This is a genomic window from Roseomonas sp. TS2, assembly GCF_058833935.1.
In genome coordinates this window covers 1-56780 of record NZ_JCACVY010000007.1, presented here as the reverse complement: position 1 = coordinate 56780, position 56780 = coordinate 1, and the positions used below count along the sequence as shown (strand labels likewise).

General features: G+C 70.0%; 47 protein-coding genes and 1 pseudogene (1 of these 48 running past the window's edge). 24 read left to right on the top strand and 24 right to left on the bottom strand.

Going from position 1 to position 56780, the window contains the following annotated elements; translation table 11 throughout:
* On the top strand, positions 1-1740 hold the 3' portion of the coding sequence (locus ACZJYS_RS02945) for a recombinase (protein WP_493175687.1). It extends 696 nt beyond the left edge of the window; 1740 of the gene's 2436 nt are visible here — the last part of the coding sequence; its start codon lies off the left edge, out of view; its stop codon occupies positions 1738-1740.
* A gap of 67 nt (positions 1741-1807) precedes the next feature.
* Here ACZJYS_RS02945 and ACZJYS_RS02940 read toward each other — a convergent pair whose 3' ends face one another.
* Positions 1808-2029: a GTP-binding protein gene (locus ACZJYS_RS02940; RefSeq protein WP_493175696.1), complete on the bottom strand. Its 222-nt coding sequence runs from the start codon at positions 2027-2029 to the stop codon at positions 1808-1810.
* A gap of 415 nt (positions 2030-2444) precedes the next feature.
* On the opposite strand from ACZJYS_RS02940, the gene ACZJYS_RS02935 reads away from it, so the two are divergent.
* The 3 genes from ACZJYS_RS02935 (at position 2445) to ACZJYS_RS02925 (ending at position 6138) form a co-directional block, all read left to right on the top strand.
* A complete protein-coding gene (locus ACZJYS_RS02935; protein WP_493175686.1) occupies positions 2445-3926 on the top strand; it encodes a SulP family inorganic anion transporter in 1482 nt (493 codons plus the stop codon).
* A gap of 12 nt (positions 3927-3938) precedes the next feature.
* Positions 3939-4790: a universal stress protein gene (locus tag ACZJYS_RS02930; RefSeq protein WP_379641323.1), complete on the top strand. Its 852-nt coding sequence runs from the start codon at positions 3939-3941 to the stop codon at positions 4788-4790.
* Between the two features lie 151 nt (positions 4791-4941).
* Positions 4942-6138 (top strand): acyltransferase family protein, encoded by a 1197-nt coding sequence (locus ACZJYS_RS02925; protein ID WP_493175684.1) that lies wholly within the window; start codon positions 4942-4944, stop codon positions 6136-6138.
* Between the two features lie 103 nt (positions 6139-6241).
* Here the strand turns inward: ACZJYS_RS02925 and ACZJYS_RS02920 are convergent, their stop codons facing one another.
* The 10 genes from ACZJYS_RS02920 to ACZJYS_RS02875 form a co-directional block, all read right to left on the bottom strand.
* On the bottom strand, positions 6242-7429 hold the full coding sequence (locus ACZJYS_RS02920; protein WP_493175682.1) for a glycosyltransferase family 87 protein: 1188 nt from the start codon (positions 7427-7429) through the stop codon (positions 6242-6244).
* The gene (locus ACZJYS_RS02915) at positions 7429-8958 is read right to left on the bottom strand and encodes a hypothetical protein (protein ID WP_493175680.1); all 1530 of its coding nucleotides are present in this window, start codon (positions 8956-8958) and stop codon (positions 7429-7431) included. Before ACZJYS_RS02915 ends, ACZJYS_RS02920 begins: the two co-directional genes overlap by 1 nt.
* Before the next feature lie 204 nt (positions 8959-9162).
* Positions 9163-10422: a DUF4185 domain-containing protein gene (locus tag ACZJYS_RS02910; protein WP_493175678.1), complete on the bottom strand. Its 1260-nt coding sequence runs from the start codon at positions 10420-10422 to the stop codon at positions 9163-9165.
* 163 nt (positions 10423-10585) lie between these two features.
* Positions 10586-10996: a divergent PAP2 family protein gene (locus tag ACZJYS_RS02905; protein ID WP_379648940.1), complete on the bottom strand. Its 411-nt coding sequence runs from the start codon at positions 10994-10996 to the stop codon at positions 10586-10588.
* A gap of 13 nt (positions 10997-11009) precedes the next feature.
* Positions 11010-11756 (bottom strand): SDR family NAD(P)-dependent oxidoreductase, encoded by a 747-nt coding sequence (locus ACZJYS_RS02900; protein WP_109517216.1) that lies wholly within the window; start codon positions 11754-11756, stop codon positions 11010-11012.
* A complete protein-coding gene (locus ACZJYS_RS02895; protein ID WP_493175677.1) occupies positions 11753-13096 on the bottom strand; it encodes an FAD-binding oxidoreductase in 1344 nt (447 codons plus the stop codon). Before ACZJYS_RS02895 ends, ACZJYS_RS02900 begins: the two co-directional genes overlap by 4 nt.
* Complete coding sequence (locus ACZJYS_RS02890; protein WP_493175675.1) at positions 13096-14070, bottom strand: lysylphosphatidylglycerol synthase transmembrane domain-containing protein; 975 nt, start codon at positions 14068-14070, stop codon at positions 13096-13098. The genes ACZJYS_RS02895 and ACZJYS_RS02890 overlap by 1 nt, the downstream gene beginning before the upstream one ends.
* On the bottom strand, positions 14070-15017 hold the full coding sequence (locus ACZJYS_RS02885) for a decaprenyl-phosphate phosphoribosyltransferase (protein ID WP_109517219.1): 948 nt from the start codon (positions 15015-15017) through the stop codon (positions 14070-14072). The genes ACZJYS_RS02890 and ACZJYS_RS02885 overlap by 1 nt, the downstream gene beginning before the upstream one ends.
* Positions 15018-15833: 816 nt before the next feature.
* Positions 15834-15932: a small membrane protein YohP gene (locus ACZJYS_RS02880; RefSeq protein WP_456316316.1), complete on the bottom strand. Its 99-nt coding sequence runs from the start codon at positions 15930-15932 to the stop codon at positions 15834-15836.
* A gap of 245 nt (positions 15933-16177) precedes the next feature.
* Positions 16178-16330: a hypothetical protein gene (locus tag ACZJYS_RS02875; protein ID WP_181378130.1), complete on the bottom strand. Its 153-nt coding sequence runs from the start codon at positions 16328-16330 to the stop codon at positions 16178-16180.
* 501 nt (positions 16331-16831) lie between these two features.
* Between ACZJYS_RS02875 and ACZJYS_RS02870 the strand changes: the two genes are divergently transcribed.
* From ACZJYS_RS02870 to ACZJYS_RS02855, 4 genes and pseudogenes are all read left to right on the top strand, one after another.
* Positions 16832-18229: a sensor histidine kinase gene (locus tag ACZJYS_RS02870; protein WP_493175671.1), complete on the top strand. Its 1398-nt coding sequence runs from the start codon at positions 16832-16834 to the stop codon at positions 18227-18229.
* A complete protein-coding gene (locus ACZJYS_RS02865; RefSeq protein ID WP_493175669.1) occupies positions 18226-19647 on the top strand; it encodes a sigma-54-dependent transcriptional regulator in 1422 nt (473 codons plus the stop codon). Before ACZJYS_RS02870 ends, ACZJYS_RS02865 begins: the two co-directional genes overlap by 4 nt.
* A 169-nt stretch (positions 19648-19816) precedes the next feature.
* Positions 19817-20050 (top strand): annotated as a pseudogene (locus ACZJYS_RS02860) (integrase core domain-containing protein); the annotation flags it as partial.
* A 612-nt stretch (positions 20051-20662) separates the two neighbouring features.
* Entirely contained in the window at positions 20663-22525 is a 1863-nt protein-coding gene (locus tag ACZJYS_RS02855) for a hybrid sensor histidine kinase/response regulator (protein ID WP_493175667.1), read from the top strand.
* Between the two features lie 28 nt (positions 22526-22553).
* Here the strand turns inward: ACZJYS_RS02855 and ACZJYS_RS02850 are convergent, their stop codons facing one another.
* From ACZJYS_RS02850 to ACZJYS_RS02840, 3 genes are read right to left on the bottom strand one after another with little or no spacing between them, the layout of a single operon-like run.
* Positions 22554-24611 carry an ATP-dependent helicase gene (locus tag ACZJYS_RS02850; protein ID WP_493175665.1) on the bottom strand — a complete coding sequence of 686 codons (2058 nt, stop codon included), beginning with the start codon at positions 24609-24611 and terminating at the stop codon, positions 22554-22556.
* A complete protein-coding gene (locus ACZJYS_RS02845; protein ID WP_493175663.1) occupies positions 24608-25057 on the bottom strand; it encodes a hypothetical protein in 450 nt (149 codons plus the stop codon). Before ACZJYS_RS02845 ends, ACZJYS_RS02850 begins: the two co-directional genes overlap by 4 nt.
* On the bottom strand, positions 25054-25776 hold the full coding sequence (locus tag ACZJYS_RS02840; protein ID WP_493175661.1) for a DUF7168 domain-containing protein: 723 nt from the start codon (positions 25774-25776) through the stop codon (positions 25054-25056). The genes ACZJYS_RS02845 and ACZJYS_RS02840 overlap by 4 nt, the downstream gene beginning before the upstream one ends.
* A 177-nt stretch (positions 25777-25953) precedes the next feature.
* On the opposite strand from ACZJYS_RS02840, the gene ACZJYS_RS02835 reads away from it, so the two are divergent.
* Positions 25954-27147: an AAA family ATPase gene (locus tag ACZJYS_RS02835; protein ID WP_493175659.1), complete on the top strand. Its 1194-nt coding sequence runs from the start codon at positions 25954-25956 to the stop codon at positions 27145-27147.
* The gene (locus tag ACZJYS_RS02830; RefSeq protein ID WP_493175657.1) at positions 27144-28253 is read left to right on the top strand and encodes a ParB/RepB/Spo0J family partition protein; all 1110 of its coding nucleotides are present in this window, start codon (positions 27144-27146) and stop codon (positions 28251-28253) included. Before ACZJYS_RS02835 ends, ACZJYS_RS02830 begins: the two co-directional genes overlap by 4 nt.
* Before the next feature lie 73 nt (positions 28254-28326).
* Here the strand turns inward: ACZJYS_RS02830 and ACZJYS_RS02825 are convergent, their stop codons facing one another.
* Positions 28327-29361 (bottom strand): replication protein RepA, encoded by a 1035-nt coding sequence (locus ACZJYS_RS02825; protein ID WP_109517228.1) that lies wholly within the window; start codon positions 29359-29361, stop codon positions 28327-28329.
* A gap of 506 nt (positions 29362-29867) precedes the next feature.
* Between ACZJYS_RS02825 and ACZJYS_RS02820 the strand changes: the two genes are divergently transcribed.
* The 3 genes from ACZJYS_RS02820 to rpoD all read left to right on the top strand — a co-directional run bounded on the left by ACZJYS_RS02820 (position 29868) and on the right by rpoD (position 32576).
* Positions 29868-30137 (top strand): CopG family ribbon-helix-helix protein, encoded by a 270-nt coding sequence (locus tag ACZJYS_RS02820; protein WP_109517229.1) that lies wholly within the window; start codon positions 29868-29870, stop codon positions 30135-30137.
* 15 nt (positions 30138-30152) lie between these two features.
* A complete protein-coding gene (locus ACZJYS_RS02815) occupies positions 30153-30440 on the top strand; it encodes a type II toxin-antitoxin system RelE/ParE family toxin (RefSeq protein ID WP_109517230.1) in 288 nt (95 codons plus the stop codon).
* A gap of 300 nt (positions 30441-30740) precedes the next feature.
* The gene (gene rpoD / locus ACZJYS_RS02810) at positions 30741-32576 is read left to right on the top strand and encodes an RNA polymerase sigma factor RpoD (RefSeq protein WP_109517231.1); all 1836 of its coding nucleotides are present in this window, start codon (positions 30741-30743) and stop codon (positions 32574-32576) included.
* Positions 32577-32641: 65 nt separating this feature from the next.
* On the opposite strand, the gene ACZJYS_RS02805 is transcribed toward rpoD, so the two are convergent.
* Complete coding sequence (locus ACZJYS_RS02805; RefSeq protein ID WP_493175654.1) at positions 32642-33397, bottom strand: 2-keto-4-pentenoate hydratase; 756 nt, start codon at positions 33395-33397, stop codon at positions 32642-32644.
* A 138-nt stretch (positions 33398-33535) separates the two neighbouring features.
* Between ACZJYS_RS02805 and ACZJYS_RS02800 the strand changes: the two genes are divergently transcribed.
* The 8 genes from ACZJYS_RS02800 (at position 33536) to ACZJYS_RS02765 (ending at position 44927) form a co-directional block, all read left to right on the top strand.
* A complete protein-coding gene (locus tag ACZJYS_RS02800; protein ID WP_493175652.1) occupies positions 33536-34060 on the top strand; it encodes a chemotaxis protein CheW in 525 nt (174 codons plus the stop codon).
* Positions 34057-35571, top strand: coding sequence for a CheR family methyltransferase (locus ACZJYS_RS02795; RefSeq protein WP_493175650.1), 1515 nt, complete (start codon positions 34057-34059; stop codon positions 35569-35571). Before ACZJYS_RS02800 ends, ACZJYS_RS02795 begins: the two co-directional genes overlap by 4 nt.
* On the top strand, positions 35571-36194 hold the full coding sequence (locus tag ACZJYS_RS02790; RefSeq protein WP_493175648.1) for a chemotaxis protein CheW: 624 nt from the start codon (positions 35571-35573) through the stop codon (positions 36192-36194). The genes ACZJYS_RS02795 and ACZJYS_RS02790 overlap by 1 nt, the downstream gene beginning before the upstream one ends.
* The gene (locus ACZJYS_RS02785; protein ID WP_493175646.1) at positions 36191-37858 is read left to right on the top strand and encodes a methyl-accepting chemotaxis protein; all 1668 of its coding nucleotides are present in this window, start codon (positions 36191-36193) and stop codon (positions 37856-37858) included. Before ACZJYS_RS02790 ends, ACZJYS_RS02785 begins: the two co-directional genes overlap by 4 nt.
* 94 nt (positions 37859-37952) lie before the next feature.
* A complete protein-coding gene (locus ACZJYS_RS02780; protein WP_493175644.1) occupies positions 37953-40238 on the top strand; it encodes a hybrid sensor histidine kinase/response regulator in 2286 nt (761 codons plus the stop codon).
* Positions 40239-40240: 2 nt separating this feature from the next.
* Positions 40241-41299: a chemotaxis-specific protein-glutamate methyltransferase CheB gene (gene cheB / locus ACZJYS_RS02775; protein WP_245906364.1), complete on the top strand. Its 1059-nt coding sequence runs from the start codon at positions 40241-40243 to the stop codon at positions 41297-41299.
* Positions 41299-43035 carry a response regulator gene (locus tag ACZJYS_RS02770; RefSeq protein WP_109517238.1) on the top strand — a complete coding sequence of 579 codons (1737 nt, stop codon included), beginning with the start codon at positions 41299-41301 and terminating at the stop codon, positions 43033-43035. Before cheB ends, ACZJYS_RS02770 begins: the two co-directional genes overlap by 1 nt.
* 11 nt (positions 43036-43046) lie before the next feature.
* Entirely contained in the window at positions 43047-44927 is a 1881-nt protein-coding gene (locus ACZJYS_RS02765; RefSeq protein WP_109517239.1) for a response regulator, read from the top strand.
* An 18-nt stretch (positions 44928-44945) separates the two neighbouring features.
* Here the strand turns inward: ACZJYS_RS02765 and ACZJYS_RS02760 are convergent, their stop codons facing one another.
* The 7 genes from ACZJYS_RS02760 to ACZJYS_RS02730 all read right to left on the bottom strand — a co-directional run bounded on the left by ACZJYS_RS02760 (position 44946) and on the right by ACZJYS_RS02730 (position 53118).
* On the bottom strand, positions 44946-46547 hold the full coding sequence (locus tag ACZJYS_RS02760; RefSeq protein ID WP_493175641.1) for a GMC family oxidoreductase: 1602 nt from the start codon (positions 46545-46547) through the stop codon (positions 44946-44948).
* Between the two features lie 11 nt (positions 46548-46558).
* Positions 46559-47347, bottom strand: coding sequence for a 3-oxoacyl-ACP reductase FabG (gene fabG / locus ACZJYS_RS02755; protein WP_493175639.1), 789 nt, complete (start codon positions 47345-47347; stop codon positions 46559-46561).
* A gap of 10 nt (positions 47348-47357) precedes the next feature.
* Positions 47358-48062, bottom strand: coding sequence for an ABC transporter ATP-binding protein (locus ACZJYS_RS02750; RefSeq protein WP_109517242.1), 705 nt, complete (start codon positions 48060-48062; stop codon positions 47358-47360).
* On the bottom strand, positions 48046-49848 hold the full coding sequence (locus ACZJYS_RS02745) for a branched-chain amino acid ABC transporter ATP-binding protein/permease (protein ID WP_493175636.1): 1803 nt from the start codon (positions 49846-49848) through the stop codon (positions 48046-48048). Before ACZJYS_RS02745 ends, ACZJYS_RS02750 begins: the two co-directional genes overlap by 17 nt.
* 10 nt (positions 49849-49858) lie before the next feature.
* A complete protein-coding gene (locus tag ACZJYS_RS02740) occupies positions 49859-50734 on the bottom strand; it encodes a branched-chain amino acid ABC transporter permease (RefSeq protein WP_493175634.1) in 876 nt (291 codons plus the stop codon).
* 85 nt (positions 50735-50819) lie between these two features.
* On the bottom strand, positions 50820-52013 hold the full coding sequence (locus ACZJYS_RS02735; protein ID WP_493175632.1) for an ABC transporter substrate-binding protein: 1194 nt from the start codon (positions 52011-52013) through the stop codon (positions 50820-50822).
* 61 nt (positions 52014-52074) lie between these two features.
* Positions 52075-53118 carry a zinc-dependent alcohol dehydrogenase gene (locus tag ACZJYS_RS02730; protein WP_493175630.1) on the bottom strand — a complete coding sequence of 348 codons (1044 nt, stop codon included), beginning with the start codon at positions 53116-53118 and terminating at the stop codon, positions 52075-52077.
* Positions 53119-53303: 185 nt separating this feature from the next.
* Here ACZJYS_RS02730 and ACZJYS_RS02725 point away from each other — a divergent pair, with 185 nt between their 5' ends.
* On the top strand, positions 53304-54017 hold the full coding sequence (locus ACZJYS_RS02725) for a GntR family transcriptional regulator (protein WP_493175628.1): 714 nt from the start codon (positions 53304-53306) through the stop codon (positions 54015-54017).
* A gap of 36 nt (positions 54018-54053) precedes the next feature.
* Here ACZJYS_RS02725 and ACZJYS_RS02720 read toward each other — a convergent pair whose 3' ends face one another.
* Positions 54054-54365 carry an HU family DNA-binding protein gene (locus ACZJYS_RS02720; RefSeq protein WP_109517248.1) on the bottom strand — a complete coding sequence of 104 codons (312 nt, stop codon included), beginning with the start codon at positions 54363-54365 and terminating at the stop codon, positions 54054-54056.
* A 146-nt stretch (positions 54366-54511) separates the two neighbouring features.
* Between ACZJYS_RS02720 and ACZJYS_RS02715 the strand changes: the two genes are divergently transcribed.
* Positions 54512-56188, top strand: a complete 1677-nt coding sequence (locus ACZJYS_RS02715; RefSeq protein WP_493175626.1) for a dihydroxyacetone kinase family protein — start codon at positions 54512-54514, stop codon at positions 56186-56188.
* A gap of 186 nt (positions 56189-56374) precedes the next feature.
* The coding region (locus ACZJYS_RS02710; protein WP_493175624.1) for a PRC-barrel domain-containing protein at positions 56375-56780 on the top strand (406 nt) is incomplete at its 3' end.

Here is a 56780-nt window from a genome sequence, read left to right as displayed (position 1 = left end):
TGGGCCAAGGCGATCGAGGTGCTGGAGGCCATGGCCTTCCGCGCCGAGCGCGGCCGCACCCTGGTGATCGACCTCTCGGGCATCCGCCCCGGCGGCAGCCCCATCAAGGGCATGCAGGGCCGCCCCTCCTCCGGCCCCATCTCGCTGCTGCGCGGGCTGATCAACATCCGCCGCCACGTCATCGAGCCGGCCCGGACGCGGGACCCGGAGGGTGAGGCGCTGCAGCCCTGGGAGCAGGCGCTGCTGGTCGATCACCACCTCTCGGTGGAGGTGCAGGTGGGCGGCGCCCGCCGCGCCGCGCGCATGGCCACCAAGTCCTGGCGCGACCCAGGCATCCGCCGCTTCATCCGCGCCAAGTCGGAGGGCGGGCTCTGGACGGCGAACCACTCCGTCATGGTGGACCGCGAATTCTGGCAGCGCCTGCGCGAGGGCGACGGGGCGGACCCGCTCACCGCCCAGGCCCGCATGGTGTTCGAGGAGGTGACGGCCTGCGCCTACATCAATGGCGAGCCCGGCTTCATCAACGGCGACCTGCTGGAGGACCACCGCACCGGCAGCGCCTGGGACAAGCCGGTGCACGAGGATGGCCGCGACTTCCGCTCCGCCCGCTACCAGGTGGACGCCGCCGCCGGGCTGCTGGCCGAGGCATCCCGCCGCGCCGCACAGGCGCGCTTCCCCGTCACCACCAACCCCTGCGGCGAGATCACCCTGCATGTCACGGGCGGCTACTGCGTCATCGCCGATTTCGCGCCGCTGATGGCCTGCCCCGTGGGGTTCGAGCAGTTCCGCCCTGGCACGGCGCCGGAGGATGTGGCGCGGCTGTGGGATGAGCGGGTGGAGGATTCGGTCCGGCTCGGCGTGCGCTTCCTGATCCGCGCCAACCGGATGGATGCTCTCTATGGCGAGGAGGTCGCGCGCACCAACCGCATCGGCATCGGCCCCACCGGGCTGCATGAATGGGCCTGGATGCGTTTCGGCCTCGGCTTCCAGGACCTGCTGGACGAGCGCCGCTCCGCCCCCTTCTGGCAGGCGCTGCGTCGGCTCTCGGATGCGGCCAAGCAGGAAGCGGCCGAGTACGCGGCCAGCCTCGGCATGGCTGATCCCGTGACGGTGACCACGGTGAAGCCCGCCGGCACCACCAGCAAGCTGTTCGGCCTGACCGAGGGCGCGCATCTCCCGGCGCGGCGGCAATATCTCCGCTGGGTGCAGTTCAAGGGCACGCGTGATGCGGCGGCCGGGGGCTGGGCGGTGGGTTCCGACCCCTTGCTGGCTGAGTACGAGGCGCGCGGCTACCCGCTGCGCGAGCTTCGCAGCTTTCCCGGCATGACCATCGTGGGCTTTCCCACCGTGCCGCTGGCGCAGCGCCTGGGCATGGACGAGGCGCTCGTCACCGCGCCCGAGGCAACACCGGAGGAGCAGTATCGCTGGCTGCAGCTGCTGGAGGCCTTCTGGATCGGCGCCGAGCGCGGCAACCAGGTGAGCTACACGCTGAAGGTCTACACCGACCGGCACGACCTGGAATCCTTCCGCGCCATGGTGCGCGAGCACCAGCCGCAGGTGCGCTGCTGTTCCGTGCTGCCGAGCCGGCCGGACAACGAGCTGGGCTACGAGTATCTGCCCGAGGAGGAGGTCTCCACCGCCCGCTTCGCCGCAATGGTGGAAAACATCCACGACGGCGCGGTGCAGGAGGCGGTGGACTGGGCGCATCTGCAATGCGCCAGCGGTGTCTGCCCCATCTGAAGGCTTGCCCTTGGGAGGAGGAGTCCTCCTCCCAAGGGCTCTAGCCCCAGCTTGAAGGCATCGGCCCCTACGCAAATCGTTCAGCACGATAATAAAAGGTTATCGGGTCGCGGGTCATGACGCTGGTGCCGCCAGAGAGGCCGCGTTCCTGCTTGACCCTGGTCCCATCGGAGCGGGTGCGGCGCCGGTTGCCTTTGGAACGGACCTGCGCGGCACACTGGATCACTCCCCTTCCGAGCAGCAGCTTGCCTGTGAGTGTGGTCTTGCCCGCATCAGGGCGGGCGGCGATGGCAAAGGTTCACCGCCGCGAGGCTTCCGCCTCGGCTGCGGCCGAAATAAGCGTGGACATCGCGCCCCTGGTCAGGATTGGAGAGCCGCTCGCGCTAACCCTTTTGTGGGTTGTGCGATGCGAGGAACTTGGATACTGGAATTGACCAATTCGACGGGAGATCGTCTCCCGGGAGCATTACCGAGCCCTCGCTGAGGCGGAGGCCATGCAACAAGGTCCAGCGATCAGTCCGATGTAGGTCTTCAGAGACCCATCACGAAGGCAAAGCCTTCGTTTCGAGACACCTTGCTGCCATCGGCAAGCGCGTTCTGTCGCGTATCTGCCCCCGATTCCACATGAGTTGCCGTGAGCGACGTTGAGCGTCGCCTCTCTGCCGCCGCGCGCCCAACCGGCGCCGCCTTGGAGCATTGCTGCCATGAGCTTGGCCAATATAAGGGCCGAGTGGTTCGGCAATATCCGCGGGGATCTCCTCGCGGGCATGGTCGTGGCTCTCGCCCTTATTCCAGAGGCAATCGCCTTCTCCATCATCGCGGGCGTGGACCCGAAAGTTGGCCTCTACGCTTCCTTCTGCATTGCCGTAGTGATCGCATTCACGGGTGGCCGCCCAGCGATGATTTCCGCGGCCACCGGCGCCATGGCGCTGGTGATGGTCACGCTGGTGCGGGACCATGGCCTGCAATATCTGCTCGCTGCCACCATTCTCACCGGCATCCTCCAGATCATCGCGGGTCTTCTGCGGCTCGGCGACCTGATGCGCTTCGTCTCACGCTCAGTGATGACCGGCTTCGTCAACGCCCTGGCCATTCTGATCTTCATGGCACAGATCCCCGAGCTGGTGGGGCATGGCTGGCAGACCTACGCCATGACAGCGCTGGGCTTGGCCATCATCTATCTGCTGCCGCGTCTGACCACGGCGGTGCCGTCGCCGCTCATCGCCATCGTCGTGCTGACCATCCTCGCCATCGTCAGCGGCATGCCGCTGCGCACGGTTGGCGACATGGGCGAGCTTCCGGCCGAACTGCCGTTCTTTCTGTTTCCCGATATACCGCTCAACCTCGAGACGCTGCGGATCATCCTGCCCACCGCAGTGACCTTAACCGTGGTCGGCCTCCTGGAATCGCTGATGACGGCGTCCATCATCGATGATCTTACTGATACGTCCAGCGACAAGAACCGCGAGTGCAACGGCCAGGGCATCGCCAACATCGTCTCCGGGTTCTTTGGCGGCATGGCGGGTTGCGCAATGATTGGCCAGTCCGTCATCAATGTAAAATCCGGTGGACGCGGACGACTTTCGACGCTGTTCGCCGGCGTCTTCCTGCTCTTCCTGATCCTGGTGCTCGGCGAATGGGTGCGGCAGATCCCGATGGCCGCCCTGGTCGCGGTGATGATCATGGTCGGGATCGGGACCTTCAACTGGCGCTCGGTTGCCAATCTGCGCGTGCATCCCAAGAGCTCCAGCACCGTGATGCTGGCCACGGTCGCCGTGGTGGTCGCCACGCATGATCTGGCCCAGGGCGTTCTCGTCGGCGTGATGCTCTCCGGCCTCTTCTTCGCCCGGAAGGTGGCGCGCATTGTCCGCGTCCGGTCGGAACTCTCAGCCGATGGCAAGGCGCGTACATACTACGTCCGCGGCAACATCTTTTTCGCTTCGGCAGCCTCCTTTGGCGACGCCTTTGACTTCCGCGAAGTGTTGGAGCGCGTCACTATCGACGTCACGCAAGGCCACTTCTGGGATCTGACAGGCGTTGCCGCGCTGGATCGTGTGGTGCTGAAATTCCGCCGCGAAGGCACACAGGTGGAAATCGTCGGGCTGAACGAGGAGAGCATCTCACTCGTCGACCGCCTGGCAATGCACGACAAGCCGGATGCGCTCGAGCAACTCTCGGCACACTGAGGGGGGGATCATATGGCCAGAATACTCGCCTGCACCGACGGCTCGATCTATGCGCCGAGTATTTATGGACATGCCGCCTGGGCGGCTTCCCGCCTGAACGCGGCTGTGGAGGTTCTGCACATGCTGGACCGTCACCCCGGCGCAGCCAGGGAAGCGGAGTTGAGCGGTGCCATCGGATTTGACGCCTCACAGGATCTTCTCCGGAAGATGGTCGAGCTGGACGAGGCTCAGGGGCGCCTCGCACAGCAGCGATCAAGAGCCATCCTGGAAGACGCCGAGCGGGTGTTGCGCGCTGCGGGCATTGCCGAGGTCACCCTCACCCTCCGCCATGGGGCGCTGGTGGAGGCGCTGCCGGAGTTCGAGAAAGCCGCCGATCTGGTTGTCGTCGGCAAGCGCGGCGAGGCGGCAGACTTTGCCAAGGGCCATCTGGGCAGCAACCTGGAGCGGGTGCTGCGCACCAGCATTTGCCCGGTCCTGGTCGCCTCACGCGCCTTCAAGCCGATCAGCCGGGCGGTGATCGCCTATGATGGCCGCGCCGCCTCCCGCAAGGCCGTCGAATATCTGGCGCGGCAGCCGCTCCTGCATGGTGTCTCGGTTCATCTACTCACCGTCGGAAATGCCGGTACCGACGAGGAAGGGCTGGCTGAGGCGCGCTTCAGGCTTGGTGAGGCTGGCCTGGACGTTCGTATGCAGATCCTGCCCGGAAGGCCGGAAGACGTCATAGCCCGCGTGGTCGCCGAAAGCGGGGCTGATCTGCTTGTCATGGGCGCCTATGGCCATGGTGTGCTGACGCGGATGTTCCTCGGCAGTGTCACCTCGACATTGCTGCGCGAGTGCCGCGTGCCGGCTCTGGTCTTCCGCTAGGCCCCGCGCCGGCATGGGAGGGAAAAGCCTGCACGGCTTTCGCCAGCCCTCCCGGCGTCCTGCTGATGCTGCTGTCCGGTTTCGGGCAGACCTATCTTCACCGCGCTGCTCAGCAGCGCCCTGCACAACAGCCCTGGCGGATCGAGTGGGAATGACAGCTGATCGAAGTTGCGAACCATCCAAGAATGAGCGCCATCACTACCTGGACTATCTGCGCGCCATTCTGATGTTCCTGGGCATTCCCTACCATGCGGCGCTGGCCTTCTCGTCCCATCAGGCCTGGATCGTCGAAGCGGAGCGGGACTCGGCCCTGCTGAGCTGGGCGGCGCAGCTCAGCCACACCTTCCGCATGCCGGTGTTCCTCCTGATCGCCGGGTTCTTTGCAATGATGCTCTGTCAGCGGCGTCCCGGGTCCTGGTGGCGAAGCCGCCTGGTCCGCCTCGGCGTGCCTCTGGCTGCTGCCACGATCCTGATCAATCCACTGCTCATGTTGGGAAGGGCGCTTTGGCAGGCTGAACCCAGCCAAGTCTTGGATCTGTGGCTCAGCATGCTGGCGACACCTGGCGAGCCCTGGGTGTCGCACCTCTGGTTCCTGATCGATCTGCTGATCTATTCCTCGATCCTGGCTGTGCTGTTGCGCCTGCGCTGGATGCCTGCGCTGGCGCGCTGCGCCGACAAGATTGCCGGGTTGATGGCTTCGCGCTGGTGGGTGGCGCCTGGCCTGCTGCTGTTCAGCGGGGTCGCTGCGCTGGGCACGGTGGTGGCGCTGAGTGTCCTGGGCCTCAACTCGACCCTTTATGGCATGTTGGTGCTGGCGCGCACCTCGGCCCATCTGCCCGTCTTCCTGTGCGGTGCCGCCCTTGCGCTGCGCCGCGACTGGCTGGACCGCTTCACGCGCATCCACTGGTGGATGTGGGCGGCAGGGCTTGTCCTGGCGGCGGCACTGGCCGCTGTGCAGTGGCGGGACGAGGACATCTACCGGGCCGTGACCTTTTTCCTGATGCCCGTCGTCGGCATCCTGTTCGCCCATATCCTGATGTCGGGGATGCGGGCCTGCTTTCAGGGCGCCAACAGGCTGGTGCAGATCGCGGTGGACTCTTCCTTCACCGTCTATCTGGTGCACCAGGTTTTCATCGTGTTCGGCGTGGTGCTTATGATGGGTACCGGAATTCCGGTGCTGCTGCAGTTCGTGCTGCTGGTGGCGGCTTCCACGATCCTGTCGCTGGGGTTTCATCAGCAACTGGTCCGTCGCCGCCCTGTGCTGCGGCTGCTGTTCAACGGCGTGCTGCCTGAGCGTGCGGCACCGCTGGCTGGAGCCGCCGCTGCCCCGCGAGCGGGACGGATATAGTACGGGCCGTGTAGCCCCCGGTGATCCGAGACGTCCCCCTGCCCCACCGGCTGCCAGCAGATTTCGGCGTACACGGCCGTTGGCGGGTTCTCCCGGGCAGGCTTCAGCTTGCTCCGGATCCTTGGGCAAGGTCGGCGGAGGCGGCCTGCCGCCGCAGGCGTCTTCCTCCGCCAGCCCGGCACTCCATGCCGGCAATCGCGCCAACAAGGCACAGCAGCACCGCCCATCCGTAGATGGAGCCGAACGTCGCCTGGACCCAGGCAGGTGATCCCATGAAGGCCAGAACCCAAGGGACCGGGATCAACAACAGCACCGCCGCCAAGCTGAGAGCCCAGTTCAACGGCCGGAGGAGAAAAACAGGCAACAGGAAAAGCGTGTAATGCACCCAGGCGAGCGGTGAGGCGAGCAACGCACCAACCAGGCCCAGCGCACTCGCCTGTGCCAGGCTGGGCCGGCAGCGCCAAGCCCAGAGGGCAAGCGCGCCCAGCACCAAGGCGCCGGCGGGCGCCGCAAAGGCACCGAGCCCGCCTCGCTGCAGCAAGCCGGCCAGCGAGGCGTTGGTGAGGAAAACGGCGCGGTTCCCTTCCGCGGCGAGCACTGCGAACCATTGCTGGTAGACCTCAGGCCCGTAGAGCAGCACGGGCAGAAGGCTGAGCAGGAGCGCCGTGACGCCAGCAGAAACTGCAGGCCGGTAATAGCCTGAGAGGAACAGCAAGACCGGCCAGACAGCGAAGTTCGGCTTCACTGCAACGACGAGGCCGATGGCAACACCCGCGGCCAGGCCCCGCCCACGGTCGAGCAGCAGCCAGGCAGCCGCCGCGCTCAGCACCAGCGGCAGGTAGATCTGCCCGAGCACCAGCGTGTCCCAGAACCCGGCAAGGGCGAAAGCCCAGAGAGCAGCCAGCCAGCGCCCATCGCCGCTGCCCTGGCGGCGCACCAGCAGCAGGATCGTCGCGACGTAGCAGAGCACAGAAATGCTCCACCACAGGCGGAAGCCCTGATGCGGGTCCAGCAAGCCAAGCAACTGAAACAGCGGCAGCGCGGCCGGCGGATTGAGGTTGGGGTTCCAGGATTCGAAGCCCGGCAACGCCACGTGGAACGTCAGCGGATAGATGCCGTAGGGGTCAAGGCCCTCGGAGGCCGCCCGGCCGGAGGCGATGAAGGAGCCATAGTCCAGAAGCCCCGGCGTGGGCAGTGCCCGCGCAAGGCTCCAGACGATGAGCGGCAGCAGCAGCAGGCACAGGGCGGCGGTCAGCGCGCGCCGCGCTGGATGAGAGAGCGACGCCGCCATCACCGGGCCTCCTCTGAGGCCTTGGCCGGCGGCACGACACGCATCACCGAGAAGCCCTGGCCACAGGCCACCGGCTGCACGGCAAGGCCCGCCAGCCAGTCCTCGCAGCCCCACTGGTACATGGCGATGTAGACTCCCGCGAGCGGCGGCTGCACCTCATCGGCCCGCGAGGCCACGGCCAGCGCGTTCTGGACCAGCGGGCGGAACGCCGCCGCGTCCGGCACGCGGGCGATCGGGCCACGGTCCAAGGCTTTCATCTCCGGCAGGAGCGGCTCGAAGACGAGCGGATTCTGCCCCGCCTTGGCAAAGAGGCTGGGGATGATGGCCTGGCGGTCAATCATCGCATAGGCGACGATGTGTTCGGGCGGCGGCCGCATGCGGCGCGTCTGCGTCCAGTCGCCGAGTTCAATCGGGTAGCGCGCGGCGGGAATGATGAAGCTTCCCGGCGGAATGCGCTGGAAGGCCGCGACCATCTCGCCGATCACCTTCCCCTGGACGCGCCAGTCCTGCGCCAGAACGTAGCTGCGCGAGCCCAGCAGCAGCAGGATGACCATGGAAGCAATCGCTGTCGCCAGCGGGCGCGGGCGGCGTGGCACGATTGCAGCGAGCAGCATGAAGGCCGCGGCGATGGCGATCCGCCAGTCCAGGAAGAATGACTCCATCGCCGAATAGGGCAGCACCAGCACCAGCAGGGCGAAGAGCGCGGCAACCAGCAACAGGCCGGGATTTAGCCGGACCTGCCGCATCGTCAGCGCCAGCACCAGGGCTGCCACCGAGATCAGCGAGGCGGCGGCATCCGCATGCGGGTTGCCGGAGGAAAGCAGGCGGGTGAAGGGAGAGAGCTTGACGAAGGCGCTGAAGTTGAAGTGCGGGCTCAGCGGCAGGCCGTGCGACGGGCTGATCGCCCAGTAGAGCACCAGGGCGGGGACGAATTGCGAAGCCGACGCAACGAGGCGCAGGAAGGCAGGGCCAAGCCCCTCGCGCCGCCGCAGCCAGGCGTGCCGCAGTTCCAGCGCTGCGATGGCCACCGCGTAGAGGCCGAAGGCGACGAGGTGCGCGAGAAAGATCAGCAGTGCGAAGAATGCGCCCAGCATCACCTGCTGCCAGCGCGGCCGTCCCTCCATCAGCAGCCAGGCCGCGAGGCCCCAAGGCAGCAGGGCGAGACCCAGGTTGTAGTTGAGAAAGCCCCAGAAGAACATTTCGTTGGTCAGGAAGACGCCGGCCAGAAGGGGCCAGACGCTGTAGCGGCCGGCCACGGCCCGATTGAGAAGGTAGAGACCGCCCAGCGTGAGGATGAAGGTCAGGGCCAGCAGCAGAAGGCCCGCCGCCCGCGCATCGGCGACCTGCATCAGTGCCAGCATCACCACGTCCGACAGCATGTTCGGAATCAGAAAGCTGGCAAGCCGGTAGTTCGCCTGCAGGCCGGGGCTGCTGGCCCAGTGATTGATAGCGTCGACCCGGGCCAGGTGGTTGGGATAGTCGAACAAGGGCGGCATGCTGGTGGCCAGCAGCGGCAGCAGAGCCACCACGAGGCAGAGCGCCAGGGTGACATGCGCCCAGGCGGCGCTGGTGATGTGCACGCGCCAGGAGCGGTGCGGGACGGCCGCCGTTCCGACAGACAGATCGCTGAGGGGCATCAGGGGGGGTGCTCGCTCTCGCTGGGGAAGGCCTCTTGCAGCCGACACTAACGTCCAAGCTGGCTGCTGGTTCACCCCAGCAGCCGAAGGCGGATTTCAGGGGTGCCGCGCCACTGGCGCGGCGTCGCGCAGGATGGGGCCGCTGCCAGCGCGGAGCGTCGCCTGCATCAGCACGACGGTATAGGGGTTCCAGGTGGAGACGAGGAAATAGATCGTTGAGGAGAGACCGGGCTCGCCCTCGGTGAAGGGGGAGATCAGGTAGGGCCCATATGCCTCGCCCGGTGTGAAAGGCGTGTGCGGATCCGACACCGTGTGGCAGCGGCGGCCGAGGCGGACAAGCTGCAGCAACGCGGGCTGCTGCTGCGGCGGCCGCCCGGCGCTGATGAAGCCGCATTCACCGTCTTCCCGCGCCGGATCGACCAGCGCCTCCGGCGCCGACCAGGGGCCCCAGGGCTGATCGGCGGTGCGCAGGAACGTGGCGGCGCGCGGGCCGCCGCAGGTATAGAGCAGCATCCATTTCTGGAGAAAGGCGTTCCAGCCGGCCGAGAGTTCGCCGAGGCAGGGCTGGTCGAAAAGCGGCACGCTCTCCGCCTCGTCGGCGCTCCAGCGCGGCGTCTTCGTCACCGGGTCGAGGCCGGCGAAATGCCGCAATGCACTCGTATCCTCGACGGCGCCGGCAGGCAGGAAGGCAAGATGCGGGTTGCTGCGGCGGAAGTCGCCGCTGCCCCAGAGCAGCACGCCGGCGCCGTCGGGGGCCGGCAGGTTCTGCACCTGCCCTGCGGATACAAGCACCGGCGCGACATGCACCATCTTGTCGCGCGAGATGTCGTAGAGGTAGCGGAATTCGTGCCCGTCATCATCCGACCGCGCGAGGACGGAACGGCCGACATTTCCGCGCTCGCGATGATCGCCAGTGGCCAGGATGTACATGCGGCCGTTGAGGCTGAAGCCGCCTGTCGGCACCGCGAAGGCACCGGAATACACGCCGGGGATCTGCAGTTGGCGGAAGCCGCCATCCGGGTCTGTCAGAAACGACAGGCGGATGCAGTCCCGCGGGTTGGTGGTGTCACTGACCGCCATGGAATCCGCGTCTCGCGCGCGGACCAGACCGCCACTCGGATGCGTGTCGCCGAACAGGAAGTAGAGCCTGCCCTTATGCTCGAAGGAGGCGCCGAGATCGGCCCCCCAGAACTTGAACCGGCGCTCCGTGGCATTGACGGTGGGCATGCCCTGCTGGCGATCGAACTCGCCGACCACCTGGCAGATCTTGCGTATCTCAGGCCCGCTGGCATGCGAGGTGCTGTTGGTCGCGGAGGAGGAGCGATGGACCGGCAGCAGGGCGAGGGCCAGGAGCATCCAACGCCACGAATGCGCAAAGCGAAAGCGACCAGTCATGCCATTTTTCCGGCTCTGGGCAGAGGGATGCCGCGCAGTGGCGGACCGATCCCGGGTAGGGCGGGAATGTGACGAGAGTGTGGAGAAACAGCAGCGCCCGCCACAGCGTGGCCCTCCGGGAGGCTCAGAGCCAGTTGAGCATCGCGGCGCAAAGGGCGCCGAGCGCGATGCCGCCCAGAACCTCTTGGGGCTTGTGCCCGAGGCGCCCGCGCAGCGCCGCCACATCAGGCCGCTCGGGAAAGGCCGCTTTCAGCGCCAGGGCCTGGGCGCCGATCTTCTGGCGCAGGTCCATGGCATCGATCATCACGATCACCGCCAGGGTCAGTGCCACCGAGAAGGCCGGCTGGCCAAAGCCGTCACGGAAGCCGAGCAGCCAGCAGGTGGTCCAGACGATGGTGGTGTGCGTGCTGACGGCGCCGCCGAGGCCGATGCCGCGCCAGGCGGCCTTGCGGTCGCGCAGCGTGTTGATGGCGAACTTCAGGCTGCCTGCAGCGAGATAGCCAAGCAGGGGGGCGAGCGGATAGGTGAGGTCCACGGATGCTCCTGCGTCAGATGGAAAGGCGCTTGAACAGCCTCTCGGGAATGGCTTTGATGATCAGCATGATCAGGCGCCAGAAGCCGGGATAATAGATCTCGTCGCGTCCCTTTCCGGCAGCCTGCAGGCCGGCACGTGCCGCCGCCTGGGGCGAGGCCACCAGGAAAAGGCCTGGCAGGCCCCAGGTCATGGCCGTGTCGAGGAAGCCGGGCTTCACGGTGACGACGCGCACGCCGTCGGCCAGCAGGCGACCGCGCATACCCTGGAGGTAGGCGTGCAACCCCGCCTTCGCCGAGCCGTAGAGGAAATTCTTGCGCCGCCCACGGTCACCGGCCACCGAGCCGAGCACCACCACGGCGCCGCCGCGCTGTGCACGCAGACCGGGTTCCAGCCGGTTCAGCAGCGAGACCACGCTGAGAAAGTTCACCTCCACGATGGAGCGCGCCAACCGGAAGTCGCGCATGGCCGCTTCCTGGTCCGGCATGCTGCCAGCGGCGAAGAAGAGGTTCAGGCGGTGCCCTTCGGCCAGCCGCCAGCAGGTCTCGACGAAGGCGTCATGGCTGTCGAAGCCGGCGGCGTCGAAGTCGAGGCACTCCACCCGGCGCCCGGTGCGCAGGCGCAGGTCGGCGGCGGTGTCGGCGAGGTCGGCCTGGTCGCGCCCGGCGAGCACGAGGTCGGCCCCGCCTTCCGCCGCGGCGCGGGCGAAGGCGCGGGCGACGGAGGAACTGGCACCGAGCACCACCCAGAGATCGGCCGTCATGCCGCATCATGGATCTGCAGGCGCCGCGCCATGTCCGAGCGCATGCGGCCGGCGGGGTCCACCCGCTTCAGCACCGCCTGCAGGTGCGGCAACTCGGGATACATGCGGCGGAAGCCCTCAGGCGAGAGGCAGGCGTCCTTGGCCAGGTAGACCCGGCCACCATGGTCGAGGATCATGGATTCAAGCTGGGCCATCAGCGCAGGGGTCTCCGGGCGGGCTGGAAGGTCCAGTGCCAGGGTGAAGCCCGGCAGAGGGAAGGAAAGATAACCCCGCCCACGCTCACCAAGCGTCTTGAGCACCGCCAGAAAGGAGGCGGCGCCAGCCTCGGCGACCCGCTCCATCAGCGCCGGCAGGCCACGCTCGGCCGCCGCGTCGGGCAGCACGCATTGCAACTGGTAGAAGCCGCGCTTGCCGTAGAGGCGGTTCCAGTCCAGCACCGCGTCGAGCGGATAGAGGAACTGCTCCACCGGCAGGATGCGCTCGCGCCCCGCAGCCGGGACGCGGCGGAAATAGGCCTCGTTGAACAGGCGGACGCTGTGGCGGTTCAGTGCGAGGGCCGGCAGGTCCACCGGCATGCGGCGCTCCCGGGCGGGCCGTGCGCGCGGCACCTCGCCGGTGGCATATTCCGCCGTCTGCAGGATGCCGCGCCCCAGTTGCCCACCGCGCGCCACGCCGTCGATCCAGCCGACCGAGTAGGTGGCTTGGCGCCGTACCTCGGCGAAGGCGGCCATGAAGCTCTGCAGGTCGGGCAGGCGGCGCTCGTGCACCACGAAATGCGTCGAGGGCGCTTTCTGCAGGTGGAAGGCGGCGCGCAGGATCAGGCCGGTCAGGCCCAGACCACCGATGGTGGCGGCGAAGAGCTCCGCTTCCTCCTCGCGCGAGGCGCGCACCAGTCGGCCGTCAGGCAGCACCAGCTCGATCCAGGCCAGATGGTCGCCGAAGCTGCCGTGGCGGTCGTGGTTCTTGCCATGCACGTCGTTGGCAATGGCGCCGCCGATGGTGACGAAGGCGGTTCCCGGCGAGACGGGCGCGGCATAGCCGCGTGGCAGGAAGGTGCGCAGGATGTCCTGGAAGGTCACGCCGGCCTCGCAGACCAGCAGGCCGGTATCCGGCACGAAATCCAGCAGGCGGTTGAGGCGCTGGGTCAGCAGCGTCGCGCCGCCGGAGTTCAGCGCCACGTCGCCATAGCTGCGGCCGCCACCATAGGCGATCAGGCCCGGTGCCGCCTCAGGCGCAAGGAGCAGCGGAGCAACCTCGCGCTGCCGCTCGGGCCGGCTGGCCAGGGTCTCGGCGCGCGTGACGCGCCCCCAGCCCTGTAGCGCCATCCGCTTCCAGGCCATCAGAGAGCCTGCCGGGCGCGGCGAAGGGCCTGCGGCAGGGCGAGGCAGCCCAGAGCGACGGCAAACCAGAGCGTCGTCACGCGGATCACCGCGATAGCTGGAATGGCCAGCTCCATCGGCACGCCCTGGGCGGCGAGCAGGGCCAGCATGGTTGCCTCCGTGCCGCCCACGCCGCCAGGGATCAGGGTGACCGCACCCACCAGCATGCCGGCGGTGAAGATGAGGACGGCATGATGCAAAGGCACCTCCGCGCCGAAAGCCTGCAGGATCAGGAAGAAGGCATAACACTCGGCCAGCCAGCCGGCCAAGGCCAGGGTAAGGGTCAGCAGCAACACCTCCGGCGAGAAAAGTGCCGCCATCCGCCGAACCATGCCGCGCAACCGGCCGAAAAGCCGCGGCCACCGGCCGGTGGCACGAAAGGTCATGCCCACCGCGGCCAGCGCTATCTGTGGCCGCAAGGCCAGGAGAAAGGAGACGAAGGTGGCGACAAGGGCGGTGGCCAGCAGCCAGGGCTGCGGCGAGGCGGTCAGAAGGCAGAACAGCATCAGCAGGCCAACCGCGCCGAGATCGCTAAGCCGGTCGGCGACCAGCACCGGAAGCGTCCGCTCATAGGACGTGCCGTTGCAGCGCTGCATCATCCAGAGGCGGAAGGCCTCGCCAACCCGGCCCGGGGTCGTGGTCAGGGCGAAGCCCGAGATGTAGTAGAACAGCGACTGCCATAGCGAGACTTCCGCGCCAACCCGGCGGCTGTAGAGGTGCCAGCGCAGGCCGCGCAGCAGGTAGTTCGCCAGCGACAGGCCGAGCAGGGCAACCGTCAGCGGCAGACTGAGCGAACGCAGATGCGACCAGACCTCCGGCCCGCCGGCTAGCGCCGCCGCCACGGCCATGCCGATGGCGAAAAGACCGATAACGGCGATGATGCCGAACTCCAGGCGGCGCAGCTTCGGCGCCGGCAGCGCCTCCAGGGCCAGCATCACAGATGCACCAGCAAGGCAAAGCTGACCGCCCAGCACGCCAGGCTGCCAATCATGAAACGGTCGGTCAGCAGGATCACCGTCGGCGCGCCGGAACGTTCTTCCACCAACGTGATCTGCAGGTAGCGCAGAATGCCGGCGAGCACGAAGGGCAAGGTGAGGTAGAGATCGGGCGTGCCGAACCGGGCCACAGCGGCCTCGTTTGTCGTGTAGATGACATAGGCGACCAGCAGCGCGCCGAGCACGACGGCGATGGCGGTGTCCAGGAAGAGCTTGTTATAGCCGTTCAGGCTCCTGCGATGCGCAGTGTCGAGCGCGCGCACCACGTCATCGCGCCGCTTGGCGAGGGCCAGGAACAAGGCGGCCAGCCCAACGCAGACCATCACCCAAACCCCGGCGGTGACGCCGATCGCGACCGTGCCGGCCACGATGCGCAGCACAAAGCCGAGCGCGATGATCATGACGTCGATGATCGAGGCATTCTTCAAACCGAAGGAGTAGGCAAGATTGGCCGCAAAATAGACGGCACCGATGGCAGCGAACCGGGGGCTTAGCCACAATCCCAGACCCAGGCCGGCCAGCAGCGCGAAGGCTGCAAGCAAGAGGGCGATCTGCAGGCTGATGGCGCCGCTGGCAATCGGGCGGAACCGCTTGACCGGATGCACGCGATCGGCTTCCCGGTCACAGATATCATTGATGATATAGACGGCACTGGCCAGCAGGCAGAAGCTGACCACGGCCGAAATGATAAGGTATAGGTTTTCAAGTGTGAGATCTGCCGGGAAGAGCAGCAATGGCGACGCGACAATGGCGTTCTTGACCCACTGATGCGGCCGGAGGAGGCGCAGCGCCGCTGGCAACCGCGCCGGCTCGCCGCTTTGCCTGACGAGACGGATACCTGTCAGCGCAGAAAGCGCTTCGAGCCGGCCGGCAAGTCTGTCGCTCATTGTTTCTACCTCCGGTCGTGCGGGCTGCGCGGTTCGATGTTCCAAATTCTCAAGTTACCGGCGTGAACGACGCCGTCAGGCGCCATCGAAACCAGCTTTGGTGCAAAGGCCTTTCTCAAGCCGGTCGAGCAAAGGGTGCAGTGGGAAACTGCATAGCTTCCGAGGCAGTGACTTCGCGTGGGGAAGCTTATTTTTGAAAATTGGTTGCTTACCAATAACGCTTTCCCCGCCGCGCTCACAAAAATATCTGCAGAAGCTCCATTGCGGAATGGCGGCGCAGGTCGGCCACCTTAGGCTGTTCGCCAAGGTCAAGCTCGGAGCTTCTCTTTCTGCTTCACGCACAAGTCGAAAGAGTGGCGTTGGTGCCGCCGGCAGAGCCGCATGTTCCCGCCGGCGACCAGCAGAGATTATGGAGTGGTGCCGGTCGTGCCGGTGCCGGTCGTGCCGGTGCCAGTCGTGCCGGTGCCAGTCGTGCCGGTGCCAGTCGTGCCGGTGCCAGTCGTGCCGGTGCCAGTCGTGCCGGTGCCAGTCGTGCCGGTGCCAGTCGTGCCGGTCTGCCCGGAGGTCTGATCGGCTTGGCCGCCAGAGTCCGAAGCGTCATCGCAAGCCGCTACCCCGAGGGCAACGGCAAGAAGTGCCGCCGCAGCAGCCGTGTGAAGCTTTGAAGCCATGTCTTGGGTTTCTCCAAGCTGGTGTTGAGTATTCCTGGGTGCTTTGCCGCCCTCGCGCCTGCTTGGCTGCAGCAGGGCTGCACAGCGAGGCAGCGCCTCGGGCCGCAGCTGGTCGCCTCCTGTGGGGATGGCGCCGCCCAAAGGCCTAGAAGATCAGTGCAAGCAACCCGATGACGACAAGCAGGCCGATCAGGAAGATCAGGCCGATGGTGCCGCCGAGGAGCTTCAGAATGCCGCCAATCATAATCATCTCCTTGGTCAAGGAATTTCGGCCCGGGAACAGCCTGCTTCTACTCGATGATGTTGCGTCAGCCGGACGCCGTTCCCGCCATGACGTTATTCTGCTTGAGGCGCCGGTGACGTATCCTGCTCCGCAGGCTCTCCGCTCTGGCCGAGAGCGATGACGGCCTGGCCGCGATTCTTACCCAAGCGCACCCTGAGCGGCGACCTTGGCGCGGCCAACAACGTTCCGAGCCTTACCTTCTTGGTTCATTCGGCCCTCCGCTTCATCTTCTCATCACCCGTCATGGTGCCAGCGTCCTTCTTCACTGCGCCGTCGGTCTGTTCGGCCGAGCCTTTCATACGGGCGCTGTCTGTCATCTCCGGCCGTCTGGCTTCTATGTCCTGGGCCGCATGCGCCATGGCCACCTTCCTTGCCCGCGGTCGAGCGGGCGAAGACCCGTCAAACCCTGTGCCGGATCGGTCAGGGCTGGAATGGCCGCCCACGCCAGGCATGACCTTTGCCGATGCCGGAGAATGGTTCGTCCCGACCGCTTCAATAACAAAAGGCACGGCGAACAGGTTGCAGTAAAGCCTGCGCTTGTTGATGATTTTATTTGTAAAAGATCCTCAAATGCATGTTCAGAATTCGGAAAGCGTGTTCATTAATCCGAACATTGGCGGTTTCGAATTTGCGATACTTTGGCGCATCGTGTTTTCATACTTCGCTCTACGGTTCAGCAAGCGGCCCTGGCGGCAACCGGCCCGAAGCCGCCCTGACTTCCTCCTTCGCTGATCAGGCGACGACAGCGCCGCATTGGCGTTGAGCAGAAGTGGCAGCAGACATTGCGATTCTCCCCGATGGCATTCCGTCTTCCTCTCCCGCCGCTTGCCCTCCGTGTGCCGCTCCTCACGGCAGCCACTGTGTTCCTGTTCACCGTGACGACAGGACAACTCGTCAGCTGGGCGATGGGGCAACGATTGGATCAGGAGGCAGAACGCCTGGGCCGGGTGTATCTTGATGGTCTTGCCGCCGCGGTACTGCCAGCGGTGCGGAATGGTGACGCCGAGGCGCTCCAGGAAGCCCTGCAGCGCGCGCTTGGCTTTCAGGAAGGCATCCGGGAACGGCGGATTGCCATTGGCTCTGCGGATGGCCAGCGGCTTGCCTCCGCCGGAATCGGCCCCAACCCTGAATGGCCTGCCCCCTTTGCCCGCGGCCTGCATGGCCATATCTGGGAACTGGCCACCGATGGCGACGCGGTCTGGGCGCAGCGCCCGCTCAAGGACCGTGGGCAGGTGATCGGCGTGGTCGCAGCGAAGCTCGACGTCTCTTCCATCACGGAGCGCCGGCGCCGGCTTGACCTGGCGATGCTGAGCTTCGGCCTGGCCATCGCCTTGATCGGCGCGGCCTTCTCCGCACTTGCCGCGCGCCACGCCCTCAAGCCGGTGCTAGCCATCACTCAGGCGCTGCGGCGGGTCGGGGCCGGGCAGCTCGAACCGCTTGCCGAGTCTATGATGCCGCCCTCGGACAGCGAGGCAGGTCGGCTGGGGCATGCCTTCAACGGCATGGTCGCGCAGCTTACCAGGCGGGAAAACCTCTCCCGGCGTCTGGCTGAACGGGAGCGGGCGGCATTGCTCGGCCGGCTCGTCGGGACCGTCGCGCATGAGGTGCGGAACCCGCTCGCTGGCATGCTGACCGCCGTTGAGACGGCGCGACAGTTCGGCCATGACGAGCAAGAGCGGAATGAGGCGCTGGACGTTCTGGAACGAGGTTTGCGCCAGATTGAGCGGGTCGTTGCCTCGACCCTGGCCGTGCACCGTGACTGGGGTCCGCCACGCTCCCTCGCCGCGACGGATTTCGAGGATCTGCGCGTGCTCGTCACCCCTGCCGCACAGCGGCGTGGCATTGCGCTCGACTGGTGCGTGGCGCTGCCAGAACCTTTCCCCGTGGACGCGCTGCGTCTACGGCAGATGGTGCTCAACCTCCTGCTGAATGCGGTTGCGGCCACGCCAGCGGGTGGCCGCGTCCGGCTGGTGGTGAAGGTGGGAACCGATGCGCGGCTCGCCGTTGTGGTCGAGGACAGCGGCGCGGGCCTTTCGCCAGCCGCGGAGCGGCGGCTTTGCAGCCCTGCTTCCCCCGCAGAGGACGATGCGGCGCCTGTCCTGGGGCTCGGGCTGGAGGTGGTTGCCGCCCTCGGTCAGCAACTGGCCGTGGAGATCGCGGTGCAGCCTGGAGCAGGTGGGCGTGGCACGCGTATCATCCTGCAGGCCGCCGCCGCATCGTCGCAGAACGAGCCAATGCCTCCGGAGCTTCTCGCATGAACCAGGCAGCCGCGCTTTCCGTGGCGCTGATCGAGGACGACGCCGTTCTGGGCCGATCGCTGGTGCAGCGTCTGCGGCTTGCGGGGGTTGCCACGCACTGGGTACGCTCTGCCGCAGAAGGAGAGGCGCTGCTGCGCCGCCATCGGCCGACAATGGTGCTCTGCGACATCCGCCTGCCCGACGAGAGTGGCGAAGCTCTCATCGCACGGCTGATGCCGGAGCTCGGTACGACACCGGTGGTGGTGATGACAGCCTATGGGGGCATCGAGCAAGCCGTGCGCTTGATGCGTCTCGGCGTGGATGACTACCTGGCCAAGCCTTTCCCAGTGCAGCAGCTCCTCCACAAACTGTCCGGCTTTGCCGAGTTGCAGCGTGCACGCGCGGATCCTGAGGCCGGCGCCGCAGGGGCGCAGGGCATGCCCGGCTGGCGCTCGCCGCCCATGCGGGCCCTGCACAGCCTGCTTGGGCGCACCGCAGAAACAGGAGTTCCGGTGCTGATCACCGGAGAGAGCGGCGCCGGCAAGGGTTACATGGCGCGCATGCTGCATGACATGGGCTCGCGGGCGCAGGAACCCTTCGTGGTGGTTGATTGCGCCGCTCTGCCGGCCGAGCTGGCACAGGCCGAAGCCGTTCTGCTTGGTCAGGAAGGTGTGGGCCAAGGATCTGCTGCCGAGGAGGTCCCAGGGCTTGTTGGGCAGGCCGGCGCCGGCACGCTATTCCTTGACGAGATCGCCGAACTGAGCACGGCACTTCAGGCTCGTCTGCTCCGCTTGGTCGAGGAGCAGGTGTTCCTACCTGTGGGTGCCCGCCGTCCCCGCCCCTTCCGAGCTCGGATTGTAGCGGCCACGCATGCCGATCTGCGGTCCATGACGACAAGGAGCAGCTTCCGGCAGGATCTCTGGTTCCGGCTCTCAGTCCTGGACCTGATTGTGCCGCCGCTGCGTGACCGGCCTGAGGATATCGACGAGCTCGCATGCTACTTCCTGCGTCGCGTCACGGGCGGCAGAGCCGAGACATCATTCAATTTCGCTGCGGACGGGCTGGCGGCGCTGCGGGCACATTCCTGGCCCGGCAATCTTCGTGAATTGCGCAACCGTATCGAGCGTGCGGCGCTATTCGCCGTCACCTCTCAGCTTGGCGCGGCGGATCTCTTTCCGGAGCGTTCCCGGAGCGGCGAGCCTCCTGATGCTGCGGCAGGCCTGCATCCTGTTGGCCAGCCGATCTCCTCCAACACCAGCGATTCAATCGAAGAAGGTAGGCAATCGCTGGCTGAGGCGCGCGACTTGGCTGAACGACAACATATCAGCCTTGTCCTGGCGGAACATGGAGGCCGGCTCGGCGATGCTGCCCGGGCGCTCGGCGTCTCGCGCACCACGCTGTGGGACCGCATGCGGCGACTGGGACTGAAGGCACGATGAAGGCCTCGGCGAGAGCTGCTGGCCTGGATACCGAAGGGGCGCGGCGCAACGGATGGCAAGACGTTCTTCGAGAGTCACGCAGCTTCTATGAAGGCCACGGTCTGGTGTCCTGGCCGCTGCCGCCCATGGCGCGGATGTCGAAACCCTGCATCGGCTTCCATGCCATGCAGATGACGTGCTTCGGGTCCTGGCCGAGCTGCCTATCGAACGCGGTCCGCCGGACCACATCCGCTCTGGCAACGGGCGGGCGTTCGCGGCCAAGGCGGTGCGCAGTTGGCTGCGGCGGGAGATCTTCTGCTCGCCCTGCGAGGCCGAGGTGCTGATCGAGCGCTGGCGGCGGCACGACAACACGGTCCGGCCGCGCAGCGCCTTGGGCTATCGCCCGCCAGCGCCGGATACAAGCTGCCTCACCTTGCTCGGCCTGCCTACGCTCTGCTCCGGCACGCCCAGCCGGACGCGCCATGCCGCCGGATGGCCATGGTGAGCGCCGAGCAGGCAAGTTGCGCCCGCCACTGCTCGCGCTTGGCCCAGCCCAGCAGCTTCGGGGCAACGGCAAAGGCATGGCGGCTGTGGGTGGCCGGGGGGCGGAAGCGCCGGCGGACGATGGCCTGGCTCCCATAGGCCCGCATGAGCCTGTCTCGAAATGGCCCCGGCGAACAGGACAACCGCCGGCATGCAGGGCCTGCTGCAGGCGCGGGCGGCCATAGCGGCCATGGTGATAGTCTGCAGTCGCCGGAGATCGGCCAGGCATCAGTTGCGCGTGTGCGGCCATGCGGCATCGGGACTCATGCCGCAACCCTTCTGACTGCTGCAACTTTAGAGGGGCAGATCGCGTCGAGGTCTGGCATCGGTCTTGGGTATCAAGGTTGCATGGCATGCTCATCCACGTTGCATTCTGCCGCGCGACAGGCCGCGTCGGCTTGGCTCCGCCCCGGGAGGGCGCGCTTCATCGCGCCTCCTTCCCTGGTATTCGCGCCTGCGGCACGGACAGCCGGCGCCCATCCTCTTCAGGCAGATGAGCGAGAATAGGCAGGACGGCCTCGGGCCAAGCCGCGAGGCAGCGCTGAACGCCGAGGTGGCCCGGCTTCGCGCCGAGCTTGCCCGCGCGAGGCCGGGGGCCGGCCCCGTCCCTGCCGAAGCACCGCCGGCAGAGGCGCAGAACGAAGCCCTGCATCGCGCCACTGCGGCCCTGGCGGCGAGCGAGGAGCGCTTCCGCCTGATTGTCGAGAAGGCGCGCGACTACGCGATCTTCCTCACCGATGCGGAGGACCGGATCACGGACTGGCTGCCAGGCGCGGCTGTGGTGTTCGGGTGGAGCGCCGCGGAGGCGGTGGGGCAGCCGGGCTCCATGCTCTACACACCGCAGGACCGCGAGCAGGGTGTGCCCGAATGGGAGGCTGCGGTCGCGCGGGAGAAGGGTTCGGCGCCGAATGTGCGCTGGCACCTCCGCCGCGACGGCTCCCGGGTGTTCATCGAGGGCAGCAGGACCGCTCTGCGAGGGCCGGACGGCAAGCTGCAGGGCTTCCTCAAGATTGGCCAGGACGTGACCGAGCGCCGTGCCGCCGAGGGCCGCCTGCGTGAAAGCGAGGCGGCGCTGCGCAACCTGAACGAGACGCTGGAGGTGCAGGTGGACACGCGCACCGCAGAATTGCGCAGCGCGCTGGATGCCCTGCAGGCCGAGGCCATGGACCGCATCCAGGCCGAGGAGGCGCTGCGCCAGGCCCAGAAGATGGAGGCGGTGGGCCAGCTGACCGGCGGCATCGCGCATGACTTCAACAACATGCTGCAGGGAATCATGGGCAGCCTGGAGCTGATGCAGCACCGCGTCGCGCAGGGGCGTGTGGCGGAGGCGGAACGCTTCGTGGATGCGGCGCGGCAGGGGGTGGAGCGCGCGGCGGCACTGACGCACCGCCTGCTGTCTTTTGCCCGCCGCCAGGCCCTTCATCCCCGCACGGTGAATCCGGATCTGCTGGCCACGGGCATGACGGAGCTGATCCGGCGCACGGTCGGGCCCGAGGTGCGGGTCGAGCTGCGCCTCTGCGACGGCTCCTGGCCCGTGCTGTGCGACCCGAACCAGCTGGAACATGCCCTGCTCAACCTGGCCATCAACGCGCGCGATGCCATGCCGGAAGGCGGCAGGCTGACGATCGCCACCCGCAATGTCCATCTGGACGCGGCGGAGATCGCCTACCAGGAGGGCGCCCAGCCCGGCGACTATGTCGAGATCGCGGTGACGGATACCGGCACCGGAATGGACGAGGCGACCAAGGCGCGCGCCTTCGAGCCGTTCTTCACCACGAAGCCGCTCGGCCAGGGAACAGGTCTCGGTCTCTCCCAGATCTATGGCTTCGTGCGGCAATCCTATGGCGCGGTGCATATCGACAGCGCCGTCGGCCAGGGCACGACGCTGCGCCTCTACCTCCCGCGTGCGGACCGGCAGGGCGAGCATTCCGTTGCCGCCGTGCCACAGCCGGCGGCCGAGAGGCGCTTCGCCGAACCGGCCGGGCAAGGCGTCGTGCTGCTGGTCGAGGATGAGGCGCCGGTGCGCTCGGTCTCGGCCGAATATCTGCGCGAACTGGGCTACCGGGTGCTGGAGGCCACCGATGGCCCTTCGGCGCTGCGCATCCTCTACGGCCAGGAGGCACCCCAGGTGGCCTTGATGGTGACCGATCTGGGCCTGCCGAACGGCCTCAACGGGCGGCAGGTGGCCGACGCCGCACGCCAGCGCTGGCCAGACCTGCCGGTGCTGCTGATCACGGGCTATGCCGGGGACGCCTTGAAGGAGCCCCTGGCACCCGGAATGATGTTGATGACCAAGCCGTTCGAACTCGGCGCCCTCGCCGCGAAGGTGCAGGAGATGATCGGCAAGGCCAGGTAGAGGATCCGGCTCCGGCCACGAGCCGCCCCTACCCTTCCCTCTTCCGGCGGCCCGATCCGGGAGGCTTCCTGCGGGCGTGGAATTCCGCGACGAGGCGGTCCGTCTCCGCCTGGGTCGGAGGGGGCAGCGTCCTCTTGACCGGGCCGGGAGGCGCCCCGGCGCCGGGCGGGCCTTTGAAAAGCTGTTCCGGAATCTCCGCGAGGAAGCGGGAAGGCTTGGCTGCCCAGTCCCGCCTGTGCCGCACCCAACTCAGCCACAGGCTGCGCCGGGCCCGCGTCAGGCCGACATAGAAAAGACGGCGCTCCTCCGCGAGGCTGCCCTGCGCCTCCGCCCGGTAGCTGGGAAAAACGCCGTCCTCCAGGCCGGGCATCAGCACATGGCCGAATTCAAGGCCCTTCGCGCGGTGCAGCGTCATCACCGGCACGGCGTCGGCCTGCAGGTCGGCATCCGCCGCCTCTCCCAGCGCCGTGGCCTCGCAATAGGCGGCGGGGCTGCCAAAGCGGCCGGCGGCGCTGAAGGCCGCCTCCCAGGCCGCCAGATGCGCCTGCCCCGCTTCCCGCAGCCCGGCGGCCAGCCCGGCTCGCTCGGCGGCCAGTTGCAGCGCATCCTCCGGCGGCAGGCGGCGCCTGTGGATGTCCGCGGCAAGTGCCCGCGCCTGATCGGCGACTGCCCGCAGCCGCAGGCGGTCCTCGTCGGAGCCGGGCAGGTCCTCCGCCGCGGCGGCCAGGGCCAGGCCGGTCTCCGCGGCATGTTGGCGGAGTTGCGCGAACAGCCGCCCGGAGATTCCTCTGGGCGGATGGGCGCAGGCCCGGCGGAAGGCATCATCGGCGGCGGCGTTCCAGCCATGCCCGTCATGGCTCATGGCCAGCTGGAGCCAGGCCTGGGCGGCCAGGATATCGCGGGGCACTTCCGGCTCCCGCTCGGAGACGCGGCGGAACGGCATTCCTGCCTCGGCCAGGGCCGCCAGGATAGGCTCCGCCAGGAAGCCCGCACGCAGCAGGACCGCGCATTCCCTCCAGGGAAGACCCTCCTCCCCCGCGCGCAGCGCCTGAAGATGCTTCACCACCGCCCGGCCTTCCTGCTCCGGCGTCTCCGCCTCACGCAGCAGCAGGGGTGTGCCCCAGGCCGCATCGGGCCGGGCCGGCCGCAGGGTCTTGCGCAGCGCCTGCGGGTCGCGCGCCGCGACGGCATTCGCCGCCAGCAGGATGGCACGGGCGGAACGGTAGTTGATCTCCAGCCGGATGGTCTCCCCCGCCCCCGGATACTGGCGGCGGAAGCGGCGGATCTGCGACACATCGGCGCCCCGCCAGCCATAGATGGACTGGGTGTCGTCGCCCACGGCGAAGACCCTTCCTTGTTCCCCCGCCAGAAGGCGTATCAGCCGGTGCTGGGCCAGGTTGGTGTCCTGGTACTCGTCGACCAGCAGCTCCGACCATCTCGTTCCCCAGCGCTGCGCCAGGGCGCGGTCCGCCTGCATGGCCTCGACGGGGCGGGTGATCAGGTCGTCGAAATCCAGCGCCGCGCGGCGGTCCAGCTCCGCGCGATAGGCGGGGAGCAGGGCCTGCGCCTGCCGCAGGGTCTCCGCCTCGAAGCGGGCGAAGGCAGGACCCTGCGGGCAGGCATCCCGTGCGCCGAGAAGGGACCCCTTCAGCAGCGACACCGCATCCTGCAGAGCCATTCCCTCGCGCGCATCCTTCAGCCCGGCGAGCGCCATCAGCACGGCCCGTGCATCGGACTGCCCCAGGATGGCGAAGCCGCGCGGCAGGCCGGGCACCTGCGACGCCTCCTCGGTCATCAGCCGGGCCATGACGGCATGGAAGGTGCCGACCCAGCGGGGCACCCTCCCCGCCCCCAGCCGCGCGGCCAGCCGGGCCCGCATCTCTCCCGCCGCCTTGGTAGTGAAGGTGATGCAGAGCAGGCGTTCGGGTGCCTCGCCACGCCGGAGGATCAGATCGGCAACCCGCCGGGTCAGGGTCTCGGTCTTGCCGGAGCCGGCGCCCGCCAGGACGAGTTGCGGTGCCGTGGCCATGGCGGCCGCGGCCTGCGCCTCGTTCAGGCCGGCCAGGTGAGACAGGGCCTCCGTCATGCGCGGACAGGATCCAGGAACGGCGGCCGCGCCGCCCGATCGACGCGCAGCCTGGCCTCGGCCATCGAGGAAAACAAGGCTTCCTCCGGGATGCGGAGATAACGGACCAGAAGTTGCGCATACAATCCCAGGAACTGGGCACCATGGCCATCCGACTGGCCGTCATGCGTAGCGCTCAGGGCATGGGCCAGTTCGTGCAGAAGGACCCAGTCCGGCACGGATTCGGGAAGCCGCAGCCGCATCCGGTCGGCATCCGCCAGGCGCCGGCGCGCCTGGGCGGGCAGAGGCTCGACCCCGGGAGGATATCGCAGCCCCAGATCCGCCCAGATCGCCTCGACCATGCGCGAGGCCTGCGCGAAGCCGACCGTACCGCCGCCGAAAGGCGCGACGAAGCGGTCCTCCCAGGCATAGACGCGGGCGCGCTGCGTATCCCTGGCGCGGCTCATGGCAGTACGTCGCGCGTCCTTCCGCCGACCGGCCGGTTCAGGTTGATCCGGTCTCCCGCGGCATAGCCCTGGCGGTAGGCGCCATTGGCCCGGATCCCCGCCCGGCGCGTGGCGACGAGGCGTATGGTGGTCTCCCGAAAGGCGTCCTCCACCACCCGGTGCTTGACGATCATCAACGCGGTGCTGTCGCTGCGCTGGGCGGCCACTTCGGCCTCGCGCGCCGCCAGCATCGCTTCCAGCCGTTCGGCGATCCGCCCGGCCATGCCCTGCTGGTAGCTGACGGAGGCCTGACGCAGCGGCACGCCGCGCAGGGCGGGATGGGCGTGGCGGAAGTGCTCCAACTCCGTCTGCATACCCCGCTCGATCACCGCGAACAGGTAAGTGGCCAGGGCCACGTCACTCTCGAAGCCGAAGAAGACATAGCGCGCCCCATCCTTGTCGCGGCTCAGCCAGACCTTGCAACCGCAGAACCGCGCCACGGCCGGGACGCAGCCATCGATGGGCCGTCTCTGCCGCCCCGCCAAAGGCACCTCGGCCTGTACGCAGCGCGCCTGCCGGACCTCGATCTCGTCCATGCTCAGCGCGTAGCGTTCGAGCAGCCTCCCGGCCATCTCGGCGGCGGCCATCGCCTCTGCCTCCGTGCAGCCATTGGACACCGTCTTTTCGGTCAGGGCCTTGATGCGTGCCTTTACACGGGTGAGTTCATCGCGTTGCATCATGGCCCAGCTCCTTCGCAGCGGCGCTCTATACCATGGGTCCGGCGGGATGGCAGGCCGGCGGAATTGGATGCATCCAATGGGCCTTCTGGCCGATGTTGGATGCATCCAATGCCATAGGGGCTTCCACAAGCCACCATAGGCCATTAAGGAGAAAAAGACGGATTCAAAGGTAGTGCGATGGATCAGGCCGCCAGGTTCCGCCACGTCGCCGAGGTGTTGCGTACCGCGCAGCGCATGGCCATCGAGGTGGAGAATGCCCCGGACAAGCGCAAGCGGCTGCGGCGTTTCTCGACCCAGGAGGTGGCTGCACTGCTGGGCGTGACGCCTCGGCAGTTGCGGCAGGCCAGCGGCCTGAAGCCGGCGGGCAAGGGGATCGCGCCACGGGCCCGCATGGATTTCGCCGAGATCATGGCGGCGCGCGCGGCACTCTATCAAAGCACCGGGCAATTGTCCTTCCTGCCTCGGCGTGACGCGGCGAAAGGCGAGGAACTGGCGACCATCGCATTTACCAACTTCAAGGGTGGCTCCGCCAAGACCACCAGCAGCGTGCACTTCGCGCAGTACATGGCACTTGCGGGCTACCGTATCCTGCTGATCGATCTGGACAGCCAGGGCAGTACCACGGCGCAGTTCGGGATGGACCCGGCGGAGGAGGTGGGGCTTGGCAACAGCTTTGCCGGCTGGGTGGCGCGGCAGCATGTTCCACTCTCCGCCAAGGCCCTCTGCCAGCCGACCTACTGGCCCAATATCGACCTCGTCCCCGCGGGTGCGGCCCTGTCGGAGGCGGAGGAGATGCTGGGGCGCCGCGCAGCCAGCGGTGAGGCGGAGGAAACCCTGTATTTCGAGGAGCTGTCCGCCTTCCTGGCAGAGGTTGCCGGCGACTATGATGTGGCGGTCATCGACACACGGCCGGACGTCAACATGCTGATGACCACCGCCCTGCACGCGGCGACCGGGATCGTGGTGCCAAGCCGCGCCACCATGACCGACCTGGCATCGACGGGGGAGTTCTTCGCCCACCTCGCCGGCTACACCACCGCCTTTCAGGAGGCCTTCGGCCACGGGCTGAAGCTGGCCTTCAACCGCATCCTGGTGACCGCCTATGATCCGACCGACCGCAGCCAGGAAGCCTTGCTGAACCTGCTGCGGGAGCGCTTCACCGACATGGTGCTGCCGGATCCCTTCCTGCATTCGCGCATCATGGGGACCGCCGGCTTCGGCAAGGAAACCCTCTACGAGTACGAGCCCAGCACGGACCGGGCCGCCTACAACCGTGTCCTGGCCAGCGCCAACAGCGTCAGCCGCGCGATCGAGCGGGACGTCTGGCGGGCCTGGGGCCGCGATGCGATGGTGAAGGAGACGCAACCATGAAGCCCCCCGCCTCCCGCTTCGGCACCCTGGCCCAGGCTGTCCGCGACCGGACCGCAATGACCGACGCCGCGTCCGGCCGCCCTGCGGCGCCGGAAGGGGCCGGGGTGCACAGGCCTGCCGCGGCGCTGAACCTCGCGGCCGAGGGCCTGCGGGAGCGGGTGGTGCGGCTGGAGGCCGAGCTGGCCAAGGCCAGCACCGCCAATGCCGGGCTGGAGCGTGCGCTCGCCCATGCCCGTGATGCGGCCGGCAGGGCAGGGGACTCGGCCGACGAGTTCCTCTTCCTGGACCCTTCCGTGATCGCCGATCCGCTGCCGCGCGACAGGCTGCCAGGTGCCTTCGAAGGACCGGAGTTCACGGCGCTTCTGGAGGATATCCGCCACAACGGCCAGAACGACGCCATCACCGTCCGCCGCCACCCGGAGGGGCGCTATGAGATCGCCGCCGGCCGCCGGAGGCTGGAAGCCTGCCGCCGCCTGGGCCTTTCCGTCCTCGCCCGCATCCGTGCCCTCGACGATGCGGCGATGCTGCGGGTGCAGTTCTCGGAGAACGAGCGGCGCGAGGATATCTCGGCGCTGGAGCGTGCCCGCTGGTTCGCCGAGGTTCGCGCCCGGCTCGAGGGGCCGGGCCGGGAGCTTGCGGCGCAGTTCGGCCTCGATCCCTCGACGCTCAGCCTCTACCTCCGGCTTTCGCGCTTTCCCGCCGAGATCATCGAGCGGCTGGAGGAGCCACGGCGCCTGGCCGTGCTGCGGGCCCGCCGGGTGATGGAAGCCGTCGAGGCCAGCCCGGACGCGCTGGCGCGCATTCTGGAGGCCCTCGACGCCTATCGGCGCCAGGCGCAATCCGCCTTCGACCCGGATGAGCAGATCGCGGTGTTGATGCGGGCCGCCGAGGGGCGCGGCAGCCGCCAGCCGGCGGCGCAGCCCGAGCCGCCCGAACGCCGCCATATCGTCCATGAGGGCCGCCGCATCGGAACCCTGACCCGCAATGGCGGGCAATGGGTGTTCCGCTTCGCCACCTCGCTGACCGATGAGACGGTGCACGCCATGGCGGATCGCCTGCCGGAACTGGCGGCAGGGCTGCAGAAGCCGCGCCGTTCAGGCGGCTAGGGCAGACGGGGCGGGCGGCCTGTGATCCTTCCCAGCGGCGGGGGGACGGCAGGGTGTGATCCCTGCAAGCCGCTCAGTGGTGGATCGGGGGAGGGGAGGGCTCCAGCAGCAATCCCCGGTCGCTCACGCGCACCTTGGCGTTCTTGTAGGCCGACAATGCCAGGTGCAGGGGTCCCTCAAACTGCGTCTTGAAGTTCTTGAGCGCGCCCACCTTGGAGCCGAACTGCCGCCACAGCCTGTCCCAGCCGATCGGCGTTTCCTTCTGCAGGGAGTGCAGCCGGTAGGCCAGCCAGAGATAGATGTCGATCGCCAGCGGCGAGGTGGTCAGGTCCCGCACCGCGGCGCGGTCCACCAGCACGGGGTGCCGCCGCAACTCGTCGAAGAAGGCCTGGGAGAGAACCACGCGCTCCACGAGCCTGGCCGTCTTCTTGGAGCGTGGATCCGGCTCGCCCACATAGCTGAAGGCATCGACGAGGCGCTGGTTGACGATGACGCCCTTCTTGTCGTTGCCGAAGCTGAAGTCGACGGTGCAGCTCGCGAGGCGCTCCAGCTGCTCGGCCACCTTGCCGTTGCTCGGCCCGCCGCGGTTGATCCCGAGCCGGGCCACCACGGCGCTGGCCGAGCGCCCCATGTGGATCTCCCGGCTGCCACGCTCCAGCGCCTCGGTCTGCCAGTCGATCAGCAGGAGCCGCGCATAGCTGCCGAAGGGCACGCCGACATATTCCTGGCTGTTGTCGTCGCGCAGCCGCACGCCAGGGCGGACCAGGAGCCGGGCGAAATCGGTCTCGATCAGCCAGTTCTGGTCCCGGGGCTGGTCCCGGTGCGGCAGGCCGGCCAGGCACCATGCGGAGTAGCTGTAGCCGATCTCGCTGGTGCCCTCGAATTCGCGCACGATGGCGGAGGAGGCGGTGTCGGCGATCTGCCGCCCCATACGCCCGGCCAGCGCCTTCGGCAGGCTGGGCGGGCGCGGCTCGAGGATGGCTGTCTGGGCTGCCTTCACGGCTCCTTTGGCCCCCTTGGCCGCGACAATCCGGTGCACGCTGTTGTTAGGCCCGAACAGGTCTCCCTGCTCGACGCTGCTGCCCGGCTTGTCATCTGGCTCGACCATGCGGCGCACCCTGCAACGCCGTTTCTCGTCCGTCGATGTGAACCTTGCCATCCAGCCCCGTCACGGGTCCTTCCCAGGTCTGTGAACCTTGCCAGCCCAGAGCAAGCCTAGGGGTAGAGGAGAGATTGTTATTGAAGAAGGGCTGGCAGGGTTCACGTGGATAACTCCGCAACTCTCTGTAAAAAGACGATAAATCGGGAAATCCGGGTTCTGGCAAGGTTCACATCCCGGGCGTCCCGACGCCTCCCGGCCGGCTGGCAAAGTTCACAAGAGACCCCTGGCCGCCCGCTTTGCGCCGGCTGGCAAAGTTCACACCGGGCCCGCGAATCGGTGGAGGGAGGCAGAACCCCTCGGCTGGCAAGGTTCACATATGCCGGGCGCGCCTCTGCCTCGCGCACCGCCGGCTTGAGCGTGGGCGTGGGGACAGCCCTGCACAGATTTCATTGCTGTGACAGGAGGCAACGGTATAGACGAGTATGACCGAGTGACACCCCGGAGCATGGCCGATGTCGAGCAGCCTCGCGCTGAAGCTGGATGAGGAGACCCGCAGGCGACTGCAGGCGCTCGGCCAGTTGCGTGACCGCTCGCCGCACTGGCTGATGAAGAAGGCCGTGCTCGAGTATCTCGACCGCGAGGAAAGCTACGAGCAGGAGAAGCAGGAGGATCTGGCGCGCTGGGAACAGTACCGCCTGGCCGGGCGCGGCGTGCCGCACGCCTCGGTGCGGGAGTGGCTGGACAGCTTCGGAACGGAGAGCGGGCGACCTCGCCCTGAGTGAGCGCCGGACCACGACATGGCTGTCCTGACCTGGCTGCCGGAGGCGGTCGGCGCTCTTGAGCGCCTTCTTCTCCTTCTGCACGAGAGAAATCCCGAGGCGGCGCGGCGTGCCGCCCAGGCTGTCGCCCGCGCCGCGGACCGCCTGGCCGAAGGCGCCATCGGCCGCCCCCTGGCCGATGGCACGGGCCGGCGGGAGCTGGTGGTGCCTTTCGCCGGAACGGCATTCGGGCTGCGCTACCAGCTGGGGGAAGCGGGAACGGTGGTCATCCTTCGGGTCTGGCACGGCCAAGAGGAGCGCGCATGAGCAGCTCGGCTTCGGGGCGGTTGAAGCCCTTGGCGGCGGGCCGGCGGCACCCTTGGCATGCCACCGCATCGCCGCCTTGCAGGCGGCGGGGGTTTTGGGAGCGGGAGCGGCTCCCTAGATGAGGCAGGCGTCTGGCGGAGCGGACGCCCAGCTTTCCTTATGATCTCGCCCTCTAAAGTCGCGCCGCCGCGCGGCGGCGGGCTATGGCCTGCGGGCCGGCAGGCCCGGGACACTCCGGCGAGACACGATACGAGATGGGGCCTTCCCTGGTCCCCCAGCACGAACGAGACAGGTGAATCGATGGACGGGATGTTTACCTACGGCGCGGCGGATCAGGGTGACGCGGAGAATGGCGCGGAGCTCAAGGCACGGGCGGGCACCTATGGGGACATCCTGGCCCGGGAAGGGCAGGAGGCGGAACGGGTTGTGCCTGTGCTGACCAATGGCCGCGGCTGGCGTGCCGAATTTGGGGAGGAGTTCGACAGCCCCGAGACGATCGACGTGCGCAGCGATGCGGCGGAGGACGAGCCGGCGGAGGATGAGGAGCGCTCGCCCGACGCCGAGGAGGCGCGCGAGGAGCCGAGCGAGGAGGCCGCGGAGGGCGGGAACGTCAACGAGGCGAGCCTCTCCCGCTCCGACGACCCGGTGCGGATGTTCCTGCGCGAGATGAGCGGCACCGAGCTGCTGACGCGCGACGAGGAGATCGCCCTCGCCCAGCGCATCGAGGCCGGGCGCGACGCCATGCTGGCCGGGCTGTGCGAGAACCCGATGACCTTCCGCCACATCGCCGCCTGGAAGGCCGCGCTGGAGGCAGGCGAGATGCCGCTGCGCGAGGTGGTGGAGCTCGAGGCCATGGCGGCCGACGCCGCGCCGCTGCCGGAGCTCGAGGAAGGCGAGGAGAGCGAGGCCGCGCCGCACGCCACGCTCGACGAGAAGATGAAGCCCGAGGTGCTGGCCGCCTTCAACGCCGCCCTCGATGCGCATGCGCGGCTCTGCGCGCTCGGCATCGGCAGCGCCGCCGCCAAGGCGGAGCGGGTGGAGATGGTGGGGCTGTTCGGCGCGCTGCGCCTGCGCCCCGCGCGCCTCGACCTGCTGGTGGGCGAGGTGCGGGAGGTGAGCCGCCGCCTGATGGCGCTGGACGGCAAGGCGGTGCGCCTGGCGCTGGCCACCCGGCTGGACCGCGATCTCGTGCTCGGCGTCTGGAATGGCACCGAGGCGGGGGCGGCGGCGCTGCTGGAAGCGGCGCAGAAGCTGCGCACCAGCTCCGCCAAGCGCGAGGTGGCGCTGCGTGAGCTGCGCGAGGGCCTGCCCGAGATCCGCGCCGCCATCGGCAAGCTGGAGGCGGAGAGCGGCCTGGCCGTGCTGGAGCTGCGCCGTGTCTGTGCCGAGGTCGGCCGGGGCGAGCGCGACATGCGCAAGGCGAAGGAGGAGCTGACGCGCGCCAACCTGCGCCTCGTCGTGCACATCGCCAAGCGCTACCGCAACCGCGGCCTGATGTTCGGCGACCTGATCCAGGAGGGCAACATCGGCCTGATGCGCGCGGTGGACAAGTTCGACTGGCGCCGCGGCTTCAAGTTCGCCACCTACGCCACCTGGTGGGTGCGGCAGGCCATCACCCGCTCGCTGGCCGACCAGGCGCGCACCATCCGCGTGCCGGTGCACATGACGGAGACGGTGGGCAAGGTTGCGCGGATGAGCCGCCGCTTCGCCCAGAAGGCCGGCCGCGAGCCGACGCCGGAGGAGCTGGCGGGCGAGCTGGGCATGTCGGTGGACAAGGTGCGCGCCGTGCAGCGCCTGGCGCGCGAGCCGGTGAGCCTCGAGAACCCGATCGGCGAGGATGATGACGGCCGCCTCGGCGACTTCATCGAGGACGAGAACGCGGTGATCCCCTTCGAGGCCGCCGCGCGCTCCTCGATGCGGGATGCCACCATGCGCATCCTCTCCGACCTGACGCCGCGCGAGGAGCGCATCCTGCGCATGCGCTTCGGCATCGGCGGCGAGAACGACCACACGCTGGAGGAGGTCGGCAAGACCTTCAACGTGACCCGCGAGCGCATCCGCCAGATCGAGGCGAAGGCGCTGAAGAAGCTGCAGGTCTCGAAGCGCGGCAAGTCGCTGCGCAGCTTCCTGGCCTGACAGGCCGGGCCTGAGCGTCGCCAGAGGCCGGGGGAAGCAACGCCCCCGGCCTTTCTCGTGCCCGCTCAGACGATCGCGGTCTCGACCGTGCCCGCATTGCGGAAGCTGGCGCGGACCCGGGTGCCGGGCTTCACCAGCAGCAGGCCGGTGCAACTGCCGGTGGTGACCACCATGCCGGCCTTCAGCCCGCCGAGGCCGCGCGCCCCCTCATTGGCCAGCCATTGTAGCAGCCGGATGGGCTCGCCCGCCGTGTTGCCGCCGACATGCTCCACCGCCACCTCGTCGTTGAAGGTCAGCCGCACGGGCTCGTTCGGCGGGTCGATGTGGCGCCAGGATTCCAGCGCGGGCCCGACCACCAGCGCACCGTGGTTGACCTGGTCCGCCGCATGGCTCAGCGCGTCGGTGCAGTTGAGCGCGGTGAAGCGGGTGTCCACGATCTCGATGGTGGGGTGCAGGCTGGCCACCGCCGCCATCACCTCCTCCCGGCTGTAGGGCGTCTCGCGCGGGGGCAGGTCGGCGCCCAGCCGGAAGCCGATCTCCGCCTCGATGCCGGTGATGTTGAAATCGGCCGCGGCGAAGGGCGTGCTGTCGAAGCGCAAATTGCTGGCGTAGAGCGGCGCGCCGCTTGGCGTGGCCTGCGGCGTGGCGGCGCCGACCTTCCAGCCGCCGACCGGCCCCAGCGCCTCCGCCACCAGCGCCTGGATCGCCACGGCCTCCTCCTGCGTGGCGGGCCGGGCGCCTTCGGGCAGCGCGGCCAGCCAGCGGCGGCTGCGGCGTGCCTCCAGGAGGGCGGCCGCGGCGGCGGCAAGGTCTGTGGCCATGAGCGAAATCTCCGGAATGTTATGCCCTATCCTGCCGCGCCCACGCCGCAGGGTCGAGGGGAGCCGGTTGGCGTGCGATACAACCGGTGGTAACCAAAACGCCGCAGCGGGAAATCCTCTTTCGTGAACTGGCGCGCTATGACGGCCCTTCCAGCGGATCATTACGTGGTGATGCGTCTGGGCAGCCGGCGCTGTGCCCTGCCCTGCGCCGCGGTGCGCGAGGTGCTGCCGCTGCCGCGCCTCTGGCGGCCGCCGGGCCTGCCGCGCCCTCTGGCCGGCTTCATGAATCTCGCCGGCGAGGCGGTGCCGGTGCTGGACCTGCCGCGCCTCTTCGGCCTTGCCGCATCCGGCGACGCCGAGGACGCGCTGTACCGCCACCTGCTGCTGACCGGCGGGGAGGGGAAGCCGCTCCTGGCCCTGCTGGTGGACCGAGTGCTGGACATGCGGCGCATCCCGCCGGAGCGGCTGCGCCCCGTGCCGCCCGAGGCGACGCTGAATGGCTGTGCCACGGCCGAGATCGAGACGCCGGAAGGCTTCATCCACCTGCTGGCACCGAACCGCATCCTGCTGGCGCAGGAAGCCGCCACCCTGGTCACCCTGCGCGAGGGCGCGCAGTCCCGGCTGGCGGAGTGGGAAGGCGCGGGAAGGGAGGGCGCGGCATGACGCGCGCGGCGCCCGGGCCCTTCACGGCCACCCTGCTGCCGGACGCGGATTTCCTGGCGCTGAAGGCCGAGATCGTCGCCCGCACGGGCCACCACTACTACCAGGACAAGGACGAGCTGCTGTGGGAGCGGGTCCGGCGCCGGCTGCATGCCACCGGGCTGGTCGGCGCGGGCGCGTACCTGGCCCGGCTGCGGGACATGGCGCAGGGCGAGGCCGAATGGGCGGCGCTGGAGGCCGAGATCACCATCGGCGAGACCTTCTTCTTCCGCTATGCCGAGCAGTTCGCGGCGCTGGGCGAGACCATCCTGCCGGCCCTGCTGGAGCGGGCCCGCCCGCGGAGCCGGCTGCGCATCTGGAGCGCCGGCTGCGCCAGCGGCGCGGAGCCGTACTCGGTGGCCATCCTGCTGCGCCGCCTGCTGGGCGAGGCCCTGCCGGACTGGCGGCTGTCCATCCTGGGCACCGACCTGAACGAGGCGGTGCTGGAGACGGCACGGCAGGCGCGGTTCAGCCGCTGGGCGTTGCGGACCCTCTCGCCGGAGGAGTTGCAGCGGGACTTCATCCCCGCCGCCGATGGCCGCCACTGGCTGCTGCGGCCCCAGCACCGCGCCATGGTGCGCTTCGAGAAGCACAACCTGCTGAGTCTGCTGGACGGCACCTCTCCGCTCCAGTTCACGGATTACGACCTGATCCTCTGCCGCAACGTGCTGATCTACTTCCACCCCGAGGTGGTGCTGCGCATCGTCCGGGCCCTGTCGAAGCGGCTGCACGAGGGGGGCTGGCTGCTGCTGGGCCATGCCGAGCCCAACCCGGACTTCGCCGAGTTCCTGGAGGTCGTGAACCTGCCGGGCACCGTCGCCTATCGGCGGCGTGGGGAGACGGGCCTGGCGCCCCCCTCCGCCGCCACGGCTGCCGCACGGCCGTTGCCGGCCGGGTGGCCGGGCAGCCCGCCTGCCGTCACCAACCCGGCACCCTGGGTGCCGGTGGCACCCGCCTCGGCTTTCCCTCCGGGGCCAGCCCAGCCAGTGGCCGCTCCGCCGCGCCCTGCCGCGCCGCCCTCCACCGCGGCTGCGCAGGAGGACAGCGGCGCCGCCCGGCAGAGCGGCGCCGGCTGGCTGGACCAGGTGCGCGCCCAGGCCGACAGGGGCGACCTTCTCGCGGCCAGCCAGGCCTGCGCGGCCGGCCTGCGGGAATGGCCGCTCGACGCCGCCCTGCATTATTACGAGGGGCTGGTGCAGCGGGCCCTCGGCCAGCGTGCCGCCGCCGAGCGGGCCTTCCGCCGTGCCCTCTACCTGCGCAACGATTTCGTCATGGCGCACTATCAGCTGGGCCTGCTGCTGCTCGACGAGGGAGAGGCCGCCGCCGGACGGCGCGCCCTCGCCGTGGCGTCGCGCATCGCGCATGCGATGCCGCCGGACGAGACCGTGGAGGAGGGCGACGGCATGACCGCACGGGCGCTGCGCGAGACGGCGCGGCTGCATCTCGACACCCATCCCGCAGGGACGGCCCGCTGATGCCCGGCCGGACCCCCGCCGCGGCCTTGCCGTCGCTGCGCGCCCGTGCGGAGCGGCTGATGGATGAGCGCACGCGCAGCCTGGCCGGCCGGGCCCGCGCCGACGCCGCGCAGGACGCGGCCCATCCGGTCCTGTCCGTGATCGCGTGTGCGCTGGGCGACGAGTTCTACGGCCTGCCCCTGGCCATGGCCGCGCATGTGCTCCCTGCCGCGCCCTGCGTGCCGCTGCCCGGTGCGCCGCCGGCGATGCTGGGGCTGCTCGGCCGCACCGGGCAGGTGTTCAGCGTGCTGGATCTTGGCCTGGCGCTTGGCCGCCCCGCCGCCCGGCCCGAGGCGGCGGCCGACCCGGCGCTTCACGGGCGGATGATGGAGGGGCATGTCGTGCTGCTGCGCCACGCTCCGCGCCGCTTCGCCCTGCGCGTGGACCGTGTGCTGGGCGTGGCCGAGGTGGCCCCGCTGCAACAGCCCGGCCAGCCCGTGGCGGAGCGGATGGTGGCGGGCCATGCCTGGCTGCCTCCCGCCCTGGCCGGCGGCCGCCGGCCGGTGCTGGGCCTGATCGACATGGACCGCCTGCTGCAACCCTACCTGTCTTCTCCCGAGACTTTCCGGAGCGTGACGCCGTGAGCATCGCCAACCGTATCCTTCTGGGCTTCACCGCCATCACGCTGCTGCTGGTCGGCCTGGGTCTCTACAGCCTGAACCAGATCAGCGTGGTCACCCGTGCCTCCGAGGTCACGGTCACCCGCGACATGGCCATGCTGCGCAAGCTGATCGACCTGCAGGATGCCGAGCACGACCTGCAGGACGCCCGCAGCCGGGCCGTCTCGCGCTTCCTGCTGCGCAGCCTGGGCCGGGAGACGGCAGCCGAGGACCCGGCCCCGCTGGTGCCGCGCTATGTCACCGAGGCAGAGCGCCTGCTGAACGAGATCCAGGCCCAGGCCAGCCAGAACCTGGCCAACGCCGCCTCCACGGAGCGGCAGGCCGGCTGGCAGCAGATCTCCCAGATCGTCACCCAGGCGGCGCTGCCGCTGCGGCAGATCCGCGAGCGCAGCCAGGAGCAGCTGCAATCCATCCAGGCCGGCAACCTGGACGCGGTGCAGGGCGTGGGTGCCGCCCTGCTGCCCGCGCGGCAGGAATTCTACCGCCTCACCGGCCAGCTGCAGGAGGCGCTGAACGAGGTGATTGGCAGCGGCCAGCGGCGCAGCAACGAGATCTATCTCGAGAGCCGCTTCTCGGTGATCATGGTCATGATCGGCGCGGTGCTGCTCGGCATCGCCATCACCGTGCTGATCCGCCGCTCCATCGTGCGGCCGCTCTCGGCCTTCATGAACTTCGTCGAGCGCGTCGGCCGGGGCGACCTCGGCGGCGACCTGGCCTCGACCGGGCATGACGAGCTGGGCCGCCTCGGCAGCACGCTCAACGCCATGGTGGAGGGCCTGCGCCAGCTCGCCGGCCAGAGCCGGGAGGCCACCGAGAACCTGAACGCCGCCGCCGCCGAGATCCGCGCCAGCACGCAGGAGCAGGCCGCCAGCGTCGAGGAGCAGCTCGCCGCCGTGCAGGAGACCGCCGCGACGGTCGACGAGATCACCCATTCCGGCGTGCAGATCGGCAAGCGGGCGCAGGAGGTCATCGCTTCCGCCCAGGCCACGGCGCAGACCTCCTCCGCCGGGCTGCGCGCGGTGGACGAGACGGTGCGCGCGATGGACGCCATCCGCGAGCAGGCCGAGGCGGTGGCCACCAACATCGTCGCGCTGTCCGAGAAGACGCAGGCGATCGGCGAGATCATCGCCACGGTGAACGACATCTCCGAGCGCAGCCACCTGCTGGCGCTGAACGCCGCCATCGAGGCCGCCGCCGCCGGCGAGCAGGGGCGCAGCTTCGCCGTCGTCGCCGCCGAGATGAAGACGCTGGCCGACCAGGCGAAGGAGGCCACCAGCCAGGTGCGCTCGATCCTGGGCGACATCCAGCGCGGCATCAACGCCTCCGTCATGCTGACCGAGGAGGCGGTGAAGCGTGTTGCCACCGGGCGTGAGCGCACCGACACGACGCAGAGCACCATCACCGAGATCACCGGCCGCATCCAGGAGAGCGTGCAGACCTTCCAGCAGATCGTCGCCTCGACCAACCAGCAGCAGCTCGGCATCGAGCAGGTGATGAGCGCGCTGCAGAACATCCGCCAGGCCAGCCAGCAGACCGCGGCCGGCACGCGGCAGCTGGACACGGCGGCGGCGAACCTGTCGCAGCTGTCGCAGCAGCTCGTCGCCCTGGCCGACCGCTACCGGCTCTGAGCGGGGGGCTGGCCATGCGTCTGCCATCGGCGGGTGAGCGGCGGGGCAGGGCGGGCCATCGGCCGTCCGCGCCCCGCCTGCGGGGCGGTGCCGCATGAACGATCTGCGCCAGGAGCTGCTGGCCGCCTTCGCCATCGAGCATCAGGAGCACCTGCAGGCGATCCGCGCCGCCCTGGCCGAGGCCGAGGCCGGCCGGCCCTTCGATCTGCGCGACATCTTCCGCCGCGCCCACAGCCTCAAGGGCGCCGCCCGCGCGGTCGACCTGCCGGCGGTGGAGGAGCTGTCGCACCGGCTGGAAGCCGTGTTCATGCGGGTGGGGGAGGGGGCGCTGTCGCTGGGCCCGGCCAGCATCGGCACGGTGCAGCTTGGTCTGGACGCCATCGAGGGCTATGTGGCGGCGCTGGGGAGCGACCCGGACCCGGCCCTGCCCATCGCCGCGCTGGAGGCGCTCGACGGCCTGCTCGGCGGCTCGCGCCCGCTGGCACAAGCTGCCGGCGCTTCTCCCGCTGCGGCCCTTCCCGCCACGCCGCCGCCGGCCGTGGCGCCCGCTGCCACCGCACCGCAGGCGGCCGAGGCTGCTCCGCCCGCCCCTCCGGCGGCAGCCGAGCCGGTCGGCGGCGGGGTGGAATACCTTCGTGTCCGGGCGGAGCAGCTGGAGGAGCTTGCCGGCGCGGTGCATGCCCTGTCCGACACCCTGTCGCGGCAGGCGGAGGTCGATGCCGTCCTGCGCGCCCTGGAGGCCGACATGCGTGGCCTGCGCCGGGAATGGGACCGGCTGGGCCGTGGCATGGCCCAGACCCCCCGGGGGGAGGGCAGCGCGACGCGGCTGCAGGATTTCAGCCATGGCCTGTTGGCGATGTTCCGCCAGCTCGGCCATCTGGCGCGGCAGCAGCGCGCGGTCGCCTGGGCCACCGATGCCGCCGCGGCGCAGCTCCGCGCGCGCGTGGAGCGCATCGCCCTCGTGCCGGCCGAGGCGGTGCTCGGCTCGCTGGCCCGCATGACGCGCGACCTGGTGCGCGAAGCCGGCGGCAATGCCGCGGTGCGGATGGAAGGGCTGGAGCTGGAGGCCGACCGCCGCGTGCTGCAGACGCTGAAGGACCCGGTGACGCATCTGCTGCGCAACGCCGTGAGCCACGGGCTCGAGAGTGCTGCGGAGCGCGCCCGCCAGGGCAAGCCGCCGCAGGCCGAGATCGGGCTGCGGCTGGTGGCGCGGGGCGGGCTGCTGTCGCTGACCGTGTTCGACGACGGGCGCGGTCCTGACCTGGCGCGGATCGAGGCCGAGGCGGTGCGGCGCGGCCTGCTGCCGCCGCGCCCCGCCGATACCCCCCCGCCGCCCGGCGAGCACCTGCTCTCCTTGGTGTTCGAGCCCGGCTTCTCCACCACCGAGACGGCCGACCGCCTCTCCGGCCGCGGCATCGGCATGTCGGTGGTGGCCGAGGCGGCGCGGCGGCTGCGCGGCACCGCGGCGCTGCGCCAGCGCCGCCCCTGGGGGGCGGAGGTGGAGATCGTGGTGCCCTTCTCCGCCGCCCGGCAGCCGCTGCTGCTGGTGGAGGTGGGGGGCGAGGCCTATGGCCTGCCCACCCGCGGCGTGGAGCGGCTGCTGCGCCTGCCTGCCGCCGCCATCGAAAGTGTCGAGGCACAGCCGGTGACGCGCATCGAAATCGAGGGACGCGACGTTATTGCCCCCGTGATTGCTCTGCCGACCCTTCTCGGCCGGCCTGCCTCCGCGATTCCCGTGGAGGCCGGGCATGTCAGCCTTGTGCTCCTGCGCAGCGGCGAGCGCCGCTGCGCGCTGGCGGTCGACATGCTGAGCGATGTCCGCACCCTGACGGTGGAGGCGCTCGATGCCCCGGCGTCCGAGGTGGATCTGGTGGCCGGGGTGGCGATGCAGGAGGGGGAGCGCTTGGCCCTGGTGCTGAGCCCGGAAGGGCTGGTGAGCCGCTGGCTGCGCGACGAGGGCCGCTTGGCCTCGGCCGGGCTGGGCCTGGTGCCGGCGCCGCAGCTGCGGGCCGCGGCGACGATCCTGGTGGTGGACGATTCGATCACCACCCGGACGCTGGAGAAGAGCATCCTGGAAGCGCAGGGCTTCCGCGTGCTGCTCAGCGTCGACGGGCTGGATGCGCTGAACCTGCTGCGCAGCGGCGAGGTGGCCGTCGATCTGGTGGTGGCGGATGTGGAGATGCCCCGGCTGGACGGCTTCGGCCTGCTGCAGGCCATGAAGAACGATCCGCGCCTGGCGCCGGTGCCGGTGATCCTGATGACCTCCCGCGCCAGCGCGGAGGATGTGCGGCGCGGCCTCGACCTCGGCGCCGGCGCCTACATCACCAAGCAGAAGTTCGACCAGCGTGAATTGCTGGCGACGATCAGCCAGATGCTCTGACCATGTCCTCCCAGCCTGTGCGTGTCATGATCGTCGAGGATTCGCTGGTGGTGCGCCGGCTCCTCAACCACATCATCTCGCGCGACCCGCGCCTGACCGTTGTCGCCGCCGTCGCCTCGGCCGAGGAGGCTCTGCAGGAGCTGCCGCGCGTCCGGCCCGACGTGATCTCCATGGATATCCGCCTGCCCGGCATGGACGGGCTGGAGGCGACGCGGCGGATCATGGCGGAGCAGCCCACCCCCATCGTCGTCATCGCCGACAGCGTGGAGGACAGCTCGCTGCGCATCTCGATGAACGCGCTGCGTGCCGGCGCGCTCTCGGTGGTGGAGAAGCCGGTCGGCATGGAGACCGGCGGGCATGAGCGGGTGTCGGAGACGATCTGCACGCAGCTCTACATCATGAGCGAGGTGCCGGTGATCCGGCGGCGGATGATGGCGGGCTTCCGCGCCGCCCCGCCCGCCGCGCCGCGGCCGGAGCCGGCGGCGCGGCAGCCGGCGGCGCTGCTCGGTATCGCCGCCTCCACCGGCGGCCCGCCGGCCCTGGCCCAGGTGCTTGGTGCGCTGAGCGCCGATTTCCCGCTGCCCGTGCTGCTGGTGCAGCACATGGGGGCCGCCTTCATGGAGGGCTTCGCCAAGTGGCTGGGCGGGGTGGTGCCGCTGCCGGTGGCCCTGGCGCGGGATGGCGAGACGCCGCGCCCGGGCCATGTCTACGTCGCGCCCGGCGACTGCCACCTGATGCTGGCGCCGCAGGGCTACCTGCGCGTGACGAAGGACCGGCCGGTGGCCAGCCAGCGCCCGGCGGCGACGCTGCTGTTCCGTTCCATGGCCGAGACGCTGGGGCCGCGCGGCCTCGGCGTGCTGCTCACCGGCATGGGAGAGGATGGCGCGGTGGGGCTGGTGCAGATGCGCCAGGAGGGCGCCTTCACCATCACCGAGCATGAGAGCACGGCCGTGGTCTATGGCATGCCGGCGGCGGCGGTGCGGATGGGCGGCTCCAGCATCAGCCTGCCGCTGCCGCTGATCGGCCCCCGCCTGCAGCAGCTCGCCCGGGCATCGCTCTGATGCCCGCCCAGCCCGTTCCTCCCGGCACGCCCATCCTGCTGGTCGAGGATTCCGAGACCCAGGCGCTGCAGATGCGCCGGCTGCTGGAAAGCCAGGGCTTCGCCGTGTGCCGCACCGCCACGGCGGAGCTGGCGCTGGAGGCGCTGAACGAGGCGCTGCCCGCCCTGGTGATCGCCGACTACCACCTGCCCGGCATGAATGGCGACGAGCTGGCCCGGCAGATCCGGCTGAACAGCCGCACCCGTGCCATTCCTGTGCTGATGCTGACCGAGGCGCGCGAGGGCGACCTGGAGCGCCAGGGCCTGGAAAGCGGCGCCGATGCCTATGTGCCGAAATCGGCCGACCAGGACCTGTTGCTGCTGCGCATCAAGGCGCTGCTGCGCCGCCGCGCCGTCGCCGGGCCGGCGGGGAGCGGGCAGGGCGTGGCGGCGTTCCGCCGGGCGCGGATGCTGCTGGTGGACGACAGCGTCACCTACCGCACCTACCTTGCCGGGTTGCTGAGCCGCGACGGCTACATGGTGGAGGCCGTGGCCAATGCCGAGGCGGCGCTGGAGGCGGCGGCCGCGGCACCGCAGAGCTGGGATTGCGTGGTGCTGAACGCCTTCAGCAACAGCTTCGACGGCGTCACCCTCTGCGCCCGGCTGAACGCGCTGCGCGCCGCCGCCTCTGGCAATGCGGGGGACGGGGCGGGCTTCCAGATCGTCGCGCTCGGCAGCGACAACCCGGCCGAGCGCGAGACCCTGGCGCATGTCTTCGAGGCGGGGGCGGACGACCTGATCCCGGCCATGGCCGAGGCCAAGGTGATGAGCGTGCGCATCCGCGCCGCGCTGCGCCGGAAGCTGCTGCAGGACGAGGACCGGCGCAGCGCCGCCGAGCTGCGCGACCGCGAGCTGGCCATGGAGCGCGCCCAGGCCGAGGCCGCCGCCGCCCAGGCCAAGGCCGCCCTGGCCGAGGCGCTGGCCCGCGCCAATGGCGAGCTGGAGGATGCCAACCGCCAGCTGCGTGAGACCCAGACCAAGCTGGTGCAGGCCGCCAAGATGGCCTCGCTGGGCGAGCTGGTGGCCGGCATCGCGCACGAGATCAACAACCCGCTGGCCTTCATCATCGCGCACCAGGGGACGGTGGACCGGCTGCTGGGGCAGATCCAGGCCGGGCTGGGCGAGGATTCGGCGGCGCATCCGCTGGTCGCCCGCTGCCGCGACCGCTCCCGCTCCATGGCGCTGGGGCTGGGGCGGATCCAGGACCTGGTGCTGAAGCTGCGCAAGTTCTCCCGCCAGGACGACGCCTTCCAGCGCGTCAACGTGCCGGATGCGCTGGACACGGTGCTGGCGCTGCTGGCGCACAAGCTCGGCGACCGCATCGCCGTGGAGCGCCATTACGGGGCGGTGCCGGAGCTGCGCTGCTCGCCCGCCCTGCTGAACCAGGTGGTGATGAACATCGTCAGCAACGCCGCCGATGCCATCCCCGAGCGTGGCCATATTCGCATCGCCACCTCGAACGACGAGAAGATGTATCGTATAGCCGTGACCGACAGCGGCCCGGGTGTGCCGGACGCGCTGCGCGAGCGAATCTTCGAGCCCTTCTTCACCACCAAGCCGGTGGGGTCCGGCACGGGGCTGGGGCTGGCCATCGCCTACAACGTCATCCAGGCGCATGATGGCAGCATCTCGGTCGAGAACGAACCGTCGGGCGGCGCGACCTTCACGGTCAGCGTGCCGATGAAAGCAGGGCGCTGAGCGTGCAAGCGATGCATCTGGACACCCCCGCCACCCTGCTGCTTGTCGATGACGAGCCGGAGATCCTCGTCGCCCTGGCCGACCTGTTCGAGGACGAGTTCCGCGTGCTGACCGCCCCCTCCGGCCCGCACGGGCTGGAGATCCTGGCGGCGGAGCCGGATGTGCATGTCATCATCTCCGACCAGCGCATGCCGGAGATGACGGGCGACGCCTTTCTCGGGCGCGCGCGGCAGGTCAGCCAGGCCGAGGCGCTGCTGCTGACCGGCTATGCCGACCTCGAGGCGGTGATCAATGCGCTGAACCATGGCCGCATCGCCGGATACGCGCCGAAGCCGTGGGAGCCGGCGGCGCTGCTGAGCATGGTGCGCAACGCCGCCGAGCGCTTCCGCCTCGGCCGCAGCCTGGAGACGGAGCAGGCGCTGCTGCAGGGCCTGCTGGAATCCTCCGCCGACCCTCTCAGCTTCAAGGATGCGCAGGGCCGTTTCGTGCGCCTGAACGCGGCCAAGGCGGCCGCGCTCGCCCGGCCGCTGGAGGCATGCCTGCACCACGAGGAAGCGGCGATGCTGGACCGCCCCGCCGCCGCCGCAGCGCTGCGCCGGGCGGATGCGGAGGCGATGGCCCGGCGCCGCCCCGTGGAGGTGGTGGAGCAGCGGCAGGAAGCCGGCGCGCCGCCGCGCTGGGTGCGGATCAGCCGCATCCCGATCCTCGGCCGCGACGGGCAGCCGACGCACCTGGCCACGGTCGAGCACGACATGACCGAGCAGCGGGCCCTGGAGGAGCGGCTGCACCAGGCCGAGAAGATGCAGGCGCTCGGCACCATGGCCGGGGGCATCGCGCACGACTTCAACAACCTGCTGACCGCGATCCTGGGCAGCCTGGAGCTGCTGCTGCACAGCGGCATGGCGCAGCCGCGGCAGGAGAGGCTGGTGAAGAACGCCATCCTGGCGGCCGAGCGCGGCTCCACCCTGACGCAGCGCCTGCTGAGCTTCAGCCGCAAGCGCGACCTGCAGCTGCGCGCCTCGGACGTGAACCGGCTGGTGACCGATGTGGAGGACCTGCTGCTGCGCAGCCTGGGCGATGCCATCACCCTGCACCGGCAGCTCGCCGATGCGCTGTGGCCCGCCATGGTGGACCCCGAGCAGTTCGGCCTGGCTCTGCTGAATCTCTGCATCAACAGCCGCGACGCCATGCCGGAGGGCGGCAGCATCACGCTCCGCACCCGCAACGTATCGGTGGGGGAGGAGGAGGTCGGCGACCTCGCCGGCGGCGACTATGTCGCCATCGCCGTCTCCGACACCGGCAGCGGCATGCCGCCCGAGGTGATGGCGCAGGCCTTCGAGCCGTTCTTCACCACCAAGGAAGTGGGGAAGGGGACGGGGCTTGGCCTCTCGATGGTCTATGGGCTGACGCGCCAGTCCGGCGGCACCACCGTCATCACCAGCGTGCCGGGCGAGGGCACCACGGTGGAGCTGTTCCTGCCGCGGGCGCTGCGGCCGGCCGAGGCGCAGGCCAGCCAGGATGGCGTGCCGCAACCCGCCGCGCACCCCGTGACGGTGCTGGTGGTGGATGACGACCCGGCGGTGCGCCGCGTCACCGCCACCTTCCTCGCCGATCTCGGCCACCGGGTGGTGGAGGTGCCGGATGGCGAGGCCGCCCTGCGCAGCCTGCGCGACAACCCCGGCATCGGGCTGATGGTCTCCGACCTGGTGATGCCGCGCATGAGCGGGGTGGAGCTGACCCGGAATGCCCGCAGCCTGCGCCCCGCCCTGCCGATCCTGCTGCTGACCGGCTATGCCGACCCCGCCCGCGTGCCCGAGGGCTACCCCGTGCTGCGCAAGCCCTTCCGCCGTGCCGACCTGGCGCATTGCGTGGCAGAGCTGCTGCAGGGCTGAGCCGGCGGGGGAGCACCCCTACCTGCCGGCCCGGATCAGCGCCGCCGCCCGCTCCGCCACCATGATGACGGCGGGCTGGATGTTGGTGGAGGGCACCAGCGGCATCACCGAGGCATCGGCCACCCTCAGCCCCTCGACGCCGCGCAACCGGAGCTGCGGGTCGAGCACGGCGGCGTCGTCGCTTCCCATCCGGCAGGTGCCGCAGGGGTGGTAGACGGTGGTGCCGGCGGCGCGGATATGCGCCAGCAGCGTCTCCTCGTCATCCTGGCCCCGGGGCGGCGCGATCTCCTCCTCCACCAGCCCGGCGAAGGGCGCGGTGCGGCCGATGCGGCGGCCAAGCCTTGCCGCCTCCAGCATCACCCGCTGGTCGCCCGGCGCGGTGAGATAGTTGGCGAGGATGAGCGGCTTGTCCTCCGGCGCCGGGCTGCGCAGCCGGATCTCGCCGCGGCTGTCGGGGCGGCACTGGCCGAAATTGATCATCATCCCCGGCGTCTTCGGCAGCACGTAGCCCGTGCCGGCGAGGCTGAAGTTGATGAACTGGTACTGCACCTCCGCCTCCTCGGCGCCCGGTGTCACGCGGGCGAAGGCGGTGGCCTCCGTGGCGCCCACCGCCAGCGGGCCGCTGCGCCGCAGCGCGTAACCCAGCGCCGTCCAGCCCAGGCGCAGCGGGTTGGCCATGATCTCGTTCACCGTGCCGGCCGGGCGGGTGCGGAAGGCGAGGCGGGCGATCAGGTGGTCCTGGAGGTTCTTGCCCACGCCCGCGCTGTGCACCCGCGTCTCGATGCCGAAGGCGCCGAGCGCCGCGCCATCGCCGATGCCGGAGAGCATCAGCAGCTTCGGCGTGGCGATGGCGCCGGCGGAGAGCACCACCTCGCGCGCCGCGTGGAATTCCACCTCGCCGGCCTCTCCTTCGCGCCGCGCGGCGACGCCGATGGCGCGGCCCTCGCGCAGCAGCACGCGCCGCACCTCGATGCCGGTGAGCACGCGCAGGTTGGGCCGGCCGCGTGCCGGTTGCAGGAAGGCGCGCGCGGTGCTCATCCGCCGGCCGCCGCGCACGTTCATCTGGATCGGCATGACGCCGTCGAGCGGGCCGTCATTCATGTCGGCGTTGCGCGGCAGGCCGAGCGCGGCGCAGGCCTCGATGAAGGCGGCCGCGCCCTGGGAGAGCCGCCGCACCTGGCTGACCGGCAGTGGCCCGCCCTGGCCGCGCGTCTCGCCGGGCGGCCCCTGCCAGTTCTCCATGCGGCGGAAATAGGGGAGCACGTCCTCATAGGACCAGCCACGGGCCCCCGCCTGCGCCCAGCGGTCGAAATCGTGCGGCGAGCCGCGCAGGAAGACCAGCCCGTTGACCGAGCCGGAGCCGCCCAGCACGCGGCCGCGCGGCCAGTTGATGCTGCGGCCGTTCAGCTCCGCCTCCGGCTCGGTCGCGAACTTGCAGTCGTAGCGGCCGCTGGCGAAGAGGCGGGCATAGCCGGCCGGCACATGGATCCAGATGTCCCGGTCCTCCGGCCCCGCCTCCAGCAGCAGCACGCGGACCGAGGGGTCCTCCGAAAGCCGTGCCGCCAGCACGCATCCGGCGGAACCGCCGCCGACGATGATGTAGTCCGCAACCTCGTCCACGCGCCCATCCCTCAGGTCATCATCATGCCGCCGGCCACGTCCACGACCTGGCCGGTGACGAAGGAAGCCTCCTCCGAGGCAAGGTAGAGCGCAAGGTCCGCCACCTCCTCCGGCCGGCCGAGGCGGCGCAGCGGCGTGGCCGCCACCTGGCCGGCATTCACCGCCTCATCCACCGTGCGGATCAGCGGCGTGTCGATCCGCCCGGGCGCGATGGCGTTGACGCGGATGCCATCCGGCCCCAGCTCGCCCGCGAGGTGCTTGGTCAGGCCGATCAGCGCCGCCTTGGTCGCGGCGTAGTGCGCGCCCACCACCACGGAATAGGTGCGCCCGGCGACGGAGGACATGTTGACGATGCTGCCGCGCCGCGCCGCGCGCATCGCCGGGGTGAGCAGGCGGATGGCGTTGAAGCAGCCATTGAGGTTGACGCCGACGACGCGCTGCCATTCCTCCGGCGCCATCTCCCACACCGCATGGGCGCGGCCCTCGTGCTTGGGCGAGATGCCGGCATTGTTCACCAGCGTGTCGAAATGGCCGCCGAGTGATTCCTCCAGCGCGGCGACGGCGGCGCCGAGCGCGGCATAGTCGGAAACATCCGCGCAGGCGGGGGCGGCGATGCCGCCGGCGGCGCGGATGCGCTGCGCCATCGCCCCGGCGCGCGCCGCATCGGCATCGAGCACGCCGACCCGGGCGCCGCGCCGCGCGAAGGCCTCGGCGATGGCGCCGCCGATGCCCTGGCCGGCGCCCGTGACCAGCACGCGGCAGCCCGCATGGCTCGGTCGGCACGCAAGATCCTGGTCCATGCCCTGCTCCTCAGATGCCGAGATAGGCGCGGCGCACATGGTCGTCGCGCAGCAGGGCGGCCCCGGTGTCGGTCATGACGATCTCGCCATTCTCCAGCACATAGCCGCGGTCGGCGAGGCTGAGGGTGCGGAACACGTTCTGCTCCACCAGCAGCACGGTGACGCCGGTGGCCACGATGCGCTCCACCACGTCGAACACCTGCTTCACGATGATGGGCGCAAGCCCGAGCGAGGGCTCGTCGAACATCAGCAGCTTCGGCCGCGCCATCAGCCCGCGCGCGATCGCCACCATCTGCTGCTCGCCGCCCGAGAGGGAGCCCGCATGCTGCTCCAGCTTCTCCCGCACACGGGGGAAGAGATCCATCACCTCGTCCATCGTCTGCGCCATGCGGCCGCGCGCATGCGGCGTGTAGGCGCCCATCCGCAGATTGTCGCGCACCGTCATGAAGGGGAAGAGCTGCCGCCCCTCGGGGATCAGCGTGATGCCGCGCGCCACCACCTCGTGCGGCGTGAGGCGGCCGATCTCCTCCCCCTCGAAGGTGATGCGGCCCGCGGTGGGGCGCACCAGCCCGGCGATGGTGCGCAGCGTGGTCGTCTTGCCCGCGCCGTTGGCGCCGACGATGGTGACGACCTCGCCTGCGCCCACCGTGACGTCGATGCCGTGCAGGATGGTGGTGCGGCCATAGCCGGCCCGCACCTCATGCAGAGTGAGCATGGACGAAATCCTCCCCCAGATAGGCCTCGACGACGACCGGGTCTCGCACCACCTCCTGCGGCCGCCCCTCGGCGATGACGCGGCCCGAGTTCAGCACCACCACGCGGTCCGACAGCGCCATGATCGCCTGCATCACATGCTCGATGGCGATGATGCTGACGCCGCTGTCGCGGATCGATTCGACGAGGCGGATGGCGCGCTGCACATCGGTCTGGTTGAGGCCGGCCATCACCTCGTCGAGCAGCAGGATGCGCGGCTCCATCGCCATGACGCGGGCGATCTCCAGCCGCTTCAGCCCGCCGATGGTGAGGGAGCGCGCCTCCACGTCGCGCTGCGCCCAGAGGCCCATGCGGTGCGCCGTCTCCAGCGCCTTCTCGCGCGCCGCGGCGCGGCCGGGATGATGGTGGAAGGCGCCGATCATGATGTTCTCCAGCACCGTCATCGCCGCGAAAGGCTGCACGATCTGGAAGGTGCGGCCGACGCCGGCGCGGGCGAAGGCATGCGGCGTGGCCGGGCGGATGAAGCCCTCGCCCTCGACGCGGATGCGCACGATGCCGCTCTCGGGCGCCAGGAAGCCCGAGAGCTGGTTGAACAGCGTGGTCTTGCCGGCGCCGTTGGGGCCGATGATGCCGAGCACCTCGCCCTGCCGCAGGGAGAGGCTGACATCCTGCGTCACCGCCAGCCCGCCGAAATGCTTGTGCAGGTGCTCGGCCACCAGGATGGGCTCGCCGATCTCGCGGCGGATGTCCTCCCGCGCGGTGGCCGGCACCGTGGCGGGCGCGGCGGGTTCCGCCGCGTCGGCGCTGCCCTTGGGCGCGCGCCGGAACAGGCCCACCAGCCCGTCCGGCACAAACAGCACGATCAGCACCAGCACCGTGCCGTAGACGAAGCCGTGCAGCCCGAGCGCGGAGGCGCCGAGCCAGCCGCGCGCCAGCTCCGTCAGCGGCACCACCAGCAGGGTGCCGAGCAGCGGGCCCATGACGGTGCCGATGCCGCCGATCAGCGCGAACATCGCGATCTGCACGGAGAAGGCCAGCGAGAACATCGCCTCCGGCTCGATGAAGGTGAGGTACATGCCGTGGAAGGTGCCGACCATCGAGGTCAGCGCCGCCGAGAGCGCCACGGCGTAGAGCCGCACCCGCAGCGTATCGACCCCCGCCGCCGCCGCCGCCGGCTCCCGCTCGCGCGTGGCGACCAGGTAGTAGCCGAAGCGCGCGTGGCGGAGCCATGCGGTGACGCCCAGCGTCAGCAGCAGCAGGCCGAAGGCGATCAGCAGCGAGGGCCAGCGCTCGAAGAAGATCATCCATTCCCAGCCGGTCTGCAGCGGCACCATCAGCCCCACCGCGCCGCCGGTAAGGCCGGTGAAGTGCAGCGCCAGCAGCCGGATGACCTGCAGGAAGGCGATGGTGGCCAGCGCGAAGAACGGCCCGCGCAGCCGGAAGCAGGGCAGGCCGATGGCGACCCCCACCATGGCCGAGATGGCGGCACCCCCCAGCATGCCGAGCCAGGGCGAGACGCCGAGCGGCACCAGCAGCCCCGCCGTGTAGGCGCCGATGCCGTAGAAGATGGCGTGGCCCAGCGAGAGTTGCCCCGCGAAGCCGCCAACGATGTTCCAGGCCGTGGCGAGCGCGCCGTAGAGGCAGATGGTGATGAAGACGTGCGAGACGAAATCGTCGCCGATCAGCACAGGCACGACGAAGAGCAGCGGCAGCAGCGCCAGGGCCGCCAGCATGCCCCGGTCTGGCCAGCGGGGCGCGCGGGCGGCGGGGAGGGTGAGGTCGCTCATGCGGGTTTCCTCATTCCGAGCCGCGGCCCAGGCCGAACAGGCCGGTCGGACGGAACAGCAGGATCAGGATGAACAGTCCGAAGATCACCACCTCCTTCAGGTCGGGGGCGATGTAGAAGGCGCTGAGGCTGTCCACGAGGCCGATCAGCAGCGCGCCGATGAAGGCGCCGTGCAGGCTGCCCATGCCGCCCAGCACCACCACGACGAAGGCGGTGAGCACGAAATAGGTGCCGACGGTGGGGGAGGCGGGATAGATCGGCGCCACCAGTGCCGCCGCCAGCCCGACGCAGGCGGCGCCGATGCCGAAGGTGATGATGTAGATGCGCTTGACGTCCACGCCCATCAGCTGCGCGGCGGCGCGGTGCTGCGCCGTGGCGCGGATGGCGCGGCCGAGATAGGTGCGCTCCATGAACAGGTGCAGCGCCCCGACCACGACGATGCCGCAGACGAACATCACCAGCTGGCCGATCAGGATGCGGAAAGGACCGAAGGTGATGGACTCCCGGACGCCGCTCGCGGGCGTGGCGTAGAGGTCGGCGCCGAAGACCAGCAGCGCCAGGTTGATCAGCGCGGTGGAGAGGCCGACGGTCGCGAAGATCTGCACATGCGCGTCGCGCGCATCCAGCAGCGGCTGCAGGATGAAGCGCTGGATCAGCACGCCGATGACGAACAGCACCAGCACCAGCGGCGGCGCCAGCACGTAGGGGTGCAGGCCAAGCTGGGAGGTGCCCAGCCAGGTCAGGTACATGCCGACCATCAGCAGCTCACCATGCGCGAAGTTGACCAGGCGGATGATGCCGAAGATCAGCGTGAGGCCGACGCTGATGATGGCGAACAGCCCGCCCAGCATCAGCCCGTTGAGGACGAGCTGCACGAAGGTTTCCATGGACGCTCCTCTTGCCGTGCCCTCGGGCCGTGCGTTTCGCGGGCGCCGCCGGGCGCCCGCGGTTCCGGCGTCAGCCGCTTTGGCGTCAGCGGCGCAGGCGCAGCTCGGACACCGCCGCCTCGGGCGGATAGACGGTGACGAGGCGGCCATCCTGCCATTGCAGCCCCATCATCTTGGCGCGCTCGTTCTGCCCGTCGGGGCCGAACTTCACGCCCCAGCCTTCCGGCGTGGTGCCGTCCGGCACGTCCACCGCCGCGACCGCGGCGCGGATGTCGTCCGCCGCGAGGGACTTCGCCGCGGCGATGGCGTCGAGGAAGACCTTGGCGCCCACATAGTTGCCGAGGCTGTGGCCCGAGCGCGGCTCCATGCCGTACTTGGCGCGGTAGGCGGCGACGAAATCCTCGATGCCGGGTGCCGCCTTCGGGTTGATGGCGTACTGGGTGAAGTCGACGTTCAGCACGCCGTCCATCACCTCCGGCCCCACCGCCTGCATCGTCTCGCGCAGCGAATAGCCGCCGCCGCCGCCGATGATGGCGCGCGGCCTGAAATTGGCCTCGCGCGCCTGGCGGAAGAACAGCACCGTGTCGTTCTGGTAGGAGGTCTGCAGCACCACATCGGCCTTCGCCGCCTGCAACCGCAGGATCAGCGAGGACATGTCGACGATGTTGGCGGGATAGGGCAGGGTCTCGACGATGGTGAGGCCGCGCTCCTTCGCGTAGCTCGCCTGGAAGCGGCCCACCGTGGTGCCGTAGAGGCTGTCCTCGTGGATGATGGCGATGCGCAGCTCCTTGGGCTGCACCGAGAAGGCGGGGGCCACGGAGTTCACCACCATCTCGATCGAGCGCTCCGCCATGTTCCGCGCGGTGGGGTTGGTGCGGAACAGGTAGCGGAACTTGCGCTCGGTGATGGAATCGGAGACCGCGCCCATCTCGAAATAGGGGATGCGCGCCAGCTCGGCCACCTGGCTCGCCACCTGGCTGCGGGCGGAGGAGTAGGTGCCGAAGATGGCCTTCACCTGGGCCACCGAGATCAGCCGGCGGGCCTCGGCCACGGCCTGGTTGTTGTCCACCGCGTCGCCGCGCACCAGGGTGATCTTCTCGCCCTTGATGCCGCCGGCGGCGTTGCGCTCCTCCACCGCCAGCTCCAGCCCGCGCCAGCTCTCGTCGCCGAGCACGGCCAGTTCGCCGCTGAAGGGGTAGAGCGCGCCGAGGCGGATCTCCGCCTGCGCCGCGCCGGCCCCGAGGCCGATGCCGAGCCCGGCCAGAAGGCCGAGCGCCACTCTGCGTGTCGTCCTGAACATTCTTGTTTCCCTCCCCAGTCGTCGCGCCCGCCGGCGCGGCTCAGCCGTCGCCGGGCCGCAGCAGGATCTTCACGGCGTCCTTGCGTCGGGCCATCTCGAAGCCGCGCGGCCCTTCGCGCAGCGACAGCCGGTGCGTGATCATCAGGGCGAGTTGCGCCCGGTGCGCCGGGTCCGCCAGCAGCGCCAGCACGCGCCGCCAGGCGGCCCAGCTTGTGTCATGCGCGGCGCGGAGCTGGTGCTTGTTGCGCACCATCACCGTCACCGGCAGTTCCAGGGAGCGCGAATGGATGCCGGTGATCACCAGCACGCCGCTCGAGCGCAGCACCGACAGCCCCTCGGTGATCGAGGCGGTGACGCCGGTGGCCTCGATCACGCGGTCCACCTTCTCGCCGAAGCAGGACTGCACCGCCTCGGCCATGGTCGTGCCTGCCAGGTCGGCCGTGTGGCCGATGCCCATGCGGCGCGCGCAGTCGAGCCGCAGCGTGTCGTCGAAGCCGGCGAGCAGCACCCGCGCGCCGCGCTGCTGCGCCATCCAGGCGATGCCGAGGCCGATCGGCCCCGGGCCCAGCACCAGCACGGCGTCGCCGGGGCTGATCTCCGCCACCTCCACCGCGTTGTCGGCGATGCTGAGGGGCTCGCACAGCGCGCCCATCTCGGCCTCGACCCCGTCGGGCAGGCGGAAGCAGTGGGAGGCGGGGGCCACCACATGCGCCGCGAAGCCGCCATCGCAGTGCAGGCCGAGGATGCGGCGCGCCTGGCAGTCCTGGTTGCGCCCCTCGCGGCAGGCGCGGCACTGGCCGCAGCCGATGGTGGGCCAGGCGGTTACCGCGTCGCCAGGGGCGAAGCCTTCCACACCCGCTCCCACCGCCGTCACATGGCCGGCGAATTCATGCCCCAGCGTGAAGGGCATGTGGGGCGCCATGAACTCGTAGCCCGGCGTCCATTCATAGGCATGGATGTCGCTGCCGCAGATGCCGGCGGCGGCGACGCGGATGCCGATTTCGCCCGGCCCCGGCGCGGCGGGGGGTGGCACCTCCTGCGCTTCCAGCCCGGGTGCGGCACGGGTCTTGCGGAGCGCGAGCATGGCGTCAGGGGCGCAAGGAGGTGGCGCGGGAGCCGTGGCGGCGGCCGGCGGAGGCCGGGCGCAAGGTGACGGCCCGATCCACGCCCGGCCGGGCGTGCGCGGCGGTGTCCATGGACTTCTTCCTTCCCTGGTCACGACGCTTGTTATGCGTCATTTGATATAACACTGAGGACGTTACGCGGGGCATGTCAATCGTGAACACGTTGCCGAGCCGGCCTGCCGCCATCGACCCTGCCGCCGACGGCCCTTTCCGCCGCATCCCGCGCGACAGCCTGAGCGAGCGCGCCTACCAGGAGGTGCGCGCGGCCCTGATGCTCAGCCGCCTGCGGCCGGGGGAGAAGCTGCTGCTGCGGCCGCTGGCGGCACGGCTCGGCATCAGCGCCACGCCGGTGCGGGAGGCGCTGCTGCGGTTGGTCTCCGAGCAGGCGCTGCAGATGGACGAGCGCGGCACGGTGGTGGTGCCGAGCATCGGCCGCGAGCGTTTCCTGGAGATCCGCGCGCTGCGCTGCGATCTCGAGGGCCAGGCCGGCGCCGCGGCCGCCGCGCGCGCCACCCCGGAGGCGATCGGGGCGCTGGCGGCGATCCATGCCAGGCTGCTGGAGGCCGAGGCGCGTGGCGACTTCCCCACGGCGCTGCACTGCAATGAGCAGTTCCATTTCGGCCTGTGCCGGCTCGCCGGCATGCCGGTGCTGCTGGGTCTCGTCGAGATCCTGTGGATGCAGTGTGGCCCGCTGCTCAGCCATCTCTATGCGGGCGGCCCGCAGAACCGGCCGCGGCACGGGCATCTGGAGGCGCTGGAAGGGCTGCGGCGGCAGGATGCGGCGATGGTGCGCGCCGCGGTGGTGCAGGATATCGAGGAAGGCGGCCGGCCGCTGCTCGACTTCCTGGGCCGGGAATAAGCCCCGCCCGCCGCGCCGGGCGGGCGGGGCCTCGGATCAGGCCTTGGCGGCCTTGCGCTTGCTCTTCTTCATCGCCGCGAAGGCGGCATCGCGCAGCGCGGGAGAAGGCTTGAAGCGCACCGTGGCGCCAGCCTTCACCGCGACCTTCTCGCCGGTGCGGGGATTCATCGCGGTGCGCTTCGGCGTCTCACGCACGATAAAGGCGCCAAAGTCAGGAATCGTGAAGCGGCCATTCTTCACGATCTCGCCCTTGATCGCCTCGATGATGTCGCCGGCCAGGGCGTTCGCGCCCACGCCGGTGATCTCGATCGAATTCTGGATGGCATCGGCCAGAAACTTCTTCGACATTCGCTGCCCTTTCGCGGAAGGCCCCACCCAAAGCACAGGCCGCGCCCGGCGTGAAGTCCTCAATGTGCCTGTCATTGAAAGAAACCGTCTTGATGGCGGTGTCCGCGCCGCCCAACCTCCCGCACGATTGGAAGGAGGGCCGCGAGATGAAGAAACTGATCAACGACCCGCGCCGCGTGGTGCGGGAAATGCTGGAGGGGCTGGTCGCGCTCTGCCCGGATCAGGCGCTGCTGGCCGAGGCCGACGTGGTGGTGCGCGCGGCGCGCGCCGCGCCGGAGGCACGGCCCGTCGCGGTGCTCTCGGGGGGCGGCGCTGGGCATGAGCCGGCCCATGCCGGCTATGTCGGCGCCGGCCTGCTGGATGCGGCGGTCGCCGGCGATGTCTTCACCTCGCCCAGCACCGATGCGGTGCTGGCCGCCATCCGCGCCGTCGCCGGGCCGGCGGGCGCGCTGCTGGTGGTGAAGAACTACACGGGCGACCGGCTGAATTTCGGCCTCGCCGCCGAGCTGGCGCGCGCCGAGGGCATTCCCGCCGAGATCGTCGTGGTGGCCGACGACGTGGCGCTGCGCGACACGGTGCCGCCGGAGCGGCGGCGCGGCATCGCCGGCACGGTGCTGGTGCACAAGATCGCCGGCGCCGCCGCCGCACGCGGCCTGGGGCTGGAGGAGGTGGCGGCGCAGGCGCGCGCGGCCTCGGCGGCGCTGGGCTCGATGGGCGTCGCGCTCGGCGCCTGCACCGTGCCCGCCGCCGGCCGCCCCGGCTTCGCGCTGGAGGAGGATGCGGTGGAGCTGGGCCTCGGCATCCATGGCGAGCAGGGCGTCAGCCGCGAGGCCCTGCAGCCGGCCGACGCGCTGGTGGAGACGCTGCTCGGGCGCATCCTGGCCGATCTCGGCACGGAGCCGGGGGCGCGGGTCGTGCTGCTGGTCAACGGGCTGGGCGGCACGCCGCCGATGGAGCTGGCCATCGTCGCCCGCGCCGCGCTGGCCGGGCTGCGCGCGCGCGGCCTGGTGGTGGAGCGCGCCTGGTGCGGCAACTACCTCACCGCCATCGAGATGCCGGGCTGCTCGCTCTCCGTGATGCGGGTGGACGATGCGCGGCTGGCGCTGCTCGACGCCCCCGCCGCCGCGCCGGCCTGGACGGGCGATGGCCGCGTCGCGCCGCCCAACATCCTGCCCGCCCCGCCGGCGACGCCAGCCGCGCCGCCGCCCGAACCTGGCCCGCTGGCCCCTGCGATCGGTGCCGCCCTCCTCCGCGTCGCGGCGGCGCTGGAGGCCGCGGAGCCGGAGCTGACCGCGCTGGACAGCGCCGCCGGCGATGGCGACCTCGGCATCAGCATGGCGCGCGGCGCGGCGGCGCTCCGCGCCCTGCCGGAAGGCGCCCACGCCAACCCCGCCGAAATGCTGGCGGAGGCCGGGCAGGCGCTGCGCCGCGCCATCGCCGGCAGCTCCGGGCCGTTCTACGCGGTCGCGCTGCTGCGGGCGGCGCGTGCCCTGGAAGGACAGGCCAGCCCCGACGCCGCCGCCTGGGCCGGCGCCTTCCGCGCGGCGGCCGATGCCATCGGCGCGCTGGGCGGCGCCAGGGCCGGCGACCGCACCATGCTGGACGCGCTGCTGCCGGCGGCCGAGGCCTTCGAGCAATCCGCCGGCCAGGGCCTCGGCCCCGCCTGGGGGGCGGCGCTGGCGGCGGCCGAGGCCGGGCTGCGCGCCACGCAGGAGATGACGCCGCGTCTCGGCCGCGCTTCCTACCTGGGCGCGCGCGCGCTGGGCACGCCCGATGCCGGCGCCGCGGCGGTGCTGGTGTGGATGCGCGCCCTGGCGCGCTGAGCCCGGGCCGTCCGGGGAGGGAGTCCGGGGAGCGAGGCACGAGGGCCTGGCCCCGTGTCGCGCGGGGCGCGCTAAGCTGGGCCGTTGGGTCAACCGACGCGCCCGGGCGCCGTTATGGCTTGCGGGGGCGCTGGGTCGCCCCCCTGGTCCTTCGGGGCCGGGACCTTGCTTCCGGAGCGCTGTATCGTGTCCATTCAGTCTTGCCCGGCCGGTCGCCCCGCCTGGCCATCGGCCCTGGTATTGTCCCTCGCCCTGTCGCTGCCGGCCGTGCCCGTCCTGGCGCAGGAAGCGGAAACCGGCACCACGCCCCTGGCGGAGCGCGAAACCCTCGCCAAGGGCACCACCTTCCGCGTCCTCGGCCAGGATGTGAAGGGCGTGACCGGCATCGTGGTCGGCCAGGTGGTGAACGTCCTGGTGGACGAGGCCGGCCAGCCCCGCGCGGCCGTGCTGGATTATGGCGGCTTCCTCGGCGTGGGGCGGCGGCGCATCGCCGTGTCCTGGTCGGTGCTGCGCTTCACGCCGGAGGGCATCCAGCTGTCGCTGAGCCGTGACCAGCTGAAGAATTTCCCTGAGTACAAGGAGGGCGAGGCTG

Coding starts and splice junctions, on each gene's coding strand:
- ACZJYS_RS02935 (WP_493175686.1), top strand. CDS start 2,445: ATGAGCTTGGCCAATATAAGGGCCGAGTGGTTCGGCAATATCCGCGGG.
- ACZJYS_RS02930 (WP_379641323.1), top strand. CDS start 3,939: ATGGCCAGAATACTCGCCTGCACCGACGGCTCGATCTATGCGCCGAGT.
- ACZJYS_RS02925 (WP_493175684.1), top strand. CDS start 4,942: ATGACAGCTGATCGAAGTTGCGAACCATCCAAGAATGAGCGCCATCAC.
- ACZJYS_RS02920 (WP_493175682.1), bottom strand. CDS start 7,429: ATGGCGGCGTCGCTCTCTCATCCAGCGCGGCGCGCGCTGACCGCCGCC.
- ACZJYS_RS02910 (WP_493175678.1), bottom strand. CDS start 10,422: ATGCTCCTGGCCCTCGCCCTGCTGCCGGTCCATCGCTCCTCCTCCGCG.
- ACZJYS_RS02900 (WP_109517216.1), bottom strand. CDS start 11,756: ATGACGGCCGATCTCTGGGTGGTGCTCGGTGCCAGTTCCTCCGTCGCC.
- ACZJYS_RS02895 (WP_493175677.1), bottom strand. CDS start 13,096: ATGGCCTGGAAGCGGATGGCGCTACAGGGCTGGGGGCGCGTCACGCGC.
- ACZJYS_RS02890 (WP_493175675.1), bottom strand. CDS start 14,070: ATGCTGGCCCTGGAGGCGCTGCCGGCGCCGAAGCTGCGCCGCCTGGAG.
- ACZJYS_RS02885 (WP_109517219.1), bottom strand. CDS start 15,017: ATGAGCGACAGACTTGCCGGCCGGCTCGAAGCGCTTTCTGCGCTGACA.
- ACZJYS_RS02880 (WP_456316316.1), bottom strand. CDS start 15,932: ATGATTGGCGGCATTCTGAAGCTCCTCGGCGGCACCATCGGCCTGATC.
- ACZJYS_RS02875 (WP_181378130.1), bottom strand. CDS start 16,330: ATGGCGCATGCGGCCCAGGACATAGAAGCCAGACGGCCGGAGATGACA.
- ACZJYS_RS02865 (WP_493175669.1), top strand. CDS start 18,226: ATGAACCAGGCAGCCGCGCTTTCCGTGGCGCTGATCGAGGACGACGCC.
- ACZJYS_RS02855 (WP_493175667.1), top strand. CDS start 20,663: ATGAGCGAGAATAGGCAGGACGGCCTCGGGCCAAGCCGCGAGGCAGCG.
- ACZJYS_RS02850 (WP_493175665.1), bottom strand. CDS start 24,611: ATGACGGAGGCCCTGTCTCACCTGGCCGGCCTGAACGAGGCGCAGGCC.
- ACZJYS_RS02845 (WP_493175663.1), bottom strand. CDS start 25,057: ATGAGCCGCGCCAGGGATACGCAGCGCGCCCGCGTCTATGCCTGGGAG.
- ACZJYS_RS02840 (WP_493175661.1), bottom strand. CDS start 25,776: ATGATGCAACGCGATGAACTCACCCGTGTAAAGGCACGCATCAAGGCC.
- ACZJYS_RS02835 (WP_493175659.1), top strand. CDS start 25,954: ATGGATCAGGCCGCCAGGTTCCGCCACGTCGCCGAGGTGTTGCGTACC.
- ACZJYS_RS02830 (WP_493175657.1), top strand. CDS start 27,144: ATGAAGCCCCCCGCCTCCCGCTTCGGCACCCTGGCCCAGGCTGTCCGC.
- ACZJYS_RS02825 (WP_109517228.1), bottom strand. CDS start 29,361: ATGGTCGAGCCAGATGACAAGCCGGGCAGCAGCGTCGAGCAGGGAGAC.
- ACZJYS_RS02820 (WP_109517229.1), top strand. CDS start 29,868: ATGTCGAGCAGCCTCGCGCTGAAGCTGGATGAGGAGACCCGCAGGCGA.
- ACZJYS_RS02815 (WP_109517230.1), top strand. CDS start 30,153: ATGGCTGTCCTGACCTGGCTGCCGGAGGCGGTCGGCGCTCTTGAGCGC.
- rpoD (WP_109517231.1), top strand. CDS start 30,741: ATGGACGGGATGTTTACCTACGGCGCGGCGGATCAGGGTGACGCGGAG.
- ACZJYS_RS02805 (WP_493175654.1), bottom strand. CDS start 33,397: ATGGCCACAGACCTTGCCGCCGCCGCGGCCGCCCTCCTGGAGGCACGC.
- ACZJYS_RS02800 (WP_493175652.1), top strand. CDS start 33,536: ATGACGGCCCTTCCAGCGGATCATTACGTGGTGATGCGTCTGGGCAGC.
- ACZJYS_RS02795 (WP_493175650.1), top strand. CDS start 34,057: ATGACGCGCGCGGCGCCCGGGCCCTTCACGGCCACCCTGCTGCCGGAC.
- ACZJYS_RS02790 (WP_493175648.1), top strand. CDS start 35,571: ATGCCCGGCCGGACCCCCGCCGCGGCCTTGCCGTCGCTGCGCGCCCGT.
- ACZJYS_RS02780 (WP_493175644.1), top strand. CDS start 37,953: ATGAACGATCTGCGCCAGGAGCTGCTGGCCGCCTTCGCCATCGAGCAT.
- cheB (WP_245906364.1), top strand. CDS start 40,241: ATGTCCTCCCAGCCTGTGCGTGTCATGATCGTCGAGGATTCGCTGGTG.
- ACZJYS_RS02770 (WP_109517238.1), top strand. CDS start 41,299: ATGCCCGCCCAGCCCGTTCCTCCCGGCACGCCCATCCTGCTGGTCGAG.
- ACZJYS_RS02765 (WP_109517239.1), top strand. CDS start 43,047: ATGCATCTGGACACCCCCGCCACCCTGCTGCTTGTCGATGACGAGCCG.
- fabG (WP_493175639.1), bottom strand. CDS start 47,347: ATGGACCAGGATCTTGCGTGCCGACCGAGCCATGCGGGCTGCCGCGTG.
- ACZJYS_RS02750 (WP_109517242.1), bottom strand. CDS start 48,062: ATGCTCACTCTGCATGAGGTGCGGGCCGGCTATGGCCGCACCACCATC.
- ACZJYS_RS02745 (WP_493175636.1), bottom strand. CDS start 49,848: ATGAGCGACCTCACCCTCCCCGCCGCCCGCGCGCCCCGCTGGCCAGAC.
- ACZJYS_RS02740 (WP_493175634.1), bottom strand. CDS start 50,734: ATGGAAACCTTCGTGCAGCTCGTCCTCAACGGGCTGATGCTGGGCGGG.
- ACZJYS_RS02730 (WP_493175630.1), bottom strand. CDS start 53,118: ATGCTCGCGCTCCGCAAGACCCGTGCCGCACCCGGGCTGGAAGCGCAG.
- ACZJYS_RS02725 (WP_493175628.1), top strand. CDS start 53,304: ATGTCAATCGTGAACACGTTGCCGAGCCGGCCTGCCGCCATCGACCCT.
- ACZJYS_RS02720 (WP_109517248.1), bottom strand. CDS start 54,365: ATGTCGAAGAAGTTTCTGGCCGATGCCATCCAGAATTCGATCGAGATC.
- ACZJYS_RS02715 (WP_493175626.1), top strand. CDS start 54,512: ATGAAGAAACTGATCAACGACCCGCGCCGCGTGGTGCGGGAAATGCTG.